This window comes from Qipengyuania sp. (genome assembly GCF_964227205.1).
Classification (GTDB): domain Bacteria; phylum Pseudomonadota; class Alphaproteobacteria; order Sphingomonadales; family Sphingomonadaceae; genus Qipengyuania.
This window is the reverse complement of record NZ_CAXQVB010000002.1, coordinates 55,035-110,619: the sequence shown is the minus strand read 5'-3', so window position 1 is coordinate 110,619 and position 55,585 is coordinate 55,035. Positions and strand designations below refer to the sequence as shown.

At 65.7% G+C, this 55,585-nt stretch carries 51 protein-coding genes (2 of these 51 only partly in view); 15 read left to right on the top strand and 36 right to left on the bottom strand.

Annotated features, from left to right (window positions below; all coding sequences use genetic code 11):
* The 6 genes from ACEQZ0_RS02430 to ACEQZ0_RS02405 all read right to left on the bottom strand — a co-directional run.
* On the bottom strand, nt 1-800 hold the 5' portion of the coding sequence (locus ACEQZ0_RS02430) for a hypothetical protein (RefSeq protein ID WP_370188055.1). It extends 235 nt beyond the left edge of the window; the window shows 800 of its 1,035 coding nt (coding positions 1-800); it begins with the start codon at nt 798-800; its stop codon lies beyond the left edge, outside the window.
* 1 nt (nt 801) lies between these two features.
* Nucleotides 802-1,929: a peptide chain release factor 2 gene (gene prfB, locus ACEQZ0_RS02425; protein ID WP_370188053.1), complete on the bottom strand. Its 1,128-nt coding sequence runs from the start codon at nt 1,927-1,929 to the stop codon at nt 802-804.
* 77 nt (nt 1,930-2,006) lie between these two features.
* On the bottom strand, nt 2,007-2,549 hold the full coding sequence (locus ACEQZ0_RS02420) for a peroxiredoxin (protein WP_370188051.1): 543 nt from the start codon (nt 2,547-2,549) through the stop codon (nt 2,007-2,009).
* A 43-nt stretch (nt 2,550-2,592) separates the two neighbouring features.
* A complete protein-coding gene (locus ACEQZ0_RS02415; RefSeq protein ID WP_370188049.1) occupies nt 2,593-5,091 on the bottom strand; it encodes a penicillin-binding protein 1A in 2,499 nt (832 codons plus the stop codon).
* A 76-nt stretch (nt 5,092-5,167) separates the two neighbouring features.
* On the bottom strand, nt 5,168-6,031 hold the full coding sequence (locus ACEQZ0_RS02410) for an N-acetylmuramoyl-L-alanine amidase (RefSeq protein WP_370188047.1): 864 nt from the start codon (nt 6,029-6,031) through the stop codon (nt 5,168-5,170).
* Nucleotides 6,032-6,162: 131 nt separating this feature from the next.
* Nucleotides 6,163-6,426 (bottom strand): hypothetical protein, encoded by a 264-nt coding sequence (locus tag ACEQZ0_RS02405; RefSeq protein WP_370188045.1) that lies wholly within the window; start codon nt 6,424-6,426, stop codon nt 6,163-6,165.
* Between the two features lie 56 nt (nt 6,427-6,482).
* Between ACEQZ0_RS02405 and ACEQZ0_RS02400 the strand changes: the two genes are divergently transcribed.
* Nucleotides 6,483-9,164 carry a ribonuclease E/G gene (locus ACEQZ0_RS02400; protein WP_370188043.1) on the top strand — a complete coding sequence of 894 codons (2,682 nt, stop codon included), beginning with the start codon at nt 6,483-6,485 and terminating at the stop codon, nt 9,162-9,164.
* A 39-nt stretch (nt 9,165-9,203) separates the two neighbouring features.
* On the opposite strand, the gene ACEQZ0_RS02395 is transcribed toward ACEQZ0_RS02400, so the two are convergent.
* Complete coding sequence (locus ACEQZ0_RS02395) at nt 9,204-9,800, bottom strand: class I SAM-dependent methyltransferase (RefSeq protein ID WP_370188041.1); 597 nt, start codon at nt 9,798-9,800, stop codon at nt 9,204-9,206.
* Nucleotides 9,801-9,975: 175 nt separating this feature from the next.
* Between ACEQZ0_RS02395 and ACEQZ0_RS02390 the strand changes: the two genes are divergently transcribed.
* Nucleotides 9,976-10,992: a phosphoribosylglycinamide synthetase gene (locus ACEQZ0_RS02390; RefSeq protein WP_370188039.1), complete on the top strand. Its 1,017-nt coding sequence runs from the start codon at nt 9,976-9,978 to the stop codon at nt 10,990-10,992.
* 69 nt (nt 10,993-11,061) lie between these two features.
* Nucleotides 11,062-12,069, top strand: coding sequence for a phosphoribosylglycinamide synthetase (locus ACEQZ0_RS02385; protein WP_370188037.1), 1,008 nt, complete (start codon nt 11,062-11,064; stop codon nt 12,067-12,069).
* Here ACEQZ0_RS02385 and ACEQZ0_RS02380 read toward each other — a convergent pair.
* Nucleotides 12,066-12,791, bottom strand: coding sequence for an SDR family NAD(P)-dependent oxidoreductase (locus ACEQZ0_RS02380; protein ID WP_370188035.1), 726 nt, complete (start codon nt 12,789-12,791; stop codon nt 12,066-12,068). The genes ACEQZ0_RS02385 and ACEQZ0_RS02380 overlap by 4 nt on opposite strands.
* A gap of 222 nt (nt 12,792-13,013) precedes the next feature.
* Here ACEQZ0_RS02380 and ACEQZ0_RS02375 point away from each other — a divergent pair, with 222 nt between their 5' ends.
* From ACEQZ0_RS02375 to ACEQZ0_RS02360, 4 genes are all read left to right on the top strand, one after another.
* A complete protein-coding gene (locus tag ACEQZ0_RS02375; RefSeq protein WP_370188034.1) occupies nt 13,014-13,796 on the top strand; it encodes a succinate dehydrogenase iron-sulfur subunit in 783 nt (260 codons plus the stop codon).
* Between the two features lie 269 nt (nt 13,797-14,065).
* The gene (locus tag ACEQZ0_RS02370) at nt 14,066-14,533 is read left to right on the top strand and encodes a PaaI family thioesterase (protein ID WP_370188032.1); all 468 of its coding nucleotides are present in this window, start codon (nt 14,066-14,068) and stop codon (nt 14,531-14,533) included.
* On the top strand, nt 14,530-15,642 hold the full coding sequence (gene zapE / locus ACEQZ0_RS02365; RefSeq protein ID WP_370188030.1) for a cell division protein ZapE: 1,113 nt from the start codon (nt 14,530-14,532) through the stop codon (nt 15,640-15,642). The genes ACEQZ0_RS02370 and zapE overlap by 4 nt, the downstream gene beginning before the upstream one ends.
* Before the next feature lie 103 nt (nt 15,643-15,745).
* A complete protein-coding gene (locus tag ACEQZ0_RS02360; RefSeq protein WP_370188028.1) occupies nt 15,746-16,444 on the top strand; it encodes a pirin family protein in 699 nt (232 codons plus the stop codon).
* Here the strand turns inward: ACEQZ0_RS02360 and ACEQZ0_RS02355 are convergent.
* The 12 genes from ACEQZ0_RS02355 to ACEQZ0_RS02300 all read right to left on the bottom strand — a co-directional run bounded on the left by ACEQZ0_RS02355 (nt 16,441) and on the right by ACEQZ0_RS02300 (nt 31,546).
* Nucleotides 16,441-18,339: an XrtA/PEP-CTERM system amidotransferase gene (locus ACEQZ0_RS02355; RefSeq protein ID WP_370188025.1), complete on the bottom strand. Its 1,899-nt coding sequence runs from the start codon at nt 18,337-18,339 to the stop codon at nt 16,441-16,443. The genes ACEQZ0_RS02360 and ACEQZ0_RS02355 overlap by 4 nt on opposite strands.
* Before the next feature lie 12 nt (nt 18,340-18,351).
* On the bottom strand, nt 18,352-19,341 hold the full coding sequence (xrtA, locus tag ACEQZ0_RS02350; RefSeq protein WP_370188023.1) for an exosortase A: 990 nt from the start codon (nt 19,339-19,341) through the stop codon (nt 18,352-18,354).
* Nucleotides 19,331-20,554: a TIGR03087 family PEP-CTERM/XrtA system glycosyltransferase gene (locus tag ACEQZ0_RS02345; RefSeq protein WP_370188021.1), complete on the bottom strand. Its 1,224-nt coding sequence runs from the start codon at nt 20,552-20,554 to the stop codon at nt 19,331-19,333. The genes xrtA and ACEQZ0_RS02345 overlap by 11 nt, the downstream gene beginning before the upstream one ends.
* A 1-nt stretch (nt 20,555) precedes the next feature.
* Nucleotides 20,556-21,614: a FemAB family XrtA/PEP-CTERM system-associated protein gene (locus ACEQZ0_RS02340; RefSeq protein WP_370188019.1), complete on the bottom strand. Its 1,059-nt coding sequence runs from the start codon at nt 21,612-21,614 to the stop codon at nt 20,556-20,558.
* A complete protein-coding gene (locus tag ACEQZ0_RS02335; protein ID WP_370188017.1) occupies nt 21,611-22,480 on the bottom strand; it encodes an XrtA system polysaccharide deacetylase in 870 nt (289 codons plus the stop codon). Before ACEQZ0_RS02335 ends, ACEQZ0_RS02340 begins: the two co-directional genes overlap by 4 nt.
* A 15-nt stretch (nt 22,481-22,495) precedes the next feature.
* Nucleotides 22,496-23,695 (bottom strand): XrtA/PEP-CTERM system-associated ATPase, encoded by a 1,200-nt coding sequence (locus tag ACEQZ0_RS02330; protein ID WP_370188016.1) that lies wholly within the window; start codon nt 23,693-23,695, stop codon nt 22,496-22,498.
* Nucleotides 23,696-23,709: 14 nt separating this feature from the next.
* Complete coding sequence (locus ACEQZ0_RS02325) at nt 23,710-25,332, bottom strand: preprotein translocase subunit YajC (RefSeq protein ID WP_370188014.1); 1,623 nt, start codon at nt 25,330-25,332, stop codon at nt 23,710-23,712.
* A 52-nt stretch (nt 25,333-25,384) separates the two neighbouring features.
* Entirely contained in the window at nt 25,385-26,455 is a 1,071-nt protein-coding gene (locus ACEQZ0_RS02320) for a capsular biosynthesis protein (protein ID WP_370188012.1), read from the bottom strand.
* Between the two features lie 15 nt (nt 26,456-26,470).
* Entirely contained in the window at nt 26,471-27,988 is a 1,518-nt protein-coding gene (locus ACEQZ0_RS02315) for an XrtA system polysaccharide chain length determinant (protein ID WP_370188010.1), read from the bottom strand.
* 15 nt (nt 27,989-28,003) lie between these two features.
* Nucleotides 28,004-28,648 carry an XrtA/PEP-CTERM system exopolysaccharide export protein gene (locus ACEQZ0_RS02310; protein ID WP_370188008.1) on the bottom strand — a complete coding sequence of 215 codons (645 nt, stop codon included), beginning with the start codon at nt 28,646-28,648 and terminating at the stop codon, nt 28,004-28,006.
* 160 nt (nt 28,649-28,808) lie between these two features.
* Nucleotides 28,809-30,035, bottom strand: coding sequence for a pyridoxal-dependent decarboxylase, exosortase A system-associated (locus ACEQZ0_RS02305; RefSeq protein WP_370188007.1), 1,227 nt, complete (start codon nt 30,033-30,035; stop codon nt 28,809-28,811).
* Nucleotides 30,032-31,546 carry an acyl-CoA ligase (AMP-forming), exosortase A system-associated gene (locus ACEQZ0_RS02300; RefSeq protein WP_370188005.1) on the bottom strand — a complete coding sequence of 505 codons (1,515 nt, stop codon included), beginning with the start codon at nt 31,544-31,546 and terminating at the stop codon, nt 30,032-30,034. The genes ACEQZ0_RS02305 and ACEQZ0_RS02300 overlap by 4 nt, the downstream gene beginning before the upstream one ends.
* Here ACEQZ0_RS02300 and ACEQZ0_RS02295 point away from each other — a divergent pair.
* From ACEQZ0_RS02295 to ACEQZ0_RS02280, 4 genes are read left to right on the top strand one after another with little or no spacing between them, the layout of a single operon-like run.
* The gene (locus ACEQZ0_RS02295; RefSeq protein ID WP_370188004.1) at nt 31,546-32,538 is read left to right on the top strand and encodes a GNAT family N-acetyltransferase; all 993 of its coding nucleotides are present in this window, start codon (nt 31,546-31,548) and stop codon (nt 32,536-32,538) included. The two genes, ACEQZ0_RS02300 and ACEQZ0_RS02295, sit on opposite strands and share 1 nt — an antisense overlap.
* 34 nt (nt 32,539-32,572) lie before the next feature.
* A complete protein-coding gene (locus tag ACEQZ0_RS02290; RefSeq protein WP_370188002.1) occupies nt 32,573-32,875 on the top strand; it encodes an acyl carrier protein in 303 nt (100 codons plus the stop codon).
* Between the two features lie 8 nt (nt 32,876-32,883).
* Nucleotides 32,884-33,564 (top strand): hypothetical protein, encoded by a 681-nt coding sequence (locus tag ACEQZ0_RS02285; RefSeq protein ID WP_370187999.1) that lies wholly within the window; start codon nt 32,884-32,886, stop codon nt 33,562-33,564.
* Complete coding sequence (locus tag ACEQZ0_RS02280) at nt 33,561-34,337, top strand: hydrolase 1, exosortase A system-associated (RefSeq protein WP_370187998.1); 777 nt, start codon at nt 33,561-33,563, stop codon at nt 34,335-34,337. Before ACEQZ0_RS02285 ends, ACEQZ0_RS02280 begins: the two co-directional genes overlap by 4 nt.
* Here ACEQZ0_RS02280 and ACEQZ0_RS02275 read toward each other — a convergent pair.
* From ACEQZ0_RS02275 to ACEQZ0_RS02245, 7 genes are all read right to left on the bottom strand, one after another.
* Nucleotides 34,334-35,530, bottom strand: a complete 1,197-nt coding sequence (locus tag ACEQZ0_RS02275; RefSeq protein ID WP_370187996.1) for a class I SAM-dependent RNA methyltransferase — start codon at nt 35,528-35,530, stop codon at nt 34,334-34,336. The two genes, ACEQZ0_RS02280 and ACEQZ0_RS02275, sit on opposite strands and share 4 nt — an antisense overlap.
* Entirely contained in the window at nt 35,527-36,912 is a 1,386-nt protein-coding gene (locus ACEQZ0_RS02270) for an NAD(P)H-hydrate dehydratase (protein ID WP_370187994.1), read from the bottom strand. Before ACEQZ0_RS02270 ends, ACEQZ0_RS02275 begins: the two co-directional genes overlap by 4 nt.
* Nucleotides 36,905-37,255: a hypothetical protein gene (locus ACEQZ0_RS02265; RefSeq protein ID WP_370187992.1), complete on the bottom strand. Its 351-nt coding sequence runs from the start codon at nt 37,253-37,255 to the stop codon at nt 36,905-36,907. The genes ACEQZ0_RS02270 and ACEQZ0_RS02265 overlap by 8 nt, the downstream gene beginning before the upstream one ends.
* 38 nt (nt 37,256-37,293) lie before the next feature.
* Nucleotides 37,294-39,138 (bottom strand): dihydroxy-acid dehydratase, encoded by a 1,845-nt coding sequence (gene ilvD, locus ACEQZ0_RS02260; protein ID WP_370187990.1) that lies wholly within the window; start codon nt 39,136-39,138, stop codon nt 37,294-37,296.
* A gap of 160 nt (nt 39,139-39,298) precedes the next feature.
* Nucleotides 39,299-40,024, bottom strand: coding sequence for an N-formylglutamate amidohydrolase (locus tag ACEQZ0_RS02255; protein ID WP_370189901.1), 726 nt, complete (start codon nt 40,022-40,024; stop codon nt 39,299-39,301).
* Nucleotides 40,024-40,830, bottom strand: coding sequence for a 4-(cytidine 5'-diphospho)-2-C-methyl-D-erythritol kinase (locus ACEQZ0_RS02250; protein ID WP_370187988.1), 807 nt, complete (start codon nt 40,828-40,830; stop codon nt 40,024-40,026). The genes ACEQZ0_RS02255 and ACEQZ0_RS02250 overlap by 1 nt, the downstream gene beginning before the upstream one ends.
* 156 nt (nt 40,831-40,986) lie before the next feature.
* Nucleotides 40,987-42,636, bottom strand: a complete 1,650-nt coding sequence (locus ACEQZ0_RS02245) for an electron transfer flavoprotein-ubiquinone oxidoreductase (protein ID WP_370187986.1) — start codon at nt 42,634-42,636, stop codon at nt 40,987-40,989.
* A 79-nt stretch (nt 42,637-42,715) separates the two neighbouring features.
* Between ACEQZ0_RS02245 and ACEQZ0_RS02240 the strand changes: the two genes are divergently transcribed.
* The 4 genes from ACEQZ0_RS02240 to ACEQZ0_RS02225 all read left to right on the top strand — a co-directional run bounded on the left by ACEQZ0_RS02240 (nt 42,716) and on the right by ACEQZ0_RS02225 (nt 46,996).
* The gene (locus tag ACEQZ0_RS02240; RefSeq protein WP_370187984.1) at nt 42,716-43,501 is read left to right on the top strand and encodes a hypothetical protein; all 786 of its coding nucleotides are present in this window, start codon (nt 42,716-42,718) and stop codon (nt 43,499-43,501) included.
* A complete protein-coding gene (locus ACEQZ0_RS02235; protein ID WP_370187982.1) occupies nt 43,498-45,216 on the top strand; it encodes a lytic transglycosylase domain-containing protein in 1,719 nt (572 codons plus the stop codon). The genes ACEQZ0_RS02240 and ACEQZ0_RS02235 overlap by 4 nt, the downstream gene beginning before the upstream one ends.
* Nucleotides 45,217-45,228: 12 nt before the next feature.
* A complete protein-coding gene (gene moaB, locus ACEQZ0_RS02230) occupies nt 45,229-45,756 on the top strand; it encodes a molybdenum cofactor biosynthesis protein B (RefSeq protein WP_370187980.1) in 528 nt (175 codons plus the stop codon).
* Nucleotides 45,757-45,898: 142 nt separating this feature from the next.
* The gene (locus ACEQZ0_RS02225; RefSeq protein ID WP_370187977.1) at nt 45,899-46,996 is read left to right on the top strand and encodes a PA0069 family radical SAM protein; all 1,098 of its coding nucleotides are present in this window, start codon (nt 45,899-45,901) and stop codon (nt 46,994-46,996) included.
* On the opposite strand, the gene ACEQZ0_RS02220 is transcribed toward ACEQZ0_RS02225, so the two are convergent.
* On the bottom strand, nt 46,956-47,699 hold the full coding sequence (locus tag ACEQZ0_RS02220; protein ID WP_370187975.1) for a hypothetical protein: 744 nt from the start codon (nt 47,697-47,699) through the stop codon (nt 46,956-46,958). The genes ACEQZ0_RS02225 and ACEQZ0_RS02220 overlap by 41 nt on opposite strands.
* Nucleotides 47,696-48,127: a DUF1330 domain-containing protein gene (locus ACEQZ0_RS02215; protein ID WP_370187973.1), complete on the bottom strand. Its 432-nt coding sequence runs from the start codon at nt 48,125-48,127 to the stop codon at nt 47,696-47,698. The genes ACEQZ0_RS02220 and ACEQZ0_RS02215 overlap by 4 nt, the downstream gene beginning before the upstream one ends.
* 2 nt (nt 48,128-48,129) lie before the next feature.
* Nucleotides 48,130-49,731, bottom strand: a complete 1,602-nt coding sequence (locus ACEQZ0_RS02210; protein WP_370187971.1) for a long-chain fatty acid--CoA ligase — start codon at nt 49,729-49,731, stop codon at nt 48,130-48,132.
* A 129-nt stretch (nt 49,732-49,860) separates the two neighbouring features.
* Nucleotides 49,861-53,337, bottom strand: coding sequence for a DNA polymerase III subunit alpha (dnaE, locus tag ACEQZ0_RS02205; protein ID WP_370187969.1), 3,477 nt, complete (start codon nt 53,335-53,337; stop codon nt 49,861-49,863).
* A 154-nt stretch (nt 53,338-53,491) separates the two neighbouring features.
* Nucleotides 53,492-53,971 carry a glutathione peroxidase gene (locus tag ACEQZ0_RS02200; RefSeq protein WP_370187967.1) on the bottom strand — a complete coding sequence of 160 codons (480 nt, stop codon included), beginning with the start codon at nt 53,969-53,971 and terminating at the stop codon, nt 53,492-53,494.
* 7 nt (nt 53,972-53,978) lie between these two features.
* Nucleotides 53,979-54,488 carry a hypothetical protein gene (locus tag ACEQZ0_RS02195; protein WP_370187965.1) on the bottom strand — a complete coding sequence of 170 codons (510 nt, stop codon included), beginning with the start codon at nt 54,486-54,488 and terminating at the stop codon, nt 53,979-53,981.
* Between the two features lie 82 nt (nt 54,489-54,570).
* Entirely contained in the window at nt 54,571-54,849 is a 279-nt protein-coding gene (locus tag ACEQZ0_RS02190; protein ID WP_370187963.1) for a hypothetical protein, read from the bottom strand.
* A 49-nt stretch (nt 54,850-54,898) separates the two neighbouring features.
* Nucleotides 54,899-55,585 carry an ABC transporter ATP-binding protein gene (locus ACEQZ0_RS02185; protein ID WP_370187961.1) on the bottom strand — a complete coding sequence of 229 codons (687 nt, stop codon included), beginning with the start codon at nt 55,583-55,585 and terminating at the stop codon, nt 54,899-54,901.
* Nucleotides 55,578-55,585, bottom strand: partial view of a lipoprotein-releasing ABC transporter permease subunit gene (locus ACEQZ0_RS02180; protein ID WP_370187960.1) — the 3' end only. Its footprint extends 1,234 nt past the window's final position; the window shows 8 of its 1,242 coding nt (coding positions 1,235-1,242); the start codon falls outside the window, past its right edge; its stop codon occupies nt 55,578-55,580. The genes ACEQZ0_RS02185 and ACEQZ0_RS02180 overlap by 8 nt, the downstream gene beginning before the upstream one ends.

Genomic DNA, 55,585 nt, shown 5'->3' with positions numbered 1-55,585 from the left:
AGCACATCGAAGTCTGGCCGATAGCTCGCCTGCAGCATGCCGTTGAAGAAGGCCACCCCGCCCTCGCTGAACGGCACGAAAGCGGTAGCTCCGGCACGGGCGCTGTAGGTCTGGATTACGCCCTCCTGTAAGACGCTTGCTTCAATCGCCGGAAGGGCCGGAAGGCCAGGTGGTATCGGATCACCCGCGACGATGGCCTCCGCCTGGGCGATCAGCGTCGGAATGGAGTTCCCCTGCACGATTCGCAGGGAGCCCTCGTAGCTGCTGTCGAGCCGCTCGTACCGTACGCCCGCGAGGAAGGCGACGCTCTCGCTCTCGCGTCGCTGCCATGTCAATTCGAGATCCAGCCGGTCGCTCTTGTTCACCGCTTGCGCGGTGAAATTGACGATATCGACCAACTGGACATCCCCCAGCGTCAGCGACCGCGAGAACGCCGCGGACTGCTCGATATCGCCTTCCCCGCTCCCGTACATCGCGGTCAGCGTGAACCGGTCTCGATCATTGCCGAAATTGATCATTGCGCCGACCATCGTGTAGCCGATCTGATCGGCGCGCAATCCTTCGGATTCCGGGCGGGTTGCAAATTCCGGCTCTTGATCGAAGGCGGCCCGCAGCACGGCCGCGTCCTCCGGCTGGAGCACCACGCCTTCCTCGAGATCCGAGTCGATCCCCGAGGTCCGCAGATTCGAATTGTCGAAATAATAGGACACGCGCGGACCGATCACGACATCGGCATGGGCGGGCGTGGCAACTGCCGCGGCCAGAACCGCGAGGCTGGCCAGGGCAGTGTGTGTCCTCATCCTATTCGGTATCCTCCACCTCGACGGTTTCGCCGGTCACGCGCTGGGCGAGCGCCGCCGAAATGAACGGATCGAGCGCGCCGTCGAGCACATCGTCGGGTGTAGGCGAGGTCACGCCGGTGCGCAAATCCTTGACCATCTGGTAGGGCTGGAGGACGTAGCTGCGGATCTGGTGGCCCCATCCGATGTCGCTCTTTTCCTGATACTCGCCCGAAGCGGCGGCCTCGCGCTCGGCCATCTCGCGTTCGAACAGGCGCGCCTTGAGCATGTTCATCGCGGTGGCGCGGTTCTTGTGCTGGCTGCGATCGTTCTGGCTGGCGACGACGATCCCGGTCGGCTGGTGGGTGATACGCACCGCCGAGTCGGTGGTGTTGACGTGCTGCCCGCCCGCGCCCGAAGCGCGGTAGGTGTCGATCTTGAGGTCTGACGGATTGATCTCGATGTCGATATCGTCGTCGATCACCGGATAGACCCAGACCGAGCTGAAGCTGGTGTGGCGCCGTGCCGAGCTGTCGTAAGGGCTGATGCGGACCAGGCGGTGCACGCCGCTTTCCGTCTTGGCATAGCCATAAGCGTTCTCGCCCTTGATGAGCAGCGTCGCGCTCTTGATCCCGGCCTGGTCGCCCGCGGCATATTCGACCGTCTCGACCTTGAACCCGCGCCGCTCGGCCCAGCGGGTATACATGCGCAGCAGCATGTCGGCCCAGTCCTGGCTCTCGGTGCCACCCGCGCCCGCATTGATCTGGAGATAGGTGTCGTAACTGTCGGCCTCGCCCGACAGCAGCGCCTGGACCTTGTCGCGATCGGCCCGCTCGGCGAGCCGTGCTAGCGTGTCGAGGCCCTCGCGCTCGACCTCGGCATCGCCCTCGGCCTCGCCCATTTCGACGAACTCGACTGCATCGGCCATCTCGCTCTCGATTTCGCGCACGGTGTTGATCGCGGTCTCGAGACGCTTGTGTTCCTGCGTGATCGCCTGCGCCTGCTTGGGATCGTCCCACAGCGTGGGGTCCTGCACCCTGGCCTCGAGTTCGTCGAGCCGGCGCAGGGCACGCTCCCAGTCGAGCGACTGCCGGACCAGCGCCAAGGCGGCTTCGATACGGTCGATTTGGGCCTGCCCTTCGGCACGCATGGAACTCTCCTGGAAAAAGGTACGCGGGCGCGCCGCCTAGCGCAGACGCGCGGCGCGGGAAAGATGCGACGGTGTGCTTACTTGCGCGCGAGCGAGCGCACCGCGGCGAGGCTGCGGGTGATATGCTCGTTGGGCTTGAGGTCCGAATGAACGAAAGCCACGGTCCCGTCGGTATCGATCACATAGGTGGTGCGATTGCTCCACCCGGCCTTCTCGTCCTTGAGGCCGAGCGAGACGTCGTATTGCGCGATCAGCTCGGGCGAGGCGGAGGCGACCGGGAACTGGCCGGCGCAATGCTTGGCCGAAAACTCGCGTAGCTGGTTGGTGTTGCCGCCGGTCATGCCGATGACCGTAGCGCCTGCGGCGCGGAAATCCTCGATCGCCGCAGCGAAGGCCTGCGCCTCGACATTGCAACCCGAGGTGAATGCCGCAGGGAAGAAGTAGAGCACCACCGGCCCCTTCTTGAGCGAGGTGGCCAGATCGACGCGGATAGGCTTGCCCGCAAGCGCCCCCACTGCGGTAAACTTCGGAGCCTTTTCGCCGGTGGCGAGTGCGGCCAGGACGGGCGTTGCGACAAGGCCGAGCGCAGCGGCCGCCAGCATGGTGCGGAACATTTTCATACCCCGCATCATGAACCCTGCGTGCACGTCTGCCAAGCGCCGATCAGTAGATTCCGCCCTGCTCCTCGACGAAATCATCGGGCTGGTCGCCGCGATCCCGCGCGCGGGCTTCCTGCGCCCCCTGGCGGCCACGCCGGATCAGCTCGAGGATTTCGTTGCGCTTGGCGGCAATGGCGTCCGATCGCGTTGCCCGCGGCGGCTCGGTGTCGGGCTTGAAGGCCTCCCAGATGATCGCCGCAGTCGGCTCGTCCGAAGGTGTTCCGTCGAAAACGCGCTTGCCGCTGCGGCGGTCGATCTTGACCATGCGAATGCCAGGCGGGGCGACGAAATCCTCGGCCTGCCAGCGTTCCGGCGTCGCTTCGATGAAACGCTTCATGATCGTGGCCGCCGTATTGCCGCCCTGCACCCAGCCACCCAGATTGCGCGGCTGGTCGAATCCGACATACATGCCCGCGACGATATCGGGCGAGCCACCGACGAACCAGGCGTTGGTGGGACCGTTGGTGGTGCCGGTCTTGCCGAACAGCGGCAGGTCGAGGCTGCGCAGCCGCACCGCGGTCCCGCGGGTCACCACCCCCTGGAGCATGTGGACGATCTGAAAAGCCGTACGCGGGTCGAGCACCTGCTTGCCCGATATGTCGAAGCGGGGCATCGGCTGGCCATCCCATTCGGGCATGTTGCAGCTCGAACAATCGCGCTTGTCGGTTCGGAAGATCACCTTGCCGTCGCGATCCTGGACGTAATCGATCACCGATCCGGCGTTCTGGCGGCCCCAGTTGGCGAGCGCCGCATAGGCGTTGACCATTCGTGCCACGGTGGTCTCGCCGGCGCCGAGAGCGAAGGAATAGTAGGGATCGTATTTGCCGATGCCCACGCGCTCGAAGGTCTTGATAACATTATCCATACCGGTGTCGTCGGCGATATGGACGGTCATCAGGTTGCGGCTCTGCTCAAGCCCCCAGCGCATAGTGTGTACGCCGCCCCCGCCACCGCCGAAGTTGCGGAAGCATTTCTCGCCCAGATTGGCGCCCTGCCAGACACAGAAGGTCTGGTCGGGGACCTGCGTCGCCGGGGTCATCCCCTGGTCGAGCGCCGAGGCGTAGACGAACGGCTTGATCGTAGAACCCGGCTGGCGCAGGGCCTGCGTGGCGCGGTTGAAACTGCCGAGGCGGCTGTCGAACCCGCCCTGCATTGCAAGGATGCGCCCGGTTTGCGGCGCTTCGGCGAGAAACGCACCCGAGACTTCGGGCACCCCGCGGATGGCATAGCCATTGCCTGATCGGGCCGCCGCGACGACATCGCCCGGCTTGAGCGTCGCGGGACCGCCCGAAAGCGGATATTCCTCGCCATCGCTGAAACCGATGCGCCCCGGGCCGGTGATCACGCCGACACGCCAGTCCTTGTAGTTGATCGAAATGTTCGACGAAGCGAGCTGCGACGTCAGGCTGCCATTGTCGGGGTTGAGCGTGGCGATCGGCTTGGTGAAGCCGCGGTTGCCATGATAGCTGATCAACTGCGCCCGGAGCGCATCGCGGGCCGCATCCTGTAGTTCGGTATCGAGCGAGGTGCGCACCCATAGGCCGCCCGAATAGACGCTGTTCCGCCCGTCTTCGGCGGTCTCGCCGAACTTGTCGATCAGCTGGCGACGCACTTCCTCGAGGAAATAGCCGGCATCGGCCGAGCGTTCGCGACGCTGCTGGACGAGGCCCAGATCCATGCGCTTGGCGGCCGCGCCATCCTCGGCCGAAATGAAGTCGTTGGCGACCATCTGGTCGAGCACGAAATTGCGCCGCGCGATCGCCATGTCGTGATAGCGCGTGCGGCCATAGCGTTCGGGAGCCTTGGGGAGGATCGCGAGGAAGGCCATCTCGTGCAGCTCGAGATCGCCGACATCCTTGTCGAAATAGGCCCGCGCGGCCGCTTGGACGCCGAAACTGCGGCGTCCCAGCGGAATCTCGTTGAGATAGAGCTCGAGGATTTCCTGCTTGGTCAGCACGCTCTCGATCCGCGTCGCGAGGATCATCTCCTTGAGCTTGCGGGTGACCGAATATTCGTCGCCCAGCAGCAGGTTCTTCGCGACCTGCTGGGTGATCGTCGATCCGCCCACCGCCCGTTCGCCCGAACCGAATTTGGTCGCGTAGTCGATGACCGCGCCCAGCGTGCCGGTAATGTCGACGCCGCCGTGGCTGAAGAAGGTCTTGTCTTCGGCCGAGAGGTAGGCCTCGATCAGTTTCTCCGGGAAGTCGTCATATTGCAGCTGCACCCGGCGTTCGCGGGCATAGGTGTTGACGATCTCGCCATCGATTCCGCGCACGACGGTGGGCAGAGGGGTTTCGTATTCGAGCAATGATTCGGCATCGGGCAGGTTGCGCCCCAGCGTCGCCCAGGCGAGGACCAGCATGATCACCGCTATGCCGCCGAGGTAACATATCACGCGCAGCCTGCGGCTATGCGCCCAATTGTCGTTGAACCAGGCGATCAGCCGCCGGGGATCGCGGCTGATACGGTAGCGATAATAGTCGAGGGCGGGCTGGTCGGACATGATGTGGCTGGGGCCTCTAGCACGCTCGTTCTGCACTTCGCCAGAACGAAGAATGCGAAGGAGAGATTTGTCCTTCTCAGCCCTCCTGCCGGCGCGCGAAATAGATCCTGATCGCGCGCGCCATGACCTTGGCGAAGCGGGCTCGTCCCTCGGGGGAGGCGAGCCGCTGCGCCTCGGCCTCGTTGGTGATGTAGCCGCTTTCGAACAGCACCGAGGGGACATCGGGTGCGCGCAGCACCTTGAGCGCGGCCGAGCGCTCCGCCTGCGGGTGGAAGCGGATGGTGCCTTCGCCCTCGCGCCGGATGAGCCGTGCGAACTCGGCGGATTGCTCCTGCGTGTGCCGCTGCGACAGCTCCACCAGAATGGTGCTCACGACGTCGCTCTGCCCGCCGATATCGATCCCGTTGAGCCGGTCCGAAGCATTTTCGCGCTCGGCGAACCGCGCCGCCGCCTCGCTCGACGCCTTGTTCGACAGGGTATAGGTACTCGCCCCCGTCACCTGTGCGGCGTCGCCCGCGCTGTCGGCATGGATCGAGAGGAAGAGATCGGCGTTGAGGCGCCGGGCGATGTCGACGCGTTCGGCATGGACGAGATAGCGATCGTCGTCGCGCGTCAGCGCCACGCGGACCTTGCCGTCACGCTCGAGCTCGTCGCGCAGCGCGCGCGCCAGTCCGAGAACGATCGCCTTCTCGCGGTAGCCCTGCCCCGAAGCCCCCGGGTCGTGCCCGCCATGACCGGCGTCGATCACCACCAGCGGCAGCCCCGCCCGCCCCGCGACCTGTGGCAGGGAGGCGGGAGCATCGGCCTCGGGCAAGGTTACACGCACGACATAGGCGCGCCCGAGGGTGGGCACCGGAATGCGCTGCGCCGTCACCACCAGTATCGCGACAAGCGCGAGCGGCAGCAGGACCAGCAGCATGAGGTGCGCCCGGATCGACATTGCCCTGCGTGGTTAGGGCCTTGTTACCGAATGACGCAATATGGTTGCCGTACGAAACCCACGGTGCTAGCGACATGGTACCGGTTTGCCCGCTGCCTCCGATCGGCGCGATATCGACGCGACGAAGAGGGTCATCGGAAAAAACCGTTCATTTTCAGGACGCAGCGGCGCAGCCGCTTCGACCCAAGACAATACAGGTTGATGCCGGACATGGCCCGTTTTTCCCCGACAAGCGCAGCGCTGGCTTCCGCCATTGCCGCATCGTCGGGCCGGACAGCGCACTCGCAGCGCAGGACCAGTCCCGCAGTCACGAATACCCGGCCCGTCGCATGTGCAGGCGTTGGCCGGTTCGCAAACACCGCGAAGCCCAGGACGGGCCGCGGATTTTCCAACATGATACGCCGCGGCCCGGCAGGCTCATCCCTGCACGCACGCGGCTGGAGATTTATCAATGGCAACGCGCATGCTTATCGATGCGCGCCACCAGGAAGAAACCCGGGTGGCGGTGCTCAAGGGCAACCGGATTGAGGAATTCGATTTCGAATCTGCCGATCACAAGCAGATCAAGGGCAATATCTATCTAGCCAAGGTTACGCGGGTCGAACCGTCGCTGCAGGCGGCTTTCGTCGATTTCGGCGGCAACCGCCACGGCTTCCTCGCCTTCAGCGAAATCCACCCCGACTACTACCAGATTCCCAAGGAAGACCGCGAAGCGCTGCTTGCCGCCGAGGCCGAGGCGGCCGAGGAAGAAGCCCGTCTGCGCGACGAGGAAGAAGACCGCGGCGAGATGCCCGGCGACGAATACGATGCCGAGGACGAAAGCGCCGAAGCGCTCGCCGAGGACCTCGCCGAAGATGGCCTCGAGGAAGTCGACACCTCCGACAAGGACGATGTCGCGACGATCGAGGAAGGCCATGTCGAAGGCGACGAGGACGAAGATGACGAGGAGGAATCCGACGACGAGAGCGATTCCGGAGAGAAGCCCAAGGGCCGCGGACGGGATCGTCGTGGTCGCGGGCGCCGTCAGGGCAAGGGTGGCCGCACCCGTGCCAAGGAAGTCGACGAAGCGCGCGCCAAGCGCATGGCGCTGCGTCGCCGCTACAAGATCCAGGACGTCATCCAGCGCCGCCAGGTGCTGCTGGTACAGGTCGTCAAGGAAGAGCGCGGCAACAAGGGCGCCGCGCTGACCACCTATCTCAGCCTAGCCGGACGCTACACCGTGCTGATGCCCAACAGCAGCCACGGCGGCGGCATCTCGCGCAAGATCTCGAGCGCCTCGGACCGCAAGCGCTTGAAACAGGTGGTCTCCGACCTCAGCCTGCCAAAATCGATGGGCCTGATCGTCCGCACCGCAGGCCTCAGCCGCACCAAGACCGAGATCAAGCGCGATTTCGACTATCTTGCCCGACTGTGGGACGAGATCCGCGAACGCACGCTGTCCTCTTCCGCGCCCGCTCTGATCCATTCGGACAGCGACCTGATCAAGCGCGCCATCCGCGACATCTACAATCGCGAGATCGAGGAAGTCGTCGTCGAGGGCGAGCCCGGCTACAAGTCGGCCAAGGAATTCATGAAGCTGCTGATGCCCAGCCATGCGCGCCGGGTGAAGCAGTATTCGGACCCCGTCCCGCTGTTCCAGCGCTATGGCGCGGAGGACCAGCTCAAGGCGATGTACGATCCGGTCGTCCAGCTGAAGAGCGGCGGCTACCTCGTCATCAACCCGACCGAAGCGCTGGTTTCGATCGACATCAACTCGGGCCGCTCCACCAAGGAGCACAATATCGAGCAGACCGCGCTGCACACCAATCTGGAAGCAGCACGCGAAATCGCCCGCCAATTGCGCCTGCGCGACATGGCCGGGCTCGTCGTCATCGACTTCATCGACCAGGAGCACCACTCCAACACCCGCAAGGTCGAGAAGGCGATGAAGGAAGCGCTCAAGAACGACCGTGCGCGCATCCAGGTCGGCCGCATCTCGAGCTTCGGCCTGATGGAAATGAGCCGCCAGCGGTTGCGCACGGGCGTGCTTGAGGCGACCACGCGCGACTGCCCGCACTGCGACGGCACCGGCCTCGTGCGCACGGCTTCGAGCGCGGGCCTCTCGGCGCTGCGCCTGATCGAAGACGAAGCCGCCAAGGGCAAGGGCTCGACCATTCGCCTTGCCGCGAGCACCGAAGCCGCGGTCTACCTGCTCAACGAAAAGCGCGCCGATCTGATGGAGATCGAACAGCGCTATCACGTCACCGTCGAAGTCGTCCCCGAGGGCGAGGACGAAGGCGCCAAGATGTCGGTTTCGAGCCACGGCCCGCGTCCCAAGGATGCGCCGCGCTTCGATCCCATCGTCGACGACGAGGACGATGAAGAAATCATCGAGGAAGCCGACGAGGACGATGGCGAAGACGACGATCGTCCGCGCAAGAAGCGCCGCCGCCGGCGCGGTGGACGCGGACGCAACAAGTCTCGCCAGCGCGAGGACGGCGATCAGGACGATGCCGACGAAGATGGCGAAGACGCCGACGATGGCGCCGAAAGCGACGAAGCGAGCGACGCCGAGGACGGCGACGATCGTCCCAAGAAGCGCCGTCGCCGCGGTGGACGCCGCAGGGGCGGTCGCGGTCGCGGGCGCAAGTCGGACGAGGTGACCGCGGAAGACGCCGAGAATCTCGAGGCGATCTCCGAGGCCGTCGAGGAAGACATGGCAGTGGTGGCCGGGCCCGAAGGGGAGCCCGAGACCGCCGAAGCTGCCGCCGATGCGGAAGCCGAAGAGAAGCCCAAGCCCAAGAAGCGCGCGCCGCGCAAGAAGAAGGCAGACACCGAGGCTCCGGCAAAGGCCGAGAACGTCGAGGACGAAGCCAAGCCCGCGCCCAAGAAGCGCGCGCCGCGCAAGAAGAAAGCAGTCGCCGAGGCTGCCAGCGAGACTCCGGAAGCGACCGAGGCGGATGCGGACGCCAAGCCTGCGCCCAAGAAGCGCGCGCCGCGCAAGAAGAAGGCCGAAGCCGAGCGACCCGCCGAGACGACAGTCGACGCTCCTTCGGAAGCGGCACCGGAGCCTGCGCCGAAGGACAAGGCCGAACCCGAAGAACCGTCCAAGCCCAAGCGCGGCTGGTGGCAGCGCACCTTCGGCGACGAATAAGCATAACAGAGGGTCGGCGCGGCAATTGCCCGCCGGCCCTCATGCCTTGCGCGCCACGCCCCATTCCATCCAGCCCAGAACCTTGGGCGTCTTTTCGAGATAGGCATGCCCGAGCGGCTCGACTGCAAAGCCGGCACCGCGCAGCGACGCACCGATGGGGCGAGTCAGATGGCACCCGCCTGCGAGCGGCTTCCAGACGGGTTCGACCCGCTCCTGCCACCGCGCCACACCGGCATCGGGCGCCCGTCCGTGCTCGAGAAACAGCAGCTTGCCGCCCGGCGCGAGGATGCGCCACATCTCCGAGAGCACCGCCCCCGGGTCATCGACCGAACAGAGCGTATAGGTGCAGACTACCGTGTCGAAGGAGCCGCTGGCGAAGGGGATGTCCTCGCCCACGCCTTGGCGGATATCGGCCTGCCAACCTTTTTCTTCCGCCCGCGCCCTCGCCCCGTCGAGCAACTTTTCGTGTGGATCGATGCCCGAAAAGGAAATGATCTGCGCGGGGTCGTAGAGCGCCTGGTTGAGCCCGCCCCCGCAGCCCAGTTCGAAGACGCGCCCTGTTGCCAGTGGAACAACCTGCTTGCGGCGCTTCTCGATCCCTTCCTGCCCGCAAGCCACGGTGATCAAGCGCGGCATTATGTGTCGATCGTACCAGGCCCTCATTCCCACCCCGCAAGCTCCTCCGATCGCGCGACAATTCCGAGGCTATCGCGGAATCGTCCCGGCGCAAGCGGAAACCGCCACGTGACAAAGTTCTGGTGGAGGCGCAATGGCGGGCCTAAGGGGCGCGCAAACAGCTCAACGGGCCGACATGACCAAATCCATCGCACCGCTCCGCATCCCCGAAGCAGCCAAGCAGCGCATCCGCATGCTGTTCATGGCCAAGCACGCCCTGTTCGGCGGCGGCATGCATCCCGAAGACGGCAATCACGCGATCTACCATCACGAAGTCCGCACGACGCTGGAAGGCCTCGGCCTCAACCTCCAGCTCGCCAACCAGTACGACGTGCTCTACTCCAAGCCCGACGTCGACTTCGTCTTCCCCCTCCTCAACCGCGGCGGTTTCGTGAACAGCGAGATGCTGATCCCGATCCTGTGCAACAAGCATGGCATTCCCTATCTCGGCGCCATGCCATTCCTGCGCGGACTGGGTGACGACAAGTCGGTTTCGAAACTGGTCTGCGACCATGCCGGCGTGCCCACCGCACCGTGGTTCTGCTTTCGCCGCGGGGCCCCGGTGCTCGAAACGAACCTGCCCGCCAGGGATGCCGGTCGCTGGGTGGTCAAACCCAACGCCTCCTCGGCCAGCTGGGGCATTACCGATGCCCACGAGTGGAACGAAGTCGCCAATGCGGTCTGGCGTATTCATTCCGAAGGCCACGATGCGATCGTCGAACCCTATCTCGACGGCTACGACATCCAGTGCGCTTTCATCACCATCGACGACGAACCCGTCGCTCTGCCGATGCTATGGTACGAGCGCGAGGACACGCAGCGCCTGTGGACCTATTACGAAAAGCGCGATCTCGTCGAAAACAAGGAAAAGGCGGCGCTCAAGCGGTTCGACGATCCCGAACTCGCGCCCAGGATCGAAGCGATGGCGAAGAAGGTCGCGCAGGAATTCGTGCCGTTCGACTACGGCCGCATCGAATTCCGGCTCGATCTCGAGACCGGCGACATCAATTTCATCGAGATCAATCTCAACTGCAATCTTTGGTCGGAAAAGGTCATGGCCAAGGCAGCCGCGCAGGCAGGCTTCAGCCATGCCGACCTGATCGAAACGCTGCTTGCCGAAAGCTGGCGGCGCAACGGACTGGTCGCGCAATAACCACCGCGTAGCCCAGCACTGCGCAACGCACGCAGTAAACGACAACAAAACACGCAGGTCGCCATGTTGATGAACCGAATAGCCACGCCGCTGACAATCGATCCCGAGACCAGGGAGCGGCTGCGCATCCTGTTTATCGCCAAGAATGCGCTATGGGATGGCACCGGCTCGCCCGAAGACGGCAACCATGCCTCCTACCATCGCGAGATGCGCCAGGTGCTCGATAGCCTCGGGCTCAACCTCATGATCGAGGATCGCTTCGAGGTGCTGTTCGAGAAGCCCGAGGTCGATTTCGTCTTCCCGCTGCTCAACCGTGCCGGCTTCTTCAACTCGGAAATGCTCTGCCCGCTGCTGTGCGAACGCGCGGGCATTCCCTATCTCGGTGCCAGTCCGATCATTCGCGGGCTGGCCGACGACAAGCATCTGGCGAAACGGGCTGCACGCGACGCGGGCGTGCCCACCGCGCCTTGGGCGATCTATCGCCGCGGCGCACCGGTCGACCCCGCGCTGTGCCCGGAAGGCGCGCGCTTCGTGGTCAAGCCGAACAATTCCTCGGCCAGTTGGGGGGTCAACGACGCGACCGACTGGGACAGCGTGCTCGCCGCGATCGAAAGCGTCCACGCCCTCGGTCACGATGCGCTGGTCGAACCCTTCATCGAAGGCAGCGATGTCGAGGTGCCGGTCATAACCATCGGCGGCGACCCGCAGATTCTGCCGATGCTGATCTTCCGCCAGGCCGATCCCTCGCACCTGCGGACCTATTACGAGAAGCGCGACCTCGTCGACCGCACCCAGAAATATTCGCTCGATCCCTTCGAGAATTCCGAAATGGGCGTGCGCATCGCCGAATTGACGCGCGGGCTTTGGGGCGAATACCGCCCCTTCGACTACGGCCGCTTCGAATTCCGCGTCAACGAAGAGACAGGCGAAGTGACCTTCCTCGAGCTCAACCTCAACTGCAATCTCTGGTCGCAGAAGGTCTTCGGTCGCGCCGCCGCGATGGCGGGGTGGACGCAGGAAGAGCTGATCGAGACGATCCTCGCCGAATCGCTCCGGCGTCATGGCCTGATGGGCTAGGCAGGCACTTCCTCGCCCTTCCAGTCGAAGACCTTGCCGCTCTCGCTCGGGGTCAGCCGATCGATCACTGTCAGCAGCTTGTCTGCCGCATCCTGCGGAGCGGTCAGCTGGCCTTCGGGAAGGTTGGCCTGGAAGGGCTGCGATAGCGCCGTATCGACCGTGCCCGGGTGCAAGCCGACGACCACCGCCTGAGGATGCGTGCGCGCCAGTTCGATGGTAAAATTTCGCAGCAACATGTTGAGCGCCGCCTTGCTCGCGCGATAGCTGTGCCACCCGCCAAGGCGGTTGTCGGTGATCGACCCGACCCGCGCAGAGAGCACGGCAAAAACGCTGCGCCTGTCGCGCGGCAGCAGCGGAAGCATGTGCTTGGCGATCAGCGCGGGTCCGAAGGTATTGAGCCGGAAGACCTCTTCCATTGTGGCGACATCGAGGTGGCGAAAGCTGCGCTCGGGCCCCGTGCCATCGGGCAGCGTAAGCACGCCGCTTGCCACAACCGCCAGATCGGGCGGGTTTTCAGCCATCACCTGCGCGACAGCCGCGATCGTGCTCTCGTCGGTAAGATCGAAGCGGAAGTGTCGGCATCGCTGGTCGGACGCCTCGCCCGAGCGGCTCCCCGCCCATACCTCGACGCCGCGGTCGGCCAGCGAACTCGCCAGCGCGCCGCCGATACCTCCGCTGGCCCCAAAAACCGCGGCACGCCGAAAGGGCTTTCCTACATCCATCGTACCGTCCTAGACCCCCGGCAGCTTGGCCCGGTTCCCCCGATGTGCCCGGTTTGCCGGGCTTTTGGCGGAAGAAGGGCTTTTTGCCCTGGACCGTGTAACACCCGGTCCATGTCTTCTCTGATGTAGGATCACCATTGCGGGAAATGCGGCATTCTCGGCCTTGCGCAGCCAGCGTGAACCGCTAGATGGGTTGCGCTAAGCAACAGGACTGACAGCGTAATGGCGACCTTCACCCTTCCCAAGAATTCGAAGATCACCGGCAAGACCCGTGCCCACAAGGCAGAGGGCGGCGCGCGCATCCGCAAGTTCAAGATCTACCGCTACGACCCCGATAGCGGCGAGAATCCGCGCTACGACACCTTCGAGATCGACCTCGACGAGTGCGGCCCGATGGTCCTCGACGCACTGTTCAAGATCAAGAACGAGATCGATCCGACGCTGACATTCCGCCGCTCGTGCCGGGAAGGCATCTGCGGGTCGTGCTCGATGAACCTCAACGGCAAGAACAGCCTCGCCTGCACCACTGCGATCGAGGACCTCAAGGGCGAAGTGCGCATCACCCCGCTGCCGAGCATGGACGTGATCAAGGACCTCGTTCCCGACTTCACCCATTTCTACGCGCAATATGCCAGCATCCGCCCCTGGCTGCAGACCGTCTCGACCACGCCGAGCGGCAAGGAACGGCTGCAGTCGCCCGAACAGCGCGAGAAGCTCGACGGCTTGTACGAGTGCATCCTGTGCGCCTGCTGCTCGACCGCCTGCCCCAGCTATTGGTGGAACAGCGACAAGTTCCTCGGCCCGGCGATCCTGCTGCAGGCCTATCGCTGGCTCGCCGACAGCCGCGACGAGATGACCGGCGAGCGGCTCGACCAGCTCGAAGATCCGTTCCGTCTCTATCGCTGCCACACGATCATGAACTGCGCGAACGTCTGCCCCAAGGGGCTCAGCCCGGCCAAGGCGATCGCCGAGACCAAGAAGATGATCGCCGAACGCGCCATCTAAGGACCCTGTCCTCCGGGGCCGAATATGCCGGGACGGAGCCGATTTTGGTTCAGCGAAAGGCGCGAGGAGGGAGCCATGTCTCCACATAGTGACCGACGAGCAACGCAGCGCTGGGCCAAAATCGGCCCGCCGCTGCGCGGTTGCGCTGTGAAGCCCCGTGGCTGCGTTGCACCGCTTGAGGGTGCAACCAGCCCACCCTGCGCGGCGCGCCTCTCCACGGGGCTTCACCGCGCAATCACGACGTATCCGGCCCCGGGGGGCAGGGTCTAGTGGCGCTGCGCGACGACGTATTCGAGCATGGGCCGGACCCGGACAATCCGGGCTGGCGGCACTGGAACCTGAAGGACCAGAGCCTGTTCAACGGCGCGGTGATGGGCAAGCTCATCACGCGCGTCGACGATGACGGGAAAGCGCGGCTGCGCATGTTCCCCGAGCGGCGGCACGAGAACCTGCAGGGCATCGTCCACGGCGCGGTCACGCTTTCGCTGATCGACATCAGCCTGTTTACGACGATGCACACGATCGGCAGCGGCAATGCCGGGCCTTCGGTAACCGTCGAACTGTCGACCCAGTTCGTCGGCGCCGGACAGCCCGACCGCCCGCTCGACGCCGTGTGCGAAATCGTCCGCGAGACCGGAAGCATGGTGTTCGTGCGCGGGACGGTGGAGCAGGAAGACCACACCGTCGCCAGCTTCTCGGGCATCGTCAAGAAGATGAAGCACCGGCTCAAGCCATGACCGGGATGCTCGCCCGTTACGAGCGGCTCGTCGCCGCGGGCGAATTGCGTGCCGATGCCGACCAGCGCCGCGCCGCCGAGCGGCTCGACCGGCTGCAAAAGGACCTCGAGGCCGAAAGTTCGGGAGGGCTGCTCTCGCAGCTGTTCAAGGCAAAGAAGACCCGGCCGCAAGGCGTCTACATGTGGGGCGGCGTCGGACGCGGCAAGTCGATGCTGATGGACCTCTTCGTCGAGACGCTCGGCATCGCGGAGAAGCGTCGGGCGCATTTTCACGAATTCATGCTCGAGGTCGACCGCCGGATGCGCGAACGCCGGACAAGCGATCCGGGCGATCCCACGGGCAAGGTCGCGCGCGACATCGCCACCGACATCCGCTGCCTCGCCTTCGACGAGATGGTGGTCACCAACACCGCCGATGCGGCGATCATGGCGCGGCTGTTCACCGCGCTGATCCGCGACCAGGGGGTGACGGTGGTCACCACCAGCAACCGCCCGCCGCGCGATCTCTACAAGGACGGCCTCAACCGCTCGCTCTTCCTGCCCTTCATCGATCTCGTCGAGGACGAGCTCGACGTGCTCCCGCTCGACGGGCCGACCGACTACCGGCTCGATCGGCTGGGCGACATGGAGACCTGGCACGCGCCGCTCGGCGATCCCGCGACGGCGCAGGTGCGCGAGGCCTTCTTCCGCCTGACCGACTACAAGCCCGAGGATGCAGAACACGTGCCGAGCGCCGAGCTCGACCTCGGCGGCGGTCGCACGCTGCACGTGCCCAAGAGCCTCAAGGGCGTGGGCGTGTTCAGCTTCAAGCGGCTCTGCGGCGAAAACCGTGGCGCAGCCGACTATCTCGCCATCGCGCATGCCTATCACACGGTGATCGTGGTCGGCATTCCCGCAATGTCGCCGGACAATCGTAACGAGGCGATCCGCTTCACCAAGCTGGTCGACGCGCTCTACGAGAACAACGTCAAGCTGTTCGTCACTGCAGCCGAAGAACCCGAGAACCTCTACACCGCAGGCGACGGCGCCTTCGAGTTCGAACGCACCGTCAGTCGCCTCAAGGAAATGCAGAGCGCCGACTACATGGCGCGGGGTCACGGCCTCGCCTAGGCGGGGCACCGGGCAGTCACACCGGTGTTTCTTGACGGCTTCACCGCCGCACCCACATCGGGCGCATACCGGCGTCAACACCCCGCCGATGTGAGAAAGAACGATGATCGAAATCCGCCCCTTCGCCTCGCTCGGACATGCCAATCACGGCTGGCTCGATGCGCGGCACCATTTCAGCTTCGCCAATTACCACGATCCCGACCGCATGGGTTGGGGCAGCATCCGCGTGTGGAACGACGACACGATCCAGGCGCAGACCGGCTTCCCGCCGCACCCGCACAGAGACATGGAAATCGTCACCTTCGTCCGCACCGGCGCGATCAGCCACCGCGACAGCCTCGGTAACGAGGGCCGTACCGCCGCCGGCGACGTCCAGGTGATGAGCGCGGGCACGGGCATCACGCATGCGGAGTACAACCTCGAGGACGAGGACACGACGCTGTTCCAGATCTGGATCATCCCCGATCGCGCGGGCGAGAAGCCGAACTGGGGCCAGCGCGAGTTCCCCAAGGCCACCCGCGAAGGTGGCTTCGAGGTGCTCGCCAGCGGAACGCCCGAAACCGACGACGCGCTGCCGATCCGCACCGATGCCAAGGTCGCCGCTGCGACTTTGTCGGCGGGCCAGAGCGCCACTTGGACGACCTCGGGCGAACGCCATCAGTACCTCGTCGCCCCCAAGGGGCGGGTGAAGGTAAACGGGGTCGAGGCGCAGCCGCGCGACGGGATCGCCGTGACAGGCGAGGACACCATCGTCGTCGAGGCGCTCGAGGACGCCGAGATCGTCCTGGTCGACGCCCGCTAAGCGCTCGGCTGCAGGTGCCGCAGCGATCGCTCGAGCATCAGCAGCTGCCACAGCACGCGGCCGTGATCCGCACGGCCTGCAATATGGTCGTCCGCGAGGCGTGAGAGCGCCTTGCGGGCGAACCATCCGCTGCCGGTGAGCAGCTCGCTCGACGCGACCGCGCGCGCCTCGCCCGCCAACGGCCCGCGGAACCACTGCGCGAGCGGGGTCACGAAACCCTGCTTCCGGCGGTATAGGATGTCCTCGGGCAGGTAGCGCTCCATCGTACGCTTCACCAGCCACTTGCCCGTGGTTCCGCGCAGACGCTGGCGATGCGGCAGCCGCGCGGCGAACTCGATCAGCCGGTGGTCGAGCAGCGGCTCGCGCGCCTCGAGCGCCACCGCCATGCTCGTTCGGTCGGTCTTGGTGAGTATGTCGCCGGGCAACCAGAACTTGAGATCGGCATATTGCGCGCGGTCGAGCCCGCTTCGCGCAGGTGCCTCGCGCATCAGCTTCTCGAATGGTTGCTCGGCCCGGTAAGCCCCGCGTTCGCGCAACAGCGCCTCGCCATAGAGCGGCTCGCGCTGTTCCGGCGCAAGGATGGCAAGCGCCCGGGCATAGCCCGCCTCGCCGCTCGCGGCGAGCGACAGCAAGGTCGTCTTGGCGCGCAAGGGACGCGGCGCCCAGTCGGCCTTGGGCCAGATCTGCCCCAGCGTGCCGAACAGCGGCTGGCGCAGGGCGCGCGGAAGGACCGAGCGCGCCTGTTCCTCGCGCATCTGGAACAGCTGGCGGCGATAGCCGGCAAAGGCCTCGTCGGCGCCGTCGCCCGACAGCGCCACCGTGACATGCTCGCGTGCCAACTCGCACACACGCAGCGTCGGCAGCGCGCTGGCATCGGCGAAGGGCTCGTCGAACATGCCCGCAATCCGGTCGATCTCGCCGAACTGGTCGGCGGAGACGATCCGCTCGTGATGGTCGGTCCCGAAGAGCTCGGCCACTTGCCGCGCATAGCGCGTCTCATCGACGCTCTCGACGTCGAAGCCGATCGAGCAACTGGTCACCGGCGCGGCGCTTGCCTCGCTCATCAGTGCGACCACCGACGAACTGTCCACGCCGCCCGAAAGAAAGGCGCCGAGCGGAACGTCGGCGACCATCCGGCTGGTTACGCCTTCGCGCATCAGGTGGAGCAGCTGCGCCGAGAGGTCCTCGGCCCGCCCCCTCTCGCGTTCGGCGAAACTGACGTCCCACCACTGCTGCGGGGGCCCGGGTTGGCGCCCGTGCTCGAGCAGCAGGAAATGGCCTGCGGGCAGCTTCTCCACCCCCTTGAGCATCGCGCGATGGTCGGGAACGTAGCCCCAGGTCATGTAATCCTCGATCGCCAGGGGGTCGACCTGCCGACGCATCAGCGGGTGGGCGAGCAGGCCCTTCAACTCGCTTGCGAAAGCGAGCGCCCCGCCCTCGATCCGCGCAAGGTAGAGTGGTTTCACGCCGAGCCGGTCGCGCGCAAGGAACAGCTGCCGCCGTTCAAGATCGTAGAGCGCGAAGACGAACATCCCGTCGAGGCGCGAGAGGCAGTCGGGACCCCACTTCTGCCATGCGGCGAGGATGGTTTCGGTGTCGCCGTCGGTGCGGAACTGCGCCCCGCCCTGCTCGAGCTCACGGCGGAGCTGGCGGTAATTGTAAATCTCGCCATTGAACGCGATCACCGCGCGACCGTCCGTCGAATGCATGGGCTGCGGCGATCCTTCGACGTCGATCACCGACAGGCGGCGGTGCCCCAGCCCCACGCCCGGCGCGGTCCATACGCCGTTGCCGTCGGGGCCGCGATGCGCCAGCGCATCGGTCATCCGCTCGACCCTCCGGGGATCGACCGGTTTCACTGTCTCGTAATGGAAGAGTCCCGCGATCCCGCACATAGGCGAGCGTGCCTATACGAGCCGCGCAAGCACGGCAAAGACCAATGCGGCAGCCAGCACTGCAGCGAAGGCCAATGCCGGACTCATGCGGCGGGCCTCCAACCGGCGGACGAGCGGCATCGTATCGACCTCCTCGGCGGACCAGCCCGCTTCCTCCGGATCGCGCTCGAACCAGCGCCAGGCAAAACCGAGGACCAGCGCGATGACCAAGCCGAAGAAGACCCAACCATAGACGATGTGATCCAAGCTTCCGGCCGCCTCGGCCCCCACATATTGGGCGAGGTAGATCGTCGCCCATGCGCGGATACCGTTGGCGATGATCGGCACGACGAGACAGGCGAGCAGGAACCACAAGCGGCGCGTCCAGCTGGCAAAGCGGCTGTGCGCCACCAAGACGCCGAGTGCGAGCATTGCGATGAGGAATTTCACCCCCGAACATTCCTCGGCAACGATGAACAGGCCTGCGGGCGTATCGATATGGATGCCCTCGGCAATGGTCTCGATGCCGCTCAGCCGGGTCAGCGCGGTGGCGATCTCGGCAGTTATGACCTGAAGCGGCGGGATGAACTCTCCGCCGAAGGGGATTAGCACGAAAAGATAGGCGACCGGAAAGGCGAGGATGAGGCCCGCCCGCAGGCCAAGGATCGCGAACACTGCCCCTTGCAGCGCGATCACCGCGCCGCCCTGCGCCATCGTGTTGATTGCGAAGTGTCGGCCAGCAAGCCATGTCGCCAGGCCAAGCAGCGTCCAGGCGAGCCCCGGCCACCATCCCGCGATCGGCACCTTCCCCAGCTCGTCACGGCGGAGCCATACCAACCACGCGATGATCGGCGGGACGAGCAGGATGTGGCTGTATGTGTCGATATCCCACCACTGGTGCGCCATTTCGCGCCAGTCGGCGAAGGTGAGAGCGATCACCGCGATCGCTGCACACAGGGTCATGAAACCCGGTTGGAACCGCTCCGCCACGGCCGGCCCGGTCAAGGAGAGATCACGCGGCATCGCGCGCCGCTTGCTCTCCGCCGACAAGCTCGGCAAGCGCAGCCTCGACGCGGTCCCAGCTCATCCGGTCGACCACGAACTGGCGCGCCGCCATTCCCATGGCCCGCGCATCCTCTGGGGCGGCGAGCAGATCCTCGATTCGCGCCAGCATAGTGGCCGGTTCGGCACGCGCGATGGCGAAGTGCTCGCCGTCGCAGGCATCTATGCCCGTCGCCGCCCCCGGGGTCAGCACGACAGGCCGGGCCATCGCCATCGCCTCGAGCACCTTGTTCTGCACGCCGCGTGCAATCAGCAACGGTGCAACGACGAGGTCGGCCGATTTGAGATAGGGGCGCACATCGGGAACTTCGCCCCAGACGCGCGTCCCGTTCTCGCCATGCCGGTCGCGCAGGCTCTTGACCGGAGCGCGACCGACGACGTGGAACCGTGCCCGCGCATAGGTCTTGCGCAGCGCGGGCATGACCTCTTCGATCATCCACTCGGCGGCGGCGATATTGGGCGCGTAATCCATCTGCCCGGTGAAAACGAGTTGCGGGTCCTCGCCCTCTTCGAGATCGGGCTGGAGCGGGACCGGCGCAGGATCGAAGAACCCTGCATCGATCCCGTTGCCCAGTGCGAACAATCGGGCAGCAGCAGGATCCTCGAGCCGCGAGCGGAACAGCTCGGCCTCGTTCTCGCTGATCAGCAAGGTGGTGTCGGCGCGCCGGGCGAGCCGTTCTTCCTCGCGCGCGAGCAGGCGGCCTTCCCGCCGGTTGATCCACTTGCGCTGCCCGGCATTGGCATAGGCTTCGAACTTGGCGCTATCGACATCGCACAGGTCGAAGATCACGCGCCCGCGATAGCTTTCGGGGACATACTGCCCCATCTGGCCGGAGAAGACGAAAATCGTCTCGATCGGGTGGTTGGTCAGCGTCTTCGCGACATAGCGGTGCATCGCCGCGTCCTCGAAGGCGGTCAGGCTCACCGGCCTTGCCCGCAACAGCGCTTCCGCCCCCGCCAGCGGCAACGGCTTGGCGCGATGGATCAGCGCATGCGTCTTCGCGAGTTCGGCCAGGGTGGGCTTTTGCGCCATGTCGAGCGCTGTCTCGCCGAAGGTGCCGACATGCACCGGGCCGAGCTTCGCCAGTCCCTGGAGCAGGTGGTGCGAACGGATCTTGTCGCCGCGATCCGGCGGAAAGGGCACGCGGTGCGCGAGGAATAGTATCTCGCCCATGTCAGCCCAGCCCGCGCGCGATGAAGGGCCCGATCCGCGTGGCCACCGACAGCGGCAGCATCTTCCACAGATCGATGCTCGCCGAATAGCTCTGGTCGGTCGGATCGATATTGCGCGCTGTGCTGCCGGGGGCGGTCCAGCTCCAATAGGTCAGCGGTTCGGGTTCGAAGCCCTGCCATTTCTTGAAATTGTAGGGCCCGCTGCCGACTTTCGAACGACCGTAGTCGAATTGCGTACACCCCCTTGCGCGGCCATGATCCATGAGCTCGAAATAGATGCGTTCGTTCGACTTGAGCGCCCGCGCCTCGAGCCCGCCCCCGCCCCAATAAGGCATCACTGCACCCTGGTGATAGAGCGACAGCACGCTCGACACGCCGCGTCCCTCATGCAGCGCGGTCAAGATATCGGCGTCTTCGCCGAAATGCCCGAGTACCGCGGCAAATAGCTTGCGTGGGAAGACCGGCGTTCCGAGATTGTGCACGCTTTCCGCATAGCAGCGATAGAAGGTATCGAGGTGATCGCTGTGCCCCACCACGATCTCCAGCGGCGAGCGCAGGCATTTGCGCACTTCGGCGCGAGCCTTGCGCGGGATCGCCGCGAGTTCGGCCTCGCGGTCCTCGGCCAAGGGGCGCGAAAAATTGGCATGCTTGCCGGTGATCGGCTGCCAGCCTTCGTTGGCAGTCCCGCCCCGCAATTCGACAGAGGAAACCGACAGACGCTGCGCCATTTCCTGCGCTGCGCGGAGCAACATGGCGCCTGCTTCGTCGGTCTCTGCCAGCACGCCACCGCCAACGCCGAAAGCACCGGAAACCAGGGCCGGGGGAAACAGCACCGAACGAACTTCGGTCAGCGCAAGCCACCCCGCGATCACGCCGGCGCGCTCGGCCACAAGACCGAATGCACGTTGCCCCGTCCCCTCCTCGATCGCCTGCAGCCATGCCGGGCGATGGAAGGGCGTCGACGGGTGTTCCGCGACGAAGGCTTCGATCCGCGCAGATTCGCGCGCGTCGTGCATATCCGCCAGGCGGACGAACATCGCTGGGCCCGGCGCGGTGGTCATGCTGCCCAGGCGAGACTGCGCGGTTTCTCGCGAGCGGCGAGCGCATCCATGCGCCCCCAGGCGAAGTCGCCGAGCAGGGTGGAAAGCTTGTCCGCCATCCGGTTGAGATTGGTGTAGTGGCGCAGCCGCGAGCGGAGCGGCGCGCGGGCTACGCGCGGCTGCCCGGGATCGACCTCCCAGGGATGGAAGTAGAACACCGCCGGCCGCCCTTCGCGATTGACCTGCCGGATCGCCCAGCGGCTGAACCCATAGGGCAGCACGCGGAAAAAGCCGCCGCCGCCCGCCGCCAGTCGACGCCCGCGAAAAAGCGCGGTTGTGACCGGAATTTCGACAAGCTCGCTACCCGCCACCGGGTTGAAGGCAAAGCGCGGCGCCTCGCGCCATCCATAGTGATCGTGCACCACGGGCGCGACCGAAGAGGAATAGGCATACCCGTGCTCGGCCAGCACCTCGTGAGCCCAGCGATTGCGCGCATCGATCGAGAAGCTCGGCGCGCGATAACCGGTGACCTTCTGCCCCCCGGCATCCTCGAGGATCGCCCGCGCCCGCGCGATATCCGCGGCGAACTCGTCCCGCGTGAAGCTAAACACGCGCGTGTGGTCGTATCCGTGGCTGGCCAGCTCGTGTCCGCGCTCGACGATGGCGCGCATCGCCGGCTTGTTGCGCTCGGCGACCCAGCCCAGCGTGAAGAAGGTCGCCTTGACCCCGGCCTCGTCGAACAGGTCGAGGATGCGCGCGACATTGTCGCCCACGCGCAGGTCGAGGCTGTCCCAATCGTCGCGCGAGATCGTGTTCTCGAACGCGCCGACCTGGAACCAGTCCTCGACATCGACCGACAGGCCGTTGACGATGGTGCTGTTCTCCACGCCCCCTCCCGAAAGCTATGCGGCCGCGCGCGACCCTTGCGCCTCGAAATAGTCGATCATCATGGTCAGCACATGGCGCAGCGAGCGTTCCTGCTCGTCGAGCCGCGCTTCGATCGCAGCCAGCCGCTGATCGACTTCCTCCGACATATCGCCCGCGGCGCGATCTGCCCCCAATCTTTCGACTTCGCGGCGCAGCGAGGCGAGATGCTTGTCGCGCTCGGTAAAGGCAGCCTCGATGGCCTCGATCTGGTGATCGAGCAGGCCCTTTTCGCGCGCCGGGCCCGAGTCCTCCGGGGAGGCTGTTACAGTCGGGCGGGCCTCGTCTCGCGCGCGTGCGATCGCGTCGGCGGCGGGAAGGTCGCGATCCGGGCGCGGCTTGGCCGCAACCGGTGCCTCGGGTGCCGCGTCGCCGGCCATTTCCTCGACCACGGCATCGAGCATGTCGGTCTCGAGAACCGCCTGCTCCTCGACCGCTCCCAGCAAGAGCAGGCGGGTCATGACCTGATTGACCTTGCGAGGAATACCTCCGCTGGCCTTGTGCAGCTTGACCCAGACACCGCTGGCGATCTCGGGATTGCCGTCCCAGCCCACGTGACGCAGACGGTGCATGACATAGGGTTCGATCTCGCCCGGCTGCATCGGCTCCAGATGATGCGCGGCAATGACGCGCTGGCGCAACTGCTCGAGCTCGTCCGAATGCGCCAGCAACTGCTTGAACTCGGGCTGGCCGAGCAGCAGCGTCTGCAGCAGCGGATGCGAGCCGAGCTGAAAGTTCGACAGCATGCGCAGCTCTTCGAGCGCCCCGATCGAGAGGTTCTGCGCCTCGTCGACGATCAGCAGGCAGCGCCGTCCATGACGCGCCTCTTCATGAAGGAACAATTCGATGGAAGCGAGCGCTGCGGCTTTGTCGCCACCCTCGACGTCGAGCCCGAAACTGCGCGCGGCGACGTGGATCATCTCCTCGCCGTCGAGCGCGCTGGTGACAACCTCGCCCACCGTCATGCGCTTGTCGTCGAGCTTCTGCTTGAGATGCGCGACCAGCGTCGACTTGCCCGAACCAACCTCGCCGGTGATGACGATGAAGCCCTCGCCCTGGTTGAGGCCATAGCCGAGATAGCTCAGCGCCTTCTTGTGCGTGACGCTCTCGAAATAATACGCCGGATCGGGCGTGAGCTGGAAGGGGCGCTCGCTGAAACCGTAGAATTCTTCGTACATCGGGTGCCGTCCTATCAGAAATCGTAGCGCAGGCCGAGCAGGGCCGAGGCGGTAGTGAAGTTATCGGGTGCGAGATCGCTGTCGAGCATCGAAATCGCCACCGCCGCCCGCGCCGAGAGGTTGCGGAAAACCTCTTCGCTATAGCTCGCCGATCCGCCGATCGCGCTGACGTTACCAGCACCGGCAGTGCCGCTGTCGAACCAGCTGGCGTAGGTGTTGACCGAGAACGAGCCGCGCGGGCCGACCGGACCACCGAGCCCGGCGGCCACGTAATAGCTTTCGTCGACCACGCCATCGGCGAGTGCGAGCACGGTGCCCGGGGCGCCGATGAACTTGCGGCGGTCGTAGCCCGCGCCGACCTGAGCTGTCATGCGACCGATGCGGCGCGAATAGCTGGCGACCACGCCGCGCCCGCGGAAGACAGAGGAGCGGACCGAGCCGAGCAGACCGTCGAGGCAACCGCTGCCGTCGAGCGTGTTGACGCAGCCGGTCAGCTCGCCCGTTACCGGGTCGCGGGTGACGGTGAAATCGGTCGGCAGCGCGGCCAATGCGTTGTTCAAGCGGCCACCAAAACCCTGGATCCCGTCGTAGACGCCGATCGAGAGGTTGCTGCGGCTGCTCGGCTTCCAGCTGAAATTGCCGTAAAAGGTCTCGCTGTCGTAGCGATGGCCGAAATGCGCCTCGAGCTGGGTACGGCTGCTGGGCGACCAGACGACGCCGACATCCCAGATCAGCCCGCTTGCCTCATAGGCGATGATACGCGGGCTTGCCGAATCGGTGACATAGCGACCGTCGGGCCCGATCACCGGAATGCCGTCGGCATCGCGCACCGCGTCGCGACTCGAAACTTCGACGTCCTCGACGCCCGCACCGGCAACGATAGCCAGCGACGAAGAGACCGGCACGGTCACATCGCCGCGAACGTAGGCATCGCGCACGCGCTGGTCGAGGTTCGAGACGTCCTCCTGGTAATAGCCCGCGCCAACGCCGATCCCGACGGGAAGCGGTTCGCCCGGGCGCGTTCCCGCACGCAGGGTCGCGCTATGCGTGATGCTTTCGTCGAACAGATCCGCCGCAGTTCCCGTGGCGGTCACGAAATCCGGACCGTCGACGCGGGTGTAGCCGATACGATAGTTCGCGCTGACGTCGACATCACCCGCGCGAGTCTGCAGGTTGGGCCCGGCATAGGCAGAGTAGGTCTGCGTCGTCAGATTGTCGTCGACCAGCGGGTTGAACACCGAGCGTCCCTGCGCATCGACGCGGGTGCTGCTGGCAAGCGCACCGGCCTCCACTGTCAGCACACGCGGAACGATCGAGGCGTAGCCGCGCGCGACACCCGTGATCGTATCCGAATCCGCTCCGTCAGACTGATGGGCGAAATTGCGTTCGTAGCGCAGCGAGACGCTGCCACCATTGTTCCGGCCGACGATCGAGGCATCCACCCCTGCCGCGAGCTGCGTATAGGTGACCACGTCGTTGCCCGGCGAAATCTGCCAGCTGGCGAGCGAGTTGGCTTCGATATACGGATCGATGGTCGTGCGTCCGCCGCCATAGGCAACGCCCCCGGCCTCGCTCTCCTCCGCATCGGCTCCCTGGTAGGATTGTGCGTGCAGCGGGGCGCCATGGAGCAAGGCCATCCCTATCGAAGCGAAGGTCAATGAAGCGAATTTCGTACAATGGGCCATGGGTTTACTCCCCATATCCGTAATAGGTGCCGAATTTGCGACCGCTCGGACTGAAGGTCGCATCGTTGAGCAACAGCTTGATGTCGGGACAGGCCGACAGGAGATCGATCGCATCTTCGAGCGCCGCACGGCCGGTCATGTCGGCGCGTGCGACCAGCAGGGCCTGACCGACATGCTTGGCAAGCTCGGCCGCCGGCGTCGCCGCGAGCGCGGGCGGGCTGTCGAACACGATCATCCGGTTGGGTGCGCCGCGGGTCAGGCGGTTGAGCACCGACCAGGTCCGCTCGCTGGCGAGATATTCGCTGTCGCGCCCGGTGCGCTGGCCGGCGGGCAGCACGAACAGGCCGGGAATGTCTGTCCCGACGACATAGTCTTCGACATGCGCCGACGGGTCGGCGAGGACATCCATGAAGCCCTTGCCCGCCTCGAGGCCGAGCTTGGACATGATCGACGGCTTGCCGAAATCGGCGTCGATCAGGAGCACCTCCATGTCGCGTTCCCCCGCCAGCGCAATCGCCAGATTGAGCGCGCAGAAGGTCTTGCCCTCGTTGGGATGCGGCGAACAGACGAGCACCCGGCGCGCATGCTGCGTTCCGGCAGCCTTGGCCGCGGCGAGAACCTGGCGCTTCACGATGCGGAATTCCTCGAGCAGCGTCGAGGCCCCGCCATCGGGATCGATCAGGCCTTGCTCGCGCAGGAGCGAGCGGACGATTTCCCGCTTGGGTCCTGTAAAGGAGACGGCAGGGCCATCGGGCTCGACCGGAACGGCCGGTGTCGGCGGTTTCGGCGACGCATCGGCGACCGCTGCGTCGCCGATCCAGTCCGACGCGCGACGGCGAGGCTGCTCGGTCGGCGCTGGCGTGGGCGCCTCTACCGACGCAGCCGCTTCCGACTGCCGCTTGGGCGCGAACTTCTTGGTCTTTTCGCTGTCGAGCCTGTCGGGCACCGCGGCCGGCGCAAGCTTGTCGAAGCCAAAGGTGCTGCTGGCGCGTTCGAGCAGCGAACCGCGCTTGGGCTTGGCGCTAGCGTCCTTCGTCCCGTCCTTGGGCGGTTCGATATTGGTGGGCTTGTTCACTGACACGTATCCCCCTCAGGCCACCGAGCCGACCTGGACCATTTCGACGGCCAGCAGCAGAAAGCACACCGCTGCCAGCCCCCCTGCACCGGCAAGGAACTGCTTGCGGCGCAGTGTCTCTCGCGCCCGCGCAGCATCGGTCATCGACCGCGAAATCGTCCCGATAACCGGCAGGTCGAGCACGTGCTCGAGCTTGTCGGCGGTGGTGAAGCTCGACTTGAGCTGGCCCATCACGAAGGCCACGCCCCCACCCACCGCGATCCCCACGATCAGCACGCCGAGCAGCAGCAAGGGCCGGTTGGGTGCTGCGGGATGGCGCGGCGCCGTCGGCGGGTCGATGACCTCGAACTGGAAGGCGCTGCGTTCGGTTTCCACCTGACCGCGAAGGCGCATCTCCTCGCGGTTCTTGAGCAGCTCGTCATACTTGTCCTTGAGCACTTCATAGTCGCGACTGATGCGGTTGGCTTCGGCGGCCACGGCAGGCTCGTCCGCCTGCGCGGCGATCAACGCCGAAATGTCGGACTGGAGGGCCGCCTTGCGCGCCTCGAGCGCCTGGACGTTGGCCTGGCGTTCGGCGCGGATCGACATCAGCGAGGTATAGGCGGGATTGGGCGAACCGCTCGAGCCGGCGGGTTCGCCGGCGGCCTGTTCGCGCAATGCCTCGACCTGGCGTTTCTGCGCCTGGATGTCGGGATGGCTATCGGTCAGGCCGCGCGCACGCATCGCCGCCAGCTGCGCCTGTGCCTGCATCAGCGCGCCGCGTGCGCCGCCGCTCTCGGCGGTCACTATGCTGCGCGGCGTGCTGGAAATCTGCCCGTTGATGGCCGCCAGCGCGCTCTGCGCCGCGGCGATATCGGCATCGATCCCGCGCATTTCGGTGCGCATGGTCTGGAGGCGCCCCGATACCGTGCCGGTGCCCCCAATCAGGTCGGGATGTTCGGCCTCGAACGCCAGGCGACGCTGTTCGGCCGCTTCGAGCTCGCGCTTGCGCTCCTCGAGCTGCTGGTCGAGGAAGGCGAGCGTTTCGGCAACGTCGCCGCGATTGCCGGCAATGTTCGATTCACGGAAGATGTCGATGAGCCGCTGCACCACGTCCTTGGCGAGCGCGGCGTTTTCGGCGTCGCTGAGGCTGGATTTGCCGACCGTAGCGGTGATTTCGAAGAGATTGTCCTCCTCGCTCTTGACCACGATATTCTTGGTCAGGTCCTGCACCGCACCCTGCATCTCGGCATCGGTGGCGATCTTGTCGCCGAGCTTGGTGCTGCGGATCACGCGTTCGAGATTGACCGCGCTGACCAGCGTCTGGCGCACCTTGGTGATCGCCTGCTTGCCGTCTCCCGAAATGTCGAGCTGCTCGGACAGCACGTCTTCGAGCTCGACATAGATCCGCGCACGGCTTTCGTAGCTATTGGGGATGAAGGCGACCGCGAGCCAGCCGAGGATGCAGACCACCCAGGCCACGGCGAGCGCGATCCAGCGGCGGTTCCAAACCGTATGCAGCGCGCTGCGAAGTTCGTCGAGAACGTCCTGCATGCCCCCCGGCCCTTCCTAGAACGTGCTCTCGGGGATGATGATGACATCGCCCGGCTGGAGGAGGACGTTGGCTTTGCTGTCGCCGCGCTTGAGCAGGTCGGTAAGGCGTAGCGCATATTCGCGCTGGCGGCCGAGCTGCTTGTCGAAACGGATCAGCTTGGCGCGGTTGCCGGCGGCGAATTCGGACAGCCCGCCAACCGCGATCATGGCGTCGAGCACGGTCATGTTGGCGCGATAGGGCAGCGAGGCCGGTTTCTCGGTGGCACCGACGATGCGGACCTGCTGGCTGAAGGTGCCGGCGAATTCGTTGACAATCACCGAGACCAGCGGGTCCTCGATATACTGGCTCAGCTGGAGGCGGATGTCTTCCTCGAGCATCGAGGGGGTCTTGCCCACCGCAGGCATGTCCTTGACCAGCGGAATGGTGATGCGGCCATCGGGGCGCACCTGAATCTTCTCGGCACCCAGTTCGGGGTTGCGCCACACATGGATCGTCAGCTCGTCGAGCGGGCCGATCACATATTCCTCGCCCGGCCCTTCCTGCATGGCGACGAAGGTCGCCGGTGGCAGCTCCGCCTCGGGCCCGGCCGTGCAGCCGCCCAGGACAAGCGTGGATGCGGCGCATCCGGCAAGGAGCCTGGCAGTTCGGGTGAAGCGCATAAGTATATCCCTGGTGTTTCCGCGGTCGATCGAGGCGCAGGCTGCGCCCGGTAATGGCCTGATTTATCCAACTATTGCCCGAAAAAGGTGAACAGTCGGTTAGCCATGGGGCAGCGAACCCACCGAAAGCCCGCATTTTGCGCGCCTTACCACAGAGGTTTCAGACAAGCATTTCGGCTGCGGGACCCTGTCCCAGAAAGGCACTGGGCGATGCGCTTGCACCATAGGCGCCGGCGCAGAACACCGCGACCAGATCGCCCACCTCGGCATGCGGCAACAGCGCCTTGTCGGCAAGTCGGTCGAGCGGGGTGCACAGGCAGCCGACGACATTGACCTCTTCCTCTCCCTCGGTATCGAAGCGGCTGGCAATGGCGACGGGATAATTGCGCCGCACCACGGTGCCGAAATTGCCCGAGGCGGCAAGCTGGTGGTGCAGTCCGCCATCGGTGACGAGATAGGTCTCGCCATAGCTGACCTTCCGGTCGACAATGCGGGTGAGATAAACCCCGGCTTCGCCAACGAGATAGCGGCCGAGCTCGATAAAAAGCTCGGCCTCCGCGAGCGTATCGGGCAGGTCGGAAAAGCGGTCTTCCAGTGCTTCACCGACCGCTGCGATATCGAGCGGTGTATCGCCGGGAAAATAGGGAATGCCGAAGCCGCCGCCCATGTTCAGCTTGGGCAGTACCACCCCCGCCTCCGTGGCGAGGCGGTCGGCGCAGTCGAGCACCTTGGCCTGCATGTCGATCACCGCCTCGGCCGAGAGCGCCTGGCTGCCGGTGAAAATGTGCAGACCGCGAAACTCGCAGCCCGCTTCGACGATGCGCCGGATCAGCGCGGGAACGCGTTCGGCATCGACACCGAAAGGCTTGGCTCCGCCACCCATCTTCATCCCCGAGCCCTTGAGCTCGAAATCGGGATTGACCCTCACGGCGAGACGCGGCTGCACATTCAGGCGAGCGGCGATAGCCAGCGCGCGTTCCGCCTCGGCTTCGCTTTCGAGGTTGAGCGTGACCCCGGTGGCAATCGCCGTTTCGATTTCCTCGTCGCGCTTGCCCGGTCCGGCGAAGCTGACGCGCGACAGGTCGAACCCGCTCGCCCGGACCATCTCCAATTCGCCGCCCGAGGCAATATCGAGCCCGTCGGCAAGTGTGGAAACGAATTTAAGAAGCGGAGAGAAACTGTTCGCTTTTATTGCATAATTGATTTTCAGCCGATCCGGCATGGCCGCTCGCAACGCGGCAAAGCGCCGGGCGACCAGATCCCGTGAATAGACGAACAACGGCGTGCGCCCACCCCGTTCGACCCAGTGGCTCGCCGGTTGTCCGCCGATCGCCAGTTCGCCATCGATCGCTTCGTAACCTGCGGGAATGGGACCAAGCGGCTTCATGCCCCGATCTCCGCCGCGATGGCCGTCCGGTCCAGCTTGCCATTGGGATTGAGCGGCAGGCTCTCGCGCCAGTGGATGACATGCGGTTGCATGAAATTGGGCAGTTCCTTCTGCAGGGCCTTCGGCAGCGTGACTTCGGGGTCGATCGCACCGGCGGTGGGACGTACCACGAGATGGATTGCATGCCCGAGCCGCTCATCCTTCACGCCGAGTGCGACCGCCTCGGCAACCAGGCCGGTGCCGAGCGCCGCGCTTTCGATTTCCTGCGGGCTGATCCGGTTGCCGGCGCTCTTGATCATCGCGTCGCGGCGGCCGACGAAATAGAGCAGGCCATCCTTATCCCGCACGACCCGGTCGCCCGACCACACCGCCGTCCCCGCATGCTCGGACATCGGCGGCGCCGGCTTGAAGCGCTCCGCGGTGCGTTCGGCATCCTGCCAATAGCCCTGCGCCACCAACGGCCCGCAGTGGACCAGTTCGCCCTCCTGCCCCGCGGCAGCGAGCGCGCCATCGTCGGCGACAACGAGGATCTCGGCGAAGGGAATGGCTTTGCCCATCGAGGTAGGATGCGTGTCGACGAGCGCGGGATCGAGACAGGTCGAGCGGAAGGCTTCAGTCAGGCCGTACATAGGAAAAATCTGTGTTTCCGGAAACTTGTTGCGTAAGTCTCTCACCAGATCGATCGTCAGCGCGCCGCCCGAATTGGTCAGCCGCCGCATGCTCGCAACCGCCTCTGAAGGCCAGTCCAGGCCGGTCAGCTGGACCCATAGCGGAGGCACCGCGGCGAGCGTGGTCACGCCGTTGCTGGCGCAGGCCTTGGCCACATCGCGCGGGAAGAGGAAATCGAGCGGTACGACGCTGCCACCGGCATACCAGGTCGAAAGCAGCTGGTTCTGGCCATAATCGAAGCTCAGCGGCAGAACCGCCAGCGTGACGTCGTCCTGCTCGAGACCGAGATAGTGCGCCACGCTGACCGCGCCGAGCCACATATTGGCATGGCTCAGCATGACGCCCTTGGGTTTGCCGGTCGAACCGCTGGTGTAGAGGATCGCCGCCAGTTCGTGGGGATCGTGATCCGATGGGCCCGGCGTGGCGTCCTCGGCCTCCGCTTGCGCGAGGACCTCGGCTTCTTCGATTATCTCGCATTCCTCAGGCGCATCGCCCTCTTCGAGCGAAGCGAGACGCGCCTTGGTCCCCATCAGCAGCACCGCGCCGCTGTCGGACAGGATATGTGCCACTTGCGCGCGTTTGAGCAGCGGGTTGATCGGCACATGCACCAGCCCGGCCCTCGCCGCAGCGAGCGGCAGCAGGCAGGTCAGTTCGCCCTTGGCCGCCCAGCTCGCCACACGGGCGCCCTTCGCTGCCTTCGTCGCCAGCCATCCCGCGAGCAGGGCGACACGTTTCCTCAACTCCTCGAAGTTAAGCGTGCGGTCGCGCAGCACCAGTGCAGGCGCCTGTGCACGTCCGCGCTCGGCCAGTTGATCGAGCGGAAAGGGCGTGGGATCAGGCATTGACGCTCCTGAGCGAGGAATTCCGGGTGGACATCGCGGTCAGCTATCACGACAGCCTTACCAAACTGCAAGCGCTGGATTGGCCCGCCGAGGGGCCTTTCGACAGGCTCGACTGGTTTGCGCTGCTGGAACGGCCGTTCATCGCGATGGCCGAAGGTTACGGTGACCGCGTCGCGCTCGTCTTGCGGCGTACCGAGGAGGGGTTCGCCAGCCTGACCAACTGGTTCAGCTTCACCTGGCGCCCGCTGGGCCGGGCCTCCGGGCTGCTCACTGCCCTCGCCCGCGACCTGCGCAAACACACGCACCGCGTCACGCTGTCACCGCTTCCCGACGAGGACGGCAGCGCTTCGCGAGTCGAAGATGCCTTCCGTAACGCCGGCTGGCTGGTTTTCCGCGAAGCCTGCGACGAAAACCACGTGCTTCCCGTCGCGGGGCGCAGCTTCGCCGACTATTGGTCGACGCGCCCCGGGAAGATGCGCACCACGCTCAAGCGCAAGGCGAAAAAGGTGGAAGTGGAGATCCTGACCAGCTTCGACGAGGCGGCGTGGCACGACTATCGGGCGATCTACGCCGAGAGCTGGAAGCCCGAGGAGGAACGCGCCGACATCCTCGAGGCTTTCGCCCACGCCGAAGGCGAGGCGGGGCGTATCCGCCTTGGCATCGCCCGTAGCGACGGTGTGCCCGTCGCAGCGCAATTCTGGACGGTCGAAAACGGCACTGCCTACATCCACAAGCTGGCACATGTCGAAGCGGCCAAGCCGCTGTCGGCCGGAACGACGCTCAGCGCCGCCTTGTTCGAGCATGTCATCGATACCGACCGGGTCGAGCTGGTCGATTTCGGCACCGGCAGCGATGCCTACAAGCGCGACTGGATGGAGGTGAACCGGCCGCGCTATCGCCTCACAGCGCTCGACTGGCGCCAACCGCGGGCCTGGCCGGCACTCGGCAAGGCGCTCCTGCGCCACCTTGCACCGCACAATCGGCCCAGCTAAGGGCATCGCCTTCGAAGCAGGGGAAGCCTCACGAATGACCGCCGAAACCGCCAATGCCGCGCCGACCGGGCCGAGCCGTAGCGATATCGACCAGACGCTGCGTGCGATCCTGTGCGACGTGCTCGGGCTCGATCGCCAGCAGGTCGAGGGCTTCGACGGCGACACCGGGCTGTTCGGCCATCTGCCCGAGCTCGATTCGATGGCGGTCGCAGGGCTGCTCACCGAAATGGAAGACCGGCTCGACATCGTCATCGAGGACGAGGACGTCGACGGCGAAATGCTCGAGACCTATGGCGGCCTGCTCGCCTTCGCCGAAGCCAAGGTCGTCGAGGGCTAAGTCCGGCCATGTATGCATCATGGCCTTGCCCGCAGCCCGATGGCTCGCCGGGTGAGGAAATGGTGCTCGGCTTCGACAAGGCGCGGTCGAAGCGCCTCCTCGTGATCGCTCCCCTGTTCGACGAAGCCAACAAGTTCCGCCACCAAGCCTTTCAAATCATGCGCCGGCTCGACGCACAGGCGATCGACTGCTTCCTCCCGGACCTGCCCGGTTGCAACGAAAGCCTCGCGCTGCACGGCGAGCAGAGCATCGCCAGGTGGCGCGAGGCTATCGCAGTGGCCGCGAGGCATTTCCGCGCCTCGCAGGTTCTCGCGATCCGGTCGGGGGCGTGGCTGGTCCCCGAGGGATGGGCCGGCTGGGCCTATGCCCCGGCCAAGCCGGGCCAGATATTGCGGAGTATGCTTCGCGCGCGCACCCTCGCCGCGCGCGAGGCCGGGCGTAGCGAAAGTGCCGAATCCTTGCTCGCCGAGGGGCGCGAGCGGGGCCTCGATCTGGCCGGGTGGTCGCTCGGTGCGGAACTGGTGCGCGAACTCGACGCGGGTGCCGTCGCGCCTTCCGAAGCATTGACCGTGATCGAACAGGCAGAGGTGGGTGGCAAGCCGCTGTGGCTGCGCGCCGAGAACGATGTCGATCCCGCGCAGGCCGATGCACTGGCGGCGATCGTCGCTGCGGGAATGACGGACGCATGAGCCGCCTGCCGCTGACCTTCGAATGCCAGGGCGCGCGCTGCGGCGCCACCCTCGATACCGCGCCGGGCAAGACCGGCCTGCTGATCGTCAGCGGGGGCAACGAGATCCGCGCGGGCGCTTTCAACGGGCAGGCGCAGCTCGCGGCGGAGATCGCGGCGGCGGGCTTTCCCGTCTTCCGCTTCGATCGCCGCGGCATCGGCGACAGCGAGGGCGAAAACCGCGGCTTCCGCCGCTCGGCGAAGGACATCGCCGCCGCGCTGCTTGCCTTCCGCGCCATGGCGCCGCAGGTCGAGCGGATCGTCGGCTTCGGCAATTGCGACGCCGCAAGCGCGCTGATGCTGGCGGGCGGCGCGGGCTGCGAGGCGCTGGTGCTGAGCAATCCCTGGACCATCGAGGACAGCGAAGACGCGACACCGCCGCCTGCGGCGATCCGTGCGCGCTATCTTGAAAAACTCAAGAATCCCAAGGAAGTTATCCGCCTTGTCTCAGGCGGTGTCGACCTTCGAAAACTGGTTCGCGGGCTCCTGCGCGCCTCGCAGCCACGCAGCGCACCTTCCTCGCTCGCCGAGGAGATGCGGCGGGGTCTCGCCGATTTTCCCGGTGCAACTCGAATCCTACTTGCCGAAGGCGATCGAACCGCGCAGGTGTTCGCCGAACGATGGGATGCGGGCGACGCGCGGATCGCGCGCTGCCCGGGCGCCGATCATGCCTATTCAAGCCCCGAAGCGCGCAACTGGCTGCGCGCGCGGCTGATCGAGGCGCTCGGCGCCTAGCGGGTGAAATAGCTGGTCAGCTCGACGTGGGTCGACCAGCGGAACTGGCCCACTGGTCGCAGTTTCTCGAGCTTGAAGCCCGAATCGACGAGCACTCTGGCATCGCGCGCCCAGCTGGCCGGATTGCAGCTCACATAGGCCACGCGCTCCGCCCCGCTCGCGGCGATCTGGGCAACCTGCTCGCGCGCGCCCGCACGCGGCGGATCGAGCAGCAGAGCGCCGAAGCGGCCGGCCTCGTCCGCCTGGAGCGGATTGCGGAACAGGTCGCGGTGCATGGCCAGCACGGGCACGCCGCGCGCGTTGGCGGCCGCCTTGCAGGCGAGATGCGCATCGCGCGCCGCCTCCACTGCCAGCACCTTGCGCTGACCTGCCAGCGCAAAGGCGAAAGTCCCAAGTCCCGAGAAGAGATCCGCCACGGTCGCGGCGTCCTCGAGATAGCTGCGCGCATCCTCTATCAGGACGGCCTCGCCGTCGTGCGTCGGCTGGAGGAAACTGCCATGCGGGAAAGGCACGGGGATTTTCCCCAGCGTGATCGATAGCGGCTGCGGTTCCCACACCGTCTCGGGACCGTAGCCATGGTCGAGCGAGAGCCGCGCGAGATCGTGATCGCGCGCGAAATCGAGCAGCGCCTCGGTCGCCGCGAGCCCCTCCGCCGCAATGCCCTTGAGCATGCAGTCGATACCCTGATCGACCAGTGTCAGCTCGATATCGACCGCCTGGCGTCCGCCATGGGCAGCGACGAGCGCACGCAGCGGCGCAACCAAGTCGAACAGTTCGGGCGCAAGGATGTAGCATGCGCGCATGTCGACGATGCGATGGCTGCCGCGCTCGCGAAAGCCTACCACGGCGCTTTTACCAGCCTTCATCGCGTGCAGTGTGGCCCGGCGGCGCGAATGCGCAGGCGAGAGATGAGTCGGCAGCAGTTCGCCGATCGCCAAACCCTGCGCCTCGGCGGCATGCACCACGCGGTCGGTGACAAAGCCGCGCAGCGCCTCCTCGTCGGCATGCTGCAACTGGCAGCCGCCGCAGGTGGGAAAGTGCGGGCACGGTGGCGTGACATGGTGCGGTCCGGGAAGCAGCGCTCCATTGGAGTCGATCCGGTCGCCCGGCACCCCGCCCGCCACGTGCCGCCCCGATGGTGTGACGCCATCGCCACGCGCGGCGATACGGATGATGGTTTCGGTTTCGCTCACAGCAGTGCCGCCATGGCCGGTTTGACCGCATGCGCAAGCCCACCGGCGGTGAAAGCGGGGGATGCCAGCCGGGCGGCCTCGTGATGGAGCCAGACGCCTTCCTCGCAAGCGCGATGCGGCTCGCCGTGGACCGCCAACCGCGATGCGACGATCCCGGCGAGTACGTCGCCCGTTCCCGCGACCGACAGCCAGCTCGATGAACGTGGGAAGAATGACGTCATGACGCCGCTCGCCAGTACTGTATCGGGGCCCTTGGCGAGGACGGTCAATCCGGTGACGTCATGAAGTCGCCGCGCACGGTCGGCCTTGTTTCCGTCGCCGACGTCGAAAACTTCGCACAGTTTCTCAAGTTCGCCCTCGTGCGGGGTCACGCAGAGTTTGCGGGCATCGGCCTGCGCGAGAAACTCCGCGTCGAGCAGGTGCAGCGCATCGGCGTCGAGCACGGCCGGCTTGCCACTGGCCAGCACTTGCGCGAGCCGGTCGCACGCCGAGGCATCGCGTCCGAGACCCGGCCCCACCAGTATCGCCGCAATCCGATCGTCAGCCAGCCGCTCTTCCAAAGCGCCTCGCTCGATCACCAGATCGGGCGGAGCACCAACATGATCGTGGTCGCTCAGCAGCTTCACATAGCCTGCCCCGGAGCGCATTGCCGCCTCGGCCGCGAGCTGCGGGGCCCCGGGCATCGCGCCGGCGACCACCGCCAGCAGTCCCCGCCGGTACTTGTGCGCATCGGGCGCGGGGGGCGTCAGCTGCGGTCGCGCCGAAAGCACTGCATCGGCGCCCGAGAGATCAAGCCCGATGGGCACGAGCCGCTTCACACCCATCGCCGCCATCGCAGGCATCAGGCCATGCGCCTGCTTCCATGCGCCCAGCGCGAGCGTGAGATCATAGTCGGGTAGCGGGCCCAGGACCTTGCCGCTGTCACTTTCTACAACACTTGGGACATCGATTGCTACTTTGTAACAGTCATTTGTCGACAATTGTTCGAGCAATTTGCTAAATTCACCCTCAACCCGTCGCGCCAGGCCGTAACCGAACAGGCAATCGACCACCACCGGCTGGCGCAACTCGGACGCGGCGAAGACCGCCCCGGAATACTGCTCGCGCGCCTGCCGCGCGGTCTCGCTGCGCGGCTCGACCGGCGCGACGACCTGCACCTCGTAGCCCCGCCGGATGAGCGTTTCGGCTATGACGTAGCCATCGCCGCCATTGTTCCCCGGGCCGCACAGCACCGCGACCGGACGCCCCGCGGCAACGCGCATGATCCATTGCGCCGCGCCGTCGCCCGCGCGCTGCATCAGCTCCCATTCGCTAACGCCTGCCTGCATCGCCGCGTGCTCGGCCGCCCGCATTGCCTCGACCGTCAGAACGGCATTATTCATCGAGCGGCTCCTTCCAGCGGTAGCGATCGGTGCCGATCACGAGCACTACCTCGTCGCCCTCGCGCCAGCTGCTTGCCTCTTGCGCGCCGTCGAATTCGACAAAGCCGGCAGGCGTTGCCGCGGGTGCCAGCTTGCGAAAGCCACCATCGGGATGGCGCATGGCAAAATGGGTATCCCGGCCCTCGCCCACCTCGACCAGGCGGCAGCGATCGACAAATTCCTCGGTTCCGTCGAGCGCGCAGGCGACCGCCTGCCCGACATTGCGATCGGGCGACGAACCACAGGCCCCGAGCGCAAGCAGCAGGGTCGCTGGCGAGATCGAGATGATGCACGGCTTCGCCATCGCCCCGCGCTGCCACGCGCGGCGCGCGGGGGCAAGCCTCAGCGCTTGATCTGCGAGACGTCGCGGATCGCACCGCGCGCAGCCGAGGTCGTCATCGCGGCATAGGCCTCGAGCGCGGGCGAGACGCGGCGTTCGCGCGGAGCTGCCGGGGCAAAGCCCCTCGCCGCCTGCGCCGCGCGCCTTTCGGCGAGCACGTCATCCGAGACGGCGAGATGGATCGTGCGCCCGGGAATCGAGATTTCGATCATGTCACCCTCCTCGACCAGGGCGATCGCACCGCCCTGCGCCGCCTCGGGCGAGACGTGGCCGATCGACAGGCCGGAGGTGCCGCCCGAAAACCGCCCGTCGGTCAGCAATGCGCAGGCCGCCCCAAGCCCCTTCGATTTGAGGTAGCTGGTCGGGTAGAGCATTTCCTGCATGCCGGGCCCGCCGCGCGGCCCTTCGTAGCGAATCACCACCACATCGCCCTCGGCGACCTGCCCGGTGAGGATCGCGGTCACCGCATCGTCCTGGCTTTCGTAAACCTTGGCCGGACCAGCAAATGTGAGGATGCTCTCGTCCACTCCGGCGGTCTTCACGATGCAGCCGTCGCGCGCGATGTTGCCGTAGAGCACGGCGAGACCGCCATCCTCGCTGAAGGCATGCTCGGCGCTGCGGATGACGCCGTTGGCGCGGTCGAGGTCGAGCGCTTCCCAGCGGCGCGACTGGCTGAAGGCGGTCTGCGTCGGCACCCCGCCCGGCGCGGCGGAATAGAATTCGCGCACCTTGTTGTTCTGCGTGCGGCCGATGTCCCAGTCGTCGAGCGCATCGCCCATGGTCGGGCTGTGGACCGTTGGCAGAGCGGTGTGGAGGAGGCCCGCCTTCTCCAGTTCGCCGAGAATCGCCATGATCCCGCCCGCGCGGTGCACGTCCTCCATATGCACGTCGCTCTTGGCCGGGGCGACCTTGCTGAGGCACGGCACCTTGCGGCTCAGCCGGTCGATATCCTGCATGGTGAAATCGACTCCCGCCTCATGCGCGGCGGCGAGCAGGTGGAGGACGGTATTGGTCGATCCGCCCATCGCGATATCGAGGCTCATCGCATTCTCGAAGGCCTCGAAGCTGGCGATGCTGCGCGGCAGGACGCTCTCGTCCTCTTCATCGTAATAGCGCTTGGCGAGCGCTACCACGAGCCGCCCGGCGCGCTCGAACAGGCCCTTGCGGTCGGCGTGGGTGGCCAGCGTCGAACCATTGCCCGGCAGCGAGAGGCCCAGCGCCTCGGTCAGGCAGTTCATCGAATTGGCGGTGAACATGCCGCTGCAGCTGCCGCAGGTCGGGCAGGCGTTCTGCTCGATCGCGGTCACTTCCTCGTCGGTGTAGTGCTCGTCGGCCGCGGCGACCATGGCGTCGACCAGGTCGAGCGCGACCTCCTTGCCTTTCACTACCACCTTGCCCGCCTCCATCGGCCCTCCACTGACGAACACGGCGGGAATATTCAGCCGCAGCGCCGCCATGAGCATGCCCGGGGTGATCTTGTCGCAATTCGAGATGCAGACCATCGCATCGGCGCAGTGGGCGTTGACCATATATTCGACGCTGTCGGCGATCAGGTCGCGGCTCGGCAGCGAATAGAGCATGCCGTCATGCCCCATGGCGATCCCGTCATCGACCGCGATGGTGTTGAATTCCTTAGCCACCCCGCCCGCCGCCTCGATCTCGCGCGCGACCAGCTGGCCGAGGTCCTTGAGGTGGACGTGCCCGGGCACGAACTGGGTGAAGGAATTCACCACGGCGATGATCGGCTTGCCGAAATCGCCATCCTTCATTCCCGTCGCGCGCCACAACCCGCGCGCGCCGGCCATATTGCGGCCATGGGTGGTGGTACGAGAGCGGTAGGCAGGCATGACGGGTCTCGATTGCTACAGGGTACTCATAGCCGCTCACCCCGAGCCTGTCGAAAGGGCAGAAGCGCCGGTGGCCATCCTTCGGCAGGCTCGGCATGAGCGGAAACCGTGAGTTAGGCGAAAGTGACAGCGCGGCGAAACAGCTTTTGCTTGGCCCCGCTCAAACTTCGAGCGCTACCCGCCCCATCACATCGGCCAGCAACACCGCCCAGCGCGCCTGCCCCGCCTCGGTGTCGATCTGGTCCTGGCGGATCTCGACGGTGCAATAGGGGATGCCGTTGGCCTCGGCATGGCGGTCCATCGTCGCATTGAGCTGCTTGCCCGAGTAGGGCTGGTTGTCGCCCACGCTCAACCCCTGTTCGCCGAACAGGCGGATAGCGTGGCGCGCCGCGCGATCGTCCCGGTTATAGAGCAGCGCGACTTCCCACGGCCGTTCCTCCTCGCTCGTGTCGAGGCTCGGCGTGAAGCTGTGCAGCGCGACCAGCATCTTGGGCCGCGCCCGTTCGATCAGGTCGGCGAGCGCATTGTGATAGGGGCGATGGAAGCGATCCAGCCGCGCTTCGACATCGGCGCCGATGTTGCCCGCGATCAGCTTGCCGTCGCTTTCGGTGGGAACGACCGCCGGCTCGTCTTCGCGGCGGTGGAGATCGCAGACGAGCCGGCTGACGCAGGCGATATGCGCGGGGATGTTGTGACGGCGCGCCAAGCGGTCGGCGATGCCCTCCACCCCGATATCGACTGCGATATGCTCGTTCAGCAGCCTGGGATCGATCCCCAGCTCGATTTCCTCGGGGACGTAGTTCGAAGCGTGATCGGCAACACACAGCAGCCCCCCCGGACGCAGGTCTTCGGTGCCGACCTGACGGTAGGGGAGGTTGTCGATCATCATCGCAAGAACCCTTTCATCTGCCACCAGCCCGGGTGGCGCTCTGCTATATGCTGGGCAGCCGCGTCGCGAACGGACGCGCTGTCGTAGAGCGCGAAACACGTCGCCCCCGAGCCAGACATACGGGCGAGAAAGGGCGAGGTTCCGCGCAGCGCCGCGAGCACACCGGCGATCTGCGGGCAGAGCGAGATGGCTGGCACTTCGAGGTCGTTGCGTCCTTCGCGCGCGATAGTGCGTGCATCACCCTGTGGCAGAGCGCCGCGATCCTCGCCGTCCCAGTGAGCGAACACGGGTCCCGTCGACAGAGGAATGCGCGGATTGACCAGCAACACCGGCGTTCCGGCAAGGCTGTCGTCCACCGGCTCAAGTTCCGTCCCCGTCCCGCGCCCGATGCAGGTTCGGCTCTCGACGCAGGCCGGGACATCGGCGCCCAGAGCGGTGGCACGCGCGTGCCAATCGTCGGGCAGGCTGTAGCGTTCCTTCACGATGCGGAACACCGCGCCCGCATCGGCCGATCCCCCGCCCAGCCCCGCCGCGACGGGCAGGTTCTTCTCGAGCGTTATCGCTAGCCCATCGACGCGTGGCAGCTTACCCAGCGCTTTGGCGACGAGATTGTCGAAGGGATCGTCGAGCCCGTCCGCAAATTCGCCAAGCACCCGAACGCTGTCCTGCGCGGCAGCGCTCGCCGTCAGCACATCGCCCGCGTCGACGAAAGCGAACAGCGTTTCGAGCTCGTGATACCCGTCCTCGCGCCGCCTGCGGACATGCAGCGCAAGATTGATCTTGGCATAGGCGGTTTCGCGCACTCAATCCTCCCCTGACAGGGGAGGGGGACCGCCGACCGCAGGTCGGGGGTGGTATGGCACCCTCGAACTGCTCTGTACCATTGAGATCCCGATCGGGCGCAAGCTGCCCCTCCACCACCTTGTGGTCCCCCTCCCCGTACCGGGGAGGATATCGCTTCACATATTCGGATAGTTCGGCCCGCCGCCGCCTTCGGGCGTCACCCAGTTGATGTTCTGGTTGGGGTCCTTGATGTCGCAGGTCTTGCAGTGGACGCAGTTCTGCGAGTTGATCTGGTACTTGGGCTCGCCCGTTTCCTCGTCGACCAGCCATTCGTAGACGCCTGCCGGGCAATAGCGGGTCGAAGGCCCGGCGTAGACGCCCAGCTCGCTCCTTTTCTGCAGCTCCATGTCCTTGACCTGCAGGTGGACCGGCTGGTCCTCGGCATGGTTGGTGTAGCTGAAGGCGACGTTCGTCAGACGGTCGAAGCTCAGCACGCCGTCGGGCTTGGGATATTTGATCGGCTGGTAGAGGTCGGCGCGATTGAGCGCGTCGCAGTCGCGGTGGTGCTTCATGCTGATCGGCAGGCCGATCTTGAGGTAGCGCATCCACATGTCGATCCCGCCCAGAACGGTGCCGATGTCGGCGCCGAACTTCTCGATCGCGGGCAGCGCGTTCTGGACCTGCTTCAGCTCCTTGGCGATCCAGCTGTCGCGCAGGTTCGCGTCGTAATCCATCAGCTCGGTTTTCTCGTGACCGGCGGCGATGGCCGCGGCGATGCTTTCTGCGGCGAGCATGCCGCTCTTCATCGCTGTGTGGCTGCCCTTGATGCGCGGCACATTGACGAAACCGGCAGCACAGCCGATCAGCGCGCCGCCCGGGAAGGCGAGCTTGGGCACGCTCTGCCAGCCGCCGTCGTTGATCGCACGCGCGCCATAGGCGACGCGCTTGCCGCCCTTCAGCGTCTCGGCGATCAGCGGGTGGTGCTTCCAGCGCTGAAATTCCTGGTAGGGCGAGACATAGGGGTTCGAATAGTCGAGCCAGGTGACGAGGCCCAGCGCGACCTGCCCGTTGGCCTGGTGGTAGAGGAAGCCGCCGCCATTGCTGCCGCTTTCGCTCAAGGGCCAGCCCTGCGTGTGGACGATCTTGCCCGGCTCGTGCAGCTCGGGATCGATGTCCCACAATTCTTTGATGCCGATGCCGTAGACCTGCGGCTCGCAGTCGGCCTCGAGGTCGAACTTCGCCTTCATCTGCTTGGTGAGGTTGCCGCGCACGCCCTCTGCGAAGAGCGTGTATTTGGCATGGATTTCCATACCCGGCTGGTAATCGGGCTTGTGGCTGCCGTCGGCGGCGATGCCCATGTCCTGCGTCACCACGCCCGCGACCGCGCCCTTGTCGTCGAACAGCACTTCGGCGGCGGGGAAACCGGGGAAGATCATTACCCCCATGCCTTCGGCCTGTTCCGCCATCCAGCGGCACAGATTGCCGAGCGAGCCGGTGTAGCACCCCTCGTTCGACATGAAGGGCGGGAACATGATGTGCGGCATGGCCGACTGGCCGGTTTCGCTGATCGTGTAGAACAGGTCCTCGCCCACGGGCGTTTGCGCCATCGGGCAATCCATGTCGCGCCAGTCGGGCAGCAGCTCGTCCAGCGCCTTGGGATCGACCACCGCGCCCGAGAGGATATGCGCGCCGATTTCGCTGCCCTTTTCGAGCACGACGACCTCGAGCTCCTCGTTGATCTGCTTGAGCCTGATGGCCGCCCCGAGGCCGGCCACGCCGCCGCCGATGATGACGACGTCGCAGGGCATGGATTCGCGTTCGCTCATGTCTCTCTCTTTTCGTCGCGTAACTGCTCTGAATGCCTTGATTGGTGGCGCTTTAGAGGTCAAGACCCGTCCCCGAGGAATGATGCAGGCAAATCCCCCGAAACCGCGCGATTTCGATGCGCTCGAAGCCTTCGAGGGTGCGCTCGACTGGTGGCGCGAGGCGGGCGTCGATGCCGATTTCCTCGACGAGGCGAGCGGCTGGCTGGCAGAGCCCGAGGCCGAGAATGCCGTAGCGGCTGCGCCTCCGCCAGCACCGCCGCGGCCAGCGCGCAAGACCGCGCTCGAGCGCGCGCTCGAACAACCGCAAGCAGAAAGGCCGAGGATCGGTGCCGATAGCCTGCCCGACAGTCTCGAAAAATTTCGCGAATACTGGATGGCCGAACCTGCGCTCGGCGAAGGGGCACTCGATCGCCGCGTGCCGCCACGTGGTGTCGCCGGCGCAAAGCTGATGCTGCTCCTTCCGCAGCCCTTCGAGGACGATGCCGACGGCCTGCTAAGCGGCGGCGCGGCCCCCTTCGTTGCCGCCATGCTGCGCGCCATGGGGATTGCCGAGCACGAGACCTATCTCGCCAGCGCACTGCCCGCCCCGATGGCCATGCCCGACTGGCCGCAACTGGCTGCCAGCGGGATTGGCGCCGTGGTGCGGCACCACATCGCACTCGCCCGGCCGCAACGCGTCGTGCTGTTCGGCCGCGCGCAACTGGCCCTGTTCGATATCCCGCCCGAACGCGCCCGCGATCCGCTGGCGCTCGACTGCGGCGGTACGTCCTTCGCGCTGCTCGCCGCACCCGACCTGCGCAATCTCGCCCGGTCTGCGGTGCGGCGCGAGAATTTCTGGAACCGCTGGCTGGACTGGACCCGATGAGCCTACGCCCCCTGACCGCCCTCGCGCTGGCCGCGACTGCGCTGACCGCATCCCCGGCTTTCGCGCAAGGCAGCAGCGTCGACTATTTCACCCGCTCGCATGCCGCCGCGCTGCCTCGGCTGCTGTCGACCGATGACCGCGCCTATTACGGCTCGCTGTTCGAGGCGATCGACGCGAAGAACTGGGACCGCGTCGAAATGCTGCTGACCAGCCGCAGCGACGGCCCGCTGCACGGCGCGGCGCTGGCCGCCTATTACCTCCACCCGGAAAGCCCGCGGATCGAGCTGCCGCGGATCGAGGCCTGGCTCGAACGCTACGCGCGCCTGCCCGAGGCCGATGCGATCGTTCGCCTGGGGCAGACGCGCGGGCTCGCCAATCCACCCAGGCTTCCGCGCGAGCGCGAGCTGGTCCGCCAGCCGGGGATGACCAAACGCATCCGCCCGCGTTCAGTCGAGGACGGGACCATGCCCGAAAGCGTCAAGTCGGCGATCCTCGAGCGGATCACGCAGGACGATCCCGACGGCGCGCGGCTGCTGCTCGACGGGGTCGATGCGACGCTCAGCCGCGAGGCGCGCGCGGAATGGCGCTATCGCGTCGCCTGGAGCTATTACATCGAGAACCAGGACGCGCAGGCCTGGGCGCTTGCCGAAACCGTACGCGAGGGCGGCAGCGGCGCCTGGGTGGCCGAGGGCGACTGGGCTGCGGGCCTCGCCGCCTGGCGGCTGGGCGATTGCGACAAGGCCGGCGAAGCCTTCGTCCGCTCGGCCGCAAGCTCGACCAATCCCGAACTCACCTCCGCCGCGCATTACTGGGCGAGCCGCGCGCTGATCCGCTGTCGCATGCCCGAAAAGGCGGCCGAGCAATTGCGCGGTGCCGCACGCTTTCCCGAGACGCTCTACGGCATGCTCGCGCACGAACAGATGGGGCGCGACCTGCCCGCAACGCATACCCAGCCCGATCTGACCGAATCCGACTGGCGCCGCCTGCGCGACAGCGAAGCGGTTCGACAGGCGGTAATGCTGGCCGAAGTCGGGCGCCGCGAAACGGCCGAAAACTATCTCACCTGGCTGGTTCGCACCGGCGACGACGACGATTACAACGCCCTTGCGCGGCTCGCCCGCGCACTCGGCCTGACTGGTGCGCAGACCTACATGGCCTACAACGCGCCGCGCGGCGAGGCCGCGCACCCGAGCCTGCGCTATCCGGTCACCTTCCGCGCGCCGGTGGGCGGCTGGCGCGTCGATCCGGCGCTGGCCTTCGCCCATGCGCTGCAGGAATCGAATTTCCGCGAACGCGTGGTCAGTCCGGCGGGCGCGATCGGGCTGATGCAGATCATGCCGATTACGCGGCGCGAGTATGCCGCATCGATCAACATGAGCGCCGATGCCGACCTCAGGGATCCGGCGATCAACCTCGCCTTCGGCCAGCGTACGCTCGAATCGCTCGGCAGCTCGTCCTACACGCAGGGCAAGCTGCCCAAGGTCATGGCCGCCTACAACGCCGGCCCCAGCCCGGTGGCGCGGTGGGAGAGCGAGGTCCGCGACCAGGACGATCCGCTGCTCTACATGGAATCGATCCCCTATTGGGAAACGCGCGGCTATGTCGCCATCGTCATGCGCAATTACTGGATGTACCTGCGCCAGGCCGATGCCCCCGCGCCCAGCCGGATCGATCTGGCGGAGAACGACTGGCCAATGTTCCCTCGCGTGCGATAGGATGATATCCCGATGGCCCTCGACGAAAGCCTCCCGTTCAAGCCGGTCCGCATCGCGCTGCTGACCGTAACCGACACGCGCACGCTGGCAGACGACAGCTCGGGCGACCTGCTTGCCGCGCGCATCACGGAGGCTGGCCACGAACTCGCCGCGCGCGAGATCAGCCATGACGACCGCAACGAGATCGCCGCGCATCTCCACCGCTGGATCGACGACGAGGGCATCGATTGCGTGATCACCACCGGCGGGACCGGCCTCACCGGGCGCGACGTGACCCCCGAAGCGCTCGACCGGGTCAAGGACAAGGACATCCCCGGCTTCGGCGAGTATTTCCGCTACATCAGCATCGCCAGCATCGGCACCAGCACGATCCAGAGCCGCGCCTGTGCGGTGCTGGCGCGCGGGACCTACATCTTCGCCCTGCCCGGCTCTACCGGCGCGGTGAAGGATGGCTGGGACCAGATTCTCGCGCTCCAGCTCGACAGCCGCCACCGGCCCTGCAATTTCGTCGAGCTGATGCCGCGCCTCCGCGAACGGTAACGACACTCCAGATTCAGTCATTGCGAGGAGCCGCAGGCGAGGAGGCAATCCATCTTCCTGCCTTGCACGCGGTGGACCGGTTCGGTGATGGATTGCTTCGCTGCGCTCGCAATGACTATGGAGGACTGCGCGTGTTCCATGTATGTTCTCATACATGGAACGTCGACTCGCCCCCGCCATATCCGGTCGCGGTGCACAAGGATCCGAGGTGCCGACGCGCTTCGGCTTGGCCGAGCGCGAGGAGGATGGCGACTGGCGCGACTATATGGAGCAGCTAGACGGCCCACCGGTAAGGCTGCGCACGCAGGTAACCGAGGAACGCCCGAAGACGATCCTCAGCTTCAACCAGTCGCCCGACGTCCCCTTCGACCGCTCGGTCAACGCCTATCGCGGCTGCGAGCACGGCTGCGTCTATTGCTTCGCGCGGCCGACGCACACCTATCACGACCTCTCGCCCGGGCTCGACTTCGAAACGAAGCTCTTCGCGAAGCCCAATGCGGCGGAATTGCTGCGCGCGACGCTGGCCAAGCCGAAATATCGCCCCAAACCGATCGCCATGGGGACCAACACCGATCCCTACCAGCCGATCGAGGCGCGCTATCGCATCACGCGCAGCGTACTCGAGGTCTGCCTCGATGCGCGCCACCCGGTGACGATCACCACCAAGTCCGACCGCGTACTGGCCGATCTCGACCTGCTGGCTCAGTTGGCCGAGCGGCGGCTGGTGGCAGTGGCCATATCGGTCACAAGCCTCGACCCCAGGCTTTCGGGAAAGCTCGAACCGCGCGCAGCTGCGCCCGCCAAGCGATTGCTCGCGCTGCAGAAACTGGTCGAGGCGGGAGTCCCGGTGCATTGCTCGGTCTCGCCGATCATCCCGGCGATCACCGACGAGTTCATGGAGGAAATCGTCCAGCGTGTCGGCGCGATCGGCGTCGGCAGCGTCGGCTGGATCCCGCTGCGCCTGCCGCACGAAGTCGCGCCGCTGTTCCGCGAATGGCTCGCGGTCCATTTCCCCGACCGCGGCGACAAGGTGATGAGCATCGTCCGCTCGATCCGCGGCGGGCGCGACAACGATCCCGATTTCTTCACCCGCATGAAGCCGAGCGGCGTCTGGGCCGACCTCTTCCGCGCGCGCTTCCGCCTCGCCTGCAAGCGCGCGGGGCTCGGCAAGGCGAAATTCGAACTCGACTGCACGCAGTTCAGGCCGCCTGCGATGGGCGGACAAATGCGGTTGCTTTAGAATACGATCTCGCAACCTCTTCAGTGATCGAAAAAGCCGATTTTTCCTTCGAGATGAGGAAGTTTGCTGTTCCGTCCAACAATCGTGAATCGAGGAAATGCACTGTCAAACTGAACTCCTCAACTGAATCATGTTCAATCGTTTGGTTGAATTCAAGGTGCTGGCCTGTGCCTAGAGCAGGACGAGAAATTAATTGTTTTCCGTCTCTTTCCAGACGGATATCAGTGCAGGGCTTGCCATGGTTGAAGAGTTGAAAGCGATAAAGGCGCGTGCCGTTGGCCGATCCTGAACTCCCTGCTTGCACCAATTTCAGGATCGGACGTGAATTTCGCGCTACCTCGCTCTGTTGTTGAGCCAGAAGTTTGCTCTCAAAGGCCAACTGTTCGCGTGTAACATTTACGAGGTCGCGCTGTTGCTCGACTGAGTTTTTGAGCTCCTCACCTTGGAGCCACAACGCATTAGCGCTGTTTCGAAGCTCTAGGCCCTGTTGGAGAAAACCCAACACGAGCCAGAGGAAAGCAAGCGGCGCGAATACTCCGGCGAGAAAATCACCAAGCTCATTTGGTGCCAACTCGAAAATCGAACTTAGCTGATTTCGCCAATACCACCCTACGAATACCAAATACGCAAACGTGCCAAAGGCACCAATCACAGCGAGCTTCCATGAGCCCGCATTATTGTGCCGCTCTACTGCGCTATTCAAAACCTCTCGCCCGCAGCGCCCGGCGCAAACCGCACGAGCCTGCTGTCGACCAGCGCGGCGGTGCGGTTGACCACCGCCTTCTGGTAGTCGGGGTCCTTGATCATCTCGAAGAAGGCGCCCGAATTGGGATATTGCGCGATGAAGCCGTCGTGCCAGCGCCGCTCCTCGGGGCCGGTGACCATCGTCTGGAACGCGCCGCGCCAGACGATCTCCCCGCCCACGCGGCGGAAGATTGGGCCGCTGGTCTTGCCATATTCCTCGTAGGCGCGACGCCCGCTCCAGCCCTTGCCGGCGTTTTCATGCCCCTCGGGATAGTCCGCCACATCGCGGTAGAGCAGCAGGTTGAGCATATGGATCGGCTCGTCGCGCGGCAGCGCCTTGAACGCCTCGAAATTGGCGCGGCTCGGATCGATATAGGTGTCGGTCATACTCACCCTCCAAGCGTGTAATCCGCGAACCGCTCGCGCAGGTCCTTCTTGCTGATCTTGCCGGTGGCGGTGTGCGGAATGTCGTCGACGAATTCGACCGCATCGGGCAGCCACCACTTGGCGACCTTGTCGGCGAGAAAATCGGTCACCTCGTCGGCGCTGACCTCCTGCCCTTCCTTGCGGACCACGAACAGCACGGGGCGCTCGTCCCACTTGGGATGCGGCATGCCGATCGCGGCGGCCTCGGCCACGGCGGGGTGTCCGACCGCGGCGTTCTCGAGCTCGACCGAGCTGATCCATTCGCCGCCCGATTTGATCACGTCCTTGGTCCGGTCGGTGATCTGCATCGTGCCATCGGGATGAAGGATCGCCACATCGCCGGTGTTGAACCAGCCATCAGCATCGATCGCGTCTTCCTCCGCCTTGAAATAGCGCTTCAGCACCCAGGGGCCGCGAATGTGCAGCGCGCCCGAGGTTTCGCCATCGCGCGGCAGCACCTTGGTCGGATCGTCGAGGTCGACCGTGCGCAGCTCGACCCCGAAGATCGGGCGGCCCTGCTTCATCGTCTTCTCGACCTTCTGGTCGAACGTGAGCGCATCCCAATCCGCGGTGGGACCGCCGACAGTGCCGATCGGGCTGGTCTCGGTCATGCCCCAGGCATGCTGGACGCGCGTGCCGTTCTTCATCAGCCGTTCGATCATGAAACGCGGCGCGGCCGAGCCGCCGATCGTCGCCGCGCGCAGCTTGGGCAGGTCGATGCCTTGCGCGTCGCAATACTGGAAATGGGCCAGCCAGACCGTCGGCACGCCGGCGGAATCGGTGACGCCCTCGGTCTTCATCAGCTCGTCGAGCACAGCGGGATCGTTGACCGCGCTGAAGACGAATTTGATGCCCGCCATCGCGCCCGCATAGGGCAGGCCCCAGCTCGCAGCGTGGAACATCGGCACGACGGGCAGCATCACGCTGGAGGCGCTGAAATTGAAGGCCGCTGGCTGCAGACCCGCAAGGGCGTGCAACATGGTCGAGCGGTGCTCGTACTGAACCCCCTTGGGATTGCCCGTGGTCCCGCTGGTGTAGCAAATCATGCACGGGTCGCGCTCGTCGCCCTCGACCCAGTCGAACTCGCCATCCTGCGCACCAATCCAGTCTTCGAAGCTGGTGGTGTGCTCGCTGCTGTCGAAGCAGATGTAATGTTCAACGCCCGGCCACTTGTCGCGCATTATGTCGATGATCGGCTGGAACGCCGCATCGTAGAGCATGACCTTGTCTTCGGCGTGGTTGACGATGTATTCGAGCTGGTCCTCGAACAGCCGCGGGTTGCAGGTGTGCAGCACGCCGCCCATCCCCGCGACGCCAAACCAGCTGACCAGGTGCCGCGCGTGGTTCATCGCCAGGCTGGCGACCTTGTCGCCCTTCTTGAGGCCCAGCGCGAGCAGCGCCTGGCTCATCTTCTTCGCATCGCGCTGGATGCCAGCCCAATCGGTGCGGGTCTCGCTGCCGTCGGCCCAGCGGGTGACGATTTCGCGGGTCGGGGCTTCCCGGGCAGCGTGATCGATTACATGCGAAATCCGCATGCCCCAGTCCTGCATCGCGCCAAGCGACATACTCTCTCCTCTCCAATTTGGTCATTGCGAGGAGCCGAAGGCGACGCGGCAACCCGGCTTCCGGCGTCGCGGTCGGATGCGACGGCAGGTGAGGGATTGCTTCGCCTTCGGCGCGCAATGACTGTGCACTCAGGCGACGAGGCGCAAGTTTGCCTTCCCCCGCCGCGCGGTCAGTTGCACCTTGGCAAGGCCGGGCACGCTTGCCAAGCGTTCGGCAAGCTCCCCGTCGATAGAAAATCTGCGCCCCAGCCGCATCACGGGCGGGGTGACATCGCCGGTCAGCAGTGTGGCGACCACCTCGTCTCCGCCCTCGCCGCCCGCGTCCAGATCGAGTGCGAGCTGTGTCAGCGCGTCGACGCTCTCCACTTCGAGCGTCAGCAGCATCGCCATGCTGCCCTTGACCGCCGCCAGCGGAACGGCGCCCCGCACGGTGATCCGCGGGGGTTCGTCGGGGCTCGGGCTGTCGAGTTCGACATCGAGCTTCACGCAGGTCTGGTTTTCGGCCCATTCGAGGAATTTCTCGACCAGGCCTTCCTCGAAACAGGCGGCGCTGAACTGGCCCGAACTGTCGGAGAAATCGGCACGGACGAAGGGCTTGCCGCGCCGCGTCGTGCCCTTGTTCACCTTCTCGACCATGGCCGCCATCACCGCGCCCGCGCGCCCGCCCGGCGGCGCGCCGCCTGCCATCAGCGAAGCATAGGAGCGCGCGCCCTGTGCGCTGGCGACCTGGCGCCAGGCTTCGACCGGGTGTTCCGCGAAATAGAAGCCGAAATTCTCCTTCTCGCGCGCCATCTGCTCGGCGCGCGGCCAGGGATCGGCCTCCTTCAGGCGGAAGCCGTCCTCGACTGCGGAGTCCTCGCCCCCGAACAGCCCGCCCTGTCCGCTCGACCGCTCGCGCTCGGCCGCGTCGGCCACCGCCAGCAGCATGTCGGCGTTCGCCATCAGCCTGGCGCGGTTAGGCTCGAACTCGTCGAGTGCGCCAGCGCTGATGAGCGCTTCCAGCTGCCGCGAGTTCATCGAACCCTTGGGCAGGCGCTCGAACAGGTCCTTGAGGCTGGCGAAGGGGCCCGCCGCCTCGCGCTCGGCGACGATCGCCTCCATCGCCCGCTCGCCGACATTGCGTATCCCGGCCAGCGCATAGCGCACGGCATAGCCCTCGTCGGTCTGCTCGACCGAATATTCGGCTTCGGAATGATTGAGCGACGGCGGTAAAACCTTGATCCCGCTGCGCCGCGCATCGTCGACGAAGATCGCCAGCTTTTCCGACTGGTGCATGTCGAAGCACATCGAGGCGGCGTAGAATTCTTCCGGGTAATGCGCCTTGAGCCAGGCGGTCTGATAGGCCAGCAGCGCATAGGCGGCGGCGTGCGACTTGTTGAAGCCATAGCCGGCGAACTTGTCGATCAAGTCGAACAGCGCGTTGGCCTCGGCCTTCTCGATGCCGCTGACTTCCTTGCACCCCTCGACGAAGCGCGTGCGCTGGACGTCCATTTCCGCCTGGACCTTCTTGCCCATCGCGCGGCGCAGCAGGTCGGCGTCGCCGAGCGAGTATCCGGCAAGGATCTGCGCGGCCTGCATGACCTGTTCCTGGTAGACGAAGATGCCATAGGTCTCGGCGAGGATGCCTTCGAGCTTGGCGTGCGGATATTCGATCGGCACCTCGCCCGCCTTGCGCTTGCCGAACAGCGGGATGTTGTCCATCGGGCCCGGGCGATAAAGCGAGACGAGCGCGATGATGTCGCCGAAATTGGTCGGCTTCACCGCGGTCAGCGTGCGCCGCATGCCTTCGGATTCGAGCTGGAACACGCCGACCGTGTTACCCGCCTTCATCAGCTCGTAGACCTTGGGATCGTCGAGCGGAAGTTGCGAGAGGTCGATATCGATTTCGCGCCGCTTGAGGAGGTCGACCGCCTTCTTGAGCACCGACAGCGTCTTCAGCCCGAGAAAGTCGAATTTGACGAGGCCGCTGCTCTCGACATTCTTCATGTCGTATTGCGTCACCGGCATGTCCGAGCGCGGATCGCGGTAGAGCGGGACCAGTTTCGCCAGCGGGCGGTCGCCGATCACCACACCCGCCGCGTGGGTCGAGCTGTTGCGCGGGAAACCTTCTAGCTGCATCGCCAGATCGACGAGGCGTTTCACCTCGTTGTCATTGTCGTATTCGCGCTTGAAATCCGCCGCGCCGTTCAAAGCACGCGGCAGTGTCCACGGATCGGTCGGATGGTTGGGCACCATCTTGCAGAGGCGGTCGACATGGCCGTAACTCATTTGCAGGATGCGGCCCGTATCGCGCAGCACGGCGCGCGCTTTCAGCTTGCCGAAGGTGATGATCTGCGCGACGTGGTCGTGGCCGTATTTCTGCTGGACGTAGCGGATCACCTCGCCGCGCCGCGTTTCGCAGAAGTCGATATCGAAGTCGGGCATCGAGACGCGTTCGGGATTGAGGAAGCGTTCGAACAGCAGGCCGAGCTGGATCGGGTCGAGATCGGTAATCGTCAGCGCCCAGGCCACCAGGCTGCCCGCACCCGAACCACGGCCGGGCCCCACCGGAATATCGTGATCCTTGGCCCATTTGATGAAGTCGGCAACGATCAGGAAGTAGCCGGGGAAGCCCATCTGGTTGATGATGTCGACTTCGAATTTCAGCCGGTCGAAATAGACCTGGCGCTCTTCCTCGCTCATCTCGCCATAGGGCTCGAGCCGCGCTTCCAGTCCCTTGCGCGCGTCCTCTTCGAGCATCCGCGCCTCGCCCTCGAGATCGCCCGCGAGGCTCGGCAGGATCGGCTTGCGATAGGGCGGCGCATAGGCGCAGCGCTGCGCCACGACGAGCGTGTTCTGCACCGCCTCGGGGAGGTCGGCGAAGGCTTCCTCCATCATGTGGTAGGTCTTGACGTAGCTCTCGGGGTTGGAGCGCGCGCGGTCCTCGGCATCGACATGGGTCGATCCGGCAATGCACAGCATCGCGTCATGCGCCTTGTGCATGTGCGGTTCGGCGAAATTGGCGGGGTTGGTCGCCACCAGCGGCAGGTCGCGCGCATAGGCCAGCTCGACCAGCGCGGCTTCGGCGCGTTCCTCCACCGCGTTCCCGCGTCGCGCAAGCTCGATGTAGAGCCGCTCGGGGAACAGGGCCTGCAACCGGTCGAGCAGCGCTTCGGCGTGGCTTTGCTGCCCCTCGGCAAGCAGACGGGTCACCCCGCCCTCGCTCGCGCCGGTGAAGGCGATGAGGCCGTCGGTATGGTCGTCGAAATCCTCCATCCGCACATGCGGTTCGAATTCGAGCGGGCGGTCGAGATGCGCCTTGGAAACGAGGTGGCAGAGATTGTCGTAGCCCGCCTCGTCCTGCGCGTAGAGCGGCAGGTAGTCGACCTGTTTGCCTTCGCTGTCGCGCGCCACGCCCAGCAGCGTGCCGATGATCGGCTGGATGCCTTCGGCCTTGCAGGCATTGGCGAACATGACCGCGCCGTAGAGCCCGTTGCGGTCGGCGATCGCGATCGCGGGGAAGCCGCGTTCCTTCGCCAGCTTGGCCATCGCCTTGGGATCGATCGCGCCCTCCAGCATCGTATAGGCCGACAGGATGCGGAAGGGGACGAAGGGCTTGAAGGGCATGGGGGCAATATGCGGATTGCGCCTCCGTCGGCCAAGGGGCGCATCCACAGGATTTTCAGCTCACACAGTCATTGCGAGCGTAGCGAAGCAATCTAGGTCTGCCCTATCTGGATTGCCGTGTCGCCTGCGGCTCCTCGCAATGACTTTCGAAAGCTCAGAGCAGCTTTTCGATGTCCTTGGCGATGGTCTTGGGCGCATCGGCCGGGCCGTAGCGCTTCACGACATGGCCCTCGCGATCGATCAGGAACTTGGTGAAGTTCCACTTGATCGCCTTCGAGCCCATCAGCCCGGGCTTTTCGGCCTTCATCCAGTCGAACAGCGGGCTGGCATCCTCGCCGTTCACATCGACCTTGGCCATCAGCGGGAAGGTGAGGCCGAAATTGACCTTGCAGAACTCGGCGATCTCGTCGGCATCGCCCGGTTCCTGCCCGCCGAACTGGTTGCACGGGAAGGCGAGCACCTCGAAGCCCCTGGCCTTGTATTGCTGGAAGAGCTCTTCGAGGCCATCGTATTGCGGAGTGAAACCGCACTTGCTCGCGGTGTTGACCACCAGCAAGACCTTGCCGAGCTTGTCCGACAGGTCGAGCTGATCGCCCTTGTTTGTGGCGACAGTGAAATCGGCGATGGTCGTCATGGCGGGGCTAGTCCTTGCGGCGATAGATCAGGTCGAAGCTGTCGGACCAGCTGCGCCCATGGTCCGAACTCGCCTGACCGTACTGGCGCACGCTGCCGTCGGCTTCAAGCGTATAGGTCATGCGCACCAGCGAAGGATGGCCTTGCGCGTCCTTGCCCCAATAGCCGGTCAGCACCATCGCGCCATCGACCGGCCCGCCATCGAAGAACACGCGGCCGGGAACGCCGCCGACCCAGAGCTGGTGCCAGGCCCCGTCGCTGGGATCGTAGGCGCTCAGGCTCGACCCGCCGCGGCCTTGCAACGGCATCCACGTCTCGCGGATGGCGCAGCCCGCGCTGACCTTCTCGATCCGGCTGTCGGCGACTTTCTGCTCGCCGCCGCTGGGGAACACCTCCCACTCGCCGACCCAGAAATCGAAGGCGGCATAGGCCTCGCCTTCGCATTTCGGTGGGGCCGGGGGCGGCGTGGCCGGCGCTGCGGCCTGCGCCAGGACGAGCGCGAGTGCGGCGGTGATCATGTGCGGTTCTCCCCTGAGGATGTCGCGATGCGCCACGCGGCGTCCCGGCGCGAGTCTCTATCGACGGAGAACCGACGGCTTCCTACGAGCGGGGGAAATCGCTGCGCTGCGCCAGACGGGCGACCTCCGCGGCGTGATACTCGCGGTCGCCCGCCTTCTCGATATAGTATCGCGCGCGTTCCTTCTCGGGCATCAGCATCATGTGGCGGACCAGCTCGGCAAACGTACCGCTGCGCAGCCCCTTCGCGCCCTCGAGCACGCCGTCGCCATCATCGGTGCGATGCAGGCTCGCGCGATCGTCCCATTCGATGCCGTCGCGGTGGGCGGCGTCGCCCTTGTAGGTGCTGGGGTGGTCGGTCATGCAAAATCCTCCTTTGCCAGACCAACGTGCGAAACGCCGTCCGGGTCCGCTATTCGAGCACGCCTTCGTGGAGCCGGACCACGCGGTCCATCTTCTGCGCCAGCCGCTCGTTATGCGTCGCGATGAGCGCCGCGCTGCCCTCGCCGCGGACCAGCGCGAGGAATTCGGCCAGCACCTTGTCCGAGGTTGCCTCGTCGAGATTGCCCGTCGGCTCGTCGGCGAGCACCAGATCGGGCTTGTTGGCCAGCCCGCGGGCGACCGCCACGCGCTGCTGCTCGCCACCCGAAAGCTGGCTCGGCCGGTGGGTCAGCCGATGCGAGAGGCCCAGCGCGACGAGCAACTGCTCCGCCCGCGCCTCGGCTTCGGCACGCGGCTTGCCGGCGACGAGCTGCGGCAGGATGACATTCTCGCGCGCGTCGAAATCGGGCAGCAGATGGTGGAACTGGTAGACGAAGCCGAGATGCTCGCGGCGCAGCACGGTGCGTGCCCGCGAATCCGATTTTTCCGCCGAATGGCCGGCGATCACGATCTCGCCGCCGAAGCCGCCCTCGAGCAGGCCGACCGCCTGCAGCAGCGTCGACTTGCCCGAGCCAGACGGGCCGAGCAACGCAACGATCTCGCCCGGGCGGATCGCGAGGTCGACCCCGCGCAGCACGTCGATCCGCTCGCCGCCCTGCTCGAAGCTGCGCGTCAGGCCCCTCAGTTCGACCACCGGTTTCACGCCGCCGCTATTCAT

What these genes read in the sequence shown, in the direction of transcription:
- prfB (WP_370188053.1), bottom strand. Translation starts at nt 1,929, where the DNA reads ATGCGTGCCGAAGGGCAGGCCCAAATCGACCGTATCGAAGCCGCCTTG.
- ACEQZ0_RS02420 (WP_370188051.1), bottom strand. Translation starts at nt 2,549, where the DNA reads ATGAAAATGTTCCGCACCATGCTGGCGGCCGCTGCGCTCGGCCTTGTC.
- ACEQZ0_RS02415 (WP_370188049.1), bottom strand. Translation starts at nt 5,091, where the DNA reads ATGTCCGACCAGCCCGCCCTCGACTATTATCGCTACCGTATCAGCCGC.
- ACEQZ0_RS02410 (WP_370188047.1), bottom strand. Translation starts at nt 6,031, where the DNA reads ATGTCGATCCGGGCGCACCTCATGCTGCTGGTCCTGCTGCCGCTCGCG.
- ACEQZ0_RS02405 (WP_370188045.1), bottom strand. Translation starts at nt 6,426, where the DNA reads ATGTTGGAAAATCCGCGGCCCGTCCTGGGCTTCGCGGTGTTTGCGAAC.
- ACEQZ0_RS02400 (WP_370188043.1), top strand. Translation starts at nt 6,483, where the DNA reads ATGGCAACGCGCATGCTTATCGATGCGCGCCACCAGGAAGAAACCCGG.
- ACEQZ0_RS02395 (WP_370188041.1), bottom strand. Translation starts at nt 9,800, where the DNA reads ATGCCGCGCTTGATCACCGTGGCTTGCGGGCAGGAAGGGATCGAGAAG.
- ACEQZ0_RS02390 (WP_370188039.1), top strand. Translation starts at nt 9,976, where the DNA reads ATGACCAAATCCATCGCACCGCTCCGCATCCCCGAAGCAGCCAAGCAG.
- ACEQZ0_RS02385 (WP_370188037.1), top strand. Translation starts at nt 11,062, where the DNA reads ATGAACCGAATAGCCACGCCGCTGACAATCGATCCCGAGACCAGGGAG.
- ACEQZ0_RS02380 (WP_370188035.1), bottom strand. Translation starts at nt 12,791, where the DNA reads ATGGATGTAGGAAAGCCCTTTCGGCGTGCCGCGGTTTTTGGGGCCAGC.
- ACEQZ0_RS02375 (WP_370188034.1), top strand. Translation starts at nt 13,014, where the DNA reads ATGGCGACCTTCACCCTTCCCAAGAATTCGAAGATCACCGGCAAGACC.
- zapE (WP_370188030.1), top strand. Translation starts at nt 14,530, where the DNA reads ATGACCGGGATGCTCGCCCGTTACGAGCGGCTCGTCGCCGCGGGCGAA.
- ACEQZ0_RS02360 (WP_370188028.1), top strand. Translation starts at nt 15,746, where the DNA reads ATGATCGAAATCCGCCCCTTCGCCTCGCTCGGACATGCCAATCACGGC.
- ACEQZ0_RS02355 (WP_370188025.1), bottom strand. Translation starts at nt 18,339, where the DNA reads ATGTGCGGGATCGCGGGACTCTTCCATTACGAGACAGTGAAACCGGTC.
- xrtA (WP_370188023.1), bottom strand. Translation starts at nt 19,341, where the DNA reads ATGCCGCGTGATCTCTCCTTGACCGGGCCGGCCGTGGCGGAGCGGTTC.
- ACEQZ0_RS02345 (WP_370188021.1), bottom strand. Translation starts at nt 20,554, where the DNA reads ATGGGCGAGATACTATTCCTCGCGCACCGCGTGCCCTTTCCGCCGGAT.
- ACEQZ0_RS02340 (WP_370188019.1), bottom strand. Translation starts at nt 21,614, where the DNA reads ATGACCACCGCGCCGGGCCCAGCGATGTTCGTCCGCCTGGCGGATATG.
- ACEQZ0_RS02330 (WP_370188016.1), bottom strand. Translation starts at nt 23,695, where the DNA reads ATGTACGAAGAATTCTACGGTTTCAGCGAGCGCCCCTTCCAGCTCACG.
- ACEQZ0_RS02325 (WP_370188014.1), bottom strand. Translation starts at nt 25,332, where the DNA reads ATGGCCTTGCTCCATGGCGCCCCGCTGCACGCACAATCCTACCAGGGA.
- ACEQZ0_RS02315 (WP_370188010.1), bottom strand. Translation starts at nt 27,988, where the DNA reads ATGCAGGACGTTCTCGACGAACTTCGCAGCGCGCTGCATACGGTTTGG.
- ACEQZ0_RS02310 (WP_370188008.1), bottom strand. Translation starts at nt 28,648, where the DNA reads ATGCGCTTCACCCGAACTGCCAGGCTCCTTGCCGGATGCGCCGCATCC.
- ACEQZ0_RS02305 (WP_370188007.1), bottom strand. Translation starts at nt 30,035, where the DNA reads ATGAAGCCGCTTGGTCCCATTCCCGCAGGTTACGAAGCGATCGATGGC.
- ACEQZ0_RS02300 (WP_370188005.1), bottom strand. Translation starts at nt 31,546, where the DNA reads ATGCCTGATCCCACGCCCTTTCCGCTCGATCAACTGGCCGAGCGCGGA.
- ACEQZ0_RS02290 (WP_370188002.1), top strand. Translation starts at nt 32,573, where the DNA reads ATGACCGCCGAAACCGCCAATGCCGCGCCGACCGGGCCGAGCCGTAGC.
- ACEQZ0_RS02285 (WP_370187999.1), top strand. Translation starts at nt 32,884, where the DNA reads ATGTATGCATCATGGCCTTGCCCGCAGCCCGATGGCTCGCCGGGTGAG.
- ACEQZ0_RS02280 (WP_370187998.1), top strand. Translation starts at nt 33,561, where the DNA reads ATGAGCCGCCTGCCGCTGACCTTCGAATGCCAGGGCGCGCGCTGCGGC.
- ACEQZ0_RS02270 (WP_370187994.1), bottom strand. Translation starts at nt 36,912, where the DNA reads ATGAATAATGCCGTTCTGACGGTCGAGGCAATGCGGGCGGCCGAGCAC.
- ACEQZ0_RS02265 (WP_370187992.1), bottom strand. Translation starts at nt 37,255, where the DNA reads ATGGCGAAGCCGTGCATCATCTCGATCTCGCCAGCGACCCTGCTGCTT.
- ilvD (WP_370187990.1), bottom strand. Translation starts at nt 39,138, where the DNA reads ATGCCTGCCTACCGCTCTCGTACCACCACCCATGGCCGCAATATGGCC.
- ACEQZ0_RS02255 (WP_370189901.1), bottom strand. Translation starts at nt 40,024, where the DNA reads ATGATCGACAACCTCCCCTACCGTCAGGTCGGCACCGAAGACCTGCGT.
- ACEQZ0_RS02245 (WP_370187986.1), bottom strand. Translation starts at nt 42,636, where the DNA reads ATGAGCGAACGCGAATCCATGCCCTGCGACGTCGTCATCATCGGCGGC.
- ACEQZ0_RS02240 (WP_370187984.1), top strand. Translation starts at nt 42,716, where the DNA reads ATGATGCAGGCAAATCCCCCGAAACCGCGCGATTTCGATGCGCTCGAA.
- ACEQZ0_RS02235 (WP_370187982.1), top strand. Translation starts at nt 43,498, where the DNA reads ATGAGCCTACGCCCCCTGACCGCCCTCGCGCTGGCCGCGACTGCGCTG.
- moaB (WP_370187980.1), top strand. Translation starts at nt 45,229, where the DNA reads ATGGCCCTCGACGAAAGCCTCCCGTTCAAGCCGGTCCGCATCGCGCTG.
- ACEQZ0_RS02225 (WP_370187977.1), top strand. Translation starts at nt 45,899, where the DNA reads ATGTTCTCATACATGGAACGTCGACTCGCCCCCGCCATATCCGGTCGC.
- ACEQZ0_RS02215 (WP_370187973.1), bottom strand. Translation starts at nt 48,127, where the DNA reads ATGACCGACACCTATATCGATCCGAGCCGCGCCAATTTCGAGGCGTTC.
- ACEQZ0_RS02210 (WP_370187971.1), bottom strand. Translation starts at nt 49,731, where the DNA reads ATGTCGCTTGGCGCGATGCAGGACTGGGGCATGCGGATTTCGCATGTA.
- dnaE (WP_370187969.1), bottom strand. Translation starts at nt 53,337, where the DNA reads ATGCCCTTCAAGCCCTTCGTCCCCTTCCGCATCCTGTCGGCCTATACG.
- ACEQZ0_RS02200 (WP_370187967.1), bottom strand. Translation starts at nt 53,971, where the DNA reads ATGACGACCATCGCCGATTTCACTGTCGCCACAAACAAGGGCGATCAG.
- ACEQZ0_RS02195 (WP_370187965.1), bottom strand. Translation starts at nt 54,488, where the DNA reads ATGATCACCGCCGCACTCGCGCTCGTCCTGGCGCAGGCCGCAGCGCCG.
- ACEQZ0_RS02190 (WP_370187963.1), bottom strand. Translation starts at nt 54,849, where the DNA reads ATGACCGACCACCCCAGCACCTACAAGGGCGACGCCGCCCACCGCGAC.
- ACEQZ0_RS02185 (WP_370187961.1), bottom strand. Translation starts at nt 55,585, where the DNA reads ATGAATAGCGGCGGCGTGAAACCGGTGGTCGAACTGAGGGGCCTGACG.